Source organism: Amycolatopsis sp. NBC_01480 (assembly GCF_036227205.1).
Taxonomy (GTDB): domain Bacteria; phylum Actinomycetota; class Actinomycetes; order Mycobacteriales; family Pseudonocardiaceae; genus Amycolatopsis.
In genome coordinates, this window is the sequence record NZ_CP109442.1 from 9,887,033 (window position 1) to 9,944,131 (window position 57,099).

55 protein-coding genes (2 of these 55 only partly in view) are annotated in these 57,099 nt (G+C 72.2%); 19 read left to right on the plus strand and 36 right to left on the minus strand.

Going from position 1 to position 57,099, the window contains the following annotated elements; all coding sequences use genetic code 11:
* Positions 1-1,525: the 3' portion of a transglutaminaseTgpA domain-containing protein gene (locus OG371_RS46115; protein WP_329063875.1), read on the plus strand. The gene continues 1,049 nt to the left of window position 1, outside the view; the window shows 1,525 of its 2,574 coding nt (coding positions 1,050-2,574); its start codon lies beyond the left edge, outside the window; the stop codon is at positions 1,523-1,525.
* A 636-nt stretch (positions 1,526-2,161) separates the two neighbouring features.
* Here OG371_RS46115 and OG371_RS46120 read toward each other — a convergent pair.
* From OG371_RS46120 to OG371_RS46130, 3 genes are all read right to left on the minus strand, one after another.
* Positions 2,162-2,569: a DUF3040 domain-containing protein gene (locus tag OG371_RS46120; RefSeq protein ID WP_329063877.1), complete on the minus strand. Its 408-nt coding sequence runs from the start codon at positions 2,567-2,569 to the stop codon at positions 2,162-2,164.
* Positions 2,570-3,011: 442 nt separating this feature from the next.
* Positions 3,012-4,229, minus strand: coding sequence for a DNA polymerase IV (locus OG371_RS46125; protein ID WP_329073450.1), 1,218 nt, complete (start codon positions 4,227-4,229; stop codon positions 3,012-3,014).
* Between the two features lie 63 nt (positions 4,230-4,292).
* Positions 4,293-5,024: a methyltransferase domain-containing protein gene (locus OG371_RS46130; RefSeq protein ID WP_329063879.1), complete on the minus strand. Its 732-nt coding sequence runs from the start codon at positions 5,022-5,024 to the stop codon at positions 4,293-4,295.
* A gap of 116 nt (positions 5,025-5,140) precedes the next feature.
* Here OG371_RS46130 and OG371_RS46135 point away from each other — a divergent pair, with 116 nt between their 5' ends.
* The 4 genes from OG371_RS46135 to OG371_RS46150 all read left to right on the plus strand — a co-directional run bounded on the left by OG371_RS46135 (position 5,141) and on the right by OG371_RS46150 (position 8,897).
* Complete coding sequence (locus OG371_RS46135; protein WP_329063881.1) at positions 5,141-6,007, plus strand: ParA family protein; 867 nt, start codon at positions 5,141-5,143, stop codon at positions 6,005-6,007.
* A gap of 3 nt (positions 6,008-6,010) precedes the next feature.
* Complete coding sequence (locus tag OG371_RS46140; protein WP_329063883.1) at positions 6,011-6,832, plus strand: DNA-formamidopyrimidine glycosylase family protein; 822 nt, start codon at positions 6,011-6,013, stop codon at positions 6,830-6,832.
* 426 nt (positions 6,833-7,258) lie between these two features.
* Positions 7,259-7,819 carry a GNAT family N-acetyltransferase gene (locus OG371_RS46145; RefSeq protein ID WP_329063885.1) on the plus strand — a complete coding sequence of 187 codons (561 nt, stop codon included), beginning with the start codon at positions 7,259-7,261 and terminating at the stop codon, positions 7,817-7,819.
* Between the two features lie 46 nt (positions 7,820-7,865).
* Positions 7,866-8,897, plus strand: coding sequence for a quinone-dependent dihydroorotate dehydrogenase (locus OG371_RS46150; protein ID WP_329063887.1), 1,032 nt, complete (start codon positions 7,866-7,868; stop codon positions 8,895-8,897).
* Here the strand turns inward: OG371_RS46150 and atzF are convergent.
* The 10 genes from atzF to OG371_RS46200 form a co-directional block, all read right to left on the minus strand.
* The gene (atzF, locus tag OG371_RS46155; RefSeq protein WP_329063889.1) at positions 8,866-10,611 is read right to left on the minus strand and encodes an allophanate hydrolase; all 1,746 of its coding nucleotides are present in this window, start codon (positions 10,609-10,611) and stop codon (positions 8,866-8,868) included. The two genes, OG371_RS46150 and atzF, sit on opposite strands and share 32 nt — an antisense overlap.
* 321 nt (positions 10,612-10,932) lie before the next feature.
* The gene (gene pspM / locus OG371_RS46160) at positions 10,933-11,952 is read right to left on the minus strand and encodes a phage shock envelope stress response protein PspM (RefSeq protein ID WP_329063891.1); all 1,020 of its coding nucleotides are present in this window, start codon (positions 11,950-11,952) and stop codon (positions 10,933-10,935) included.
* Between the two features lie 34 nt (positions 11,953-11,986).
* Positions 11,987-12,838, minus strand: a complete 852-nt coding sequence (locus tag OG371_RS46165) for a PspA/IM30 family protein (protein ID WP_329063893.1) — start codon at positions 12,836-12,838, stop codon at positions 11,987-11,989.
* A 227-nt stretch (positions 12,839-13,065) separates the two neighbouring features.
* Entirely contained in the window at positions 13,066-13,542 is a 477-nt protein-coding gene (locus tag OG371_RS46170; protein WP_329063895.1) for a helix-turn-helix domain-containing protein, read from the minus strand.
* A 100-nt stretch (positions 13,543-13,642) separates the two neighbouring features.
* Positions 13,643-14,143 carry a CinA family protein gene (locus OG371_RS46175; protein ID WP_329063897.1) on the minus strand — a complete coding sequence of 167 codons (501 nt, stop codon included), beginning with the start codon at positions 14,141-14,143 and terminating at the stop codon, positions 13,643-13,645.
* Positions 14,143-14,808: a CDP-diacylglycerol--glycerol-3-phosphate 3-phosphatidyltransferase gene (gene pgsA, locus OG371_RS46180; RefSeq protein WP_442876059.1), complete on the minus strand. Its 666-nt coding sequence runs from the start codon at positions 14,806-14,808 to the stop codon at positions 14,143-14,145. The genes OG371_RS46175 and pgsA overlap by 1 nt, the downstream gene beginning before the upstream one ends.
* Complete coding sequence (gene rimO / locus OG371_RS46185) at positions 14,805-16,277, minus strand: 30S ribosomal protein S12 methylthiotransferase RimO (RefSeq protein WP_442876060.1); 1,473 nt, start codon at positions 16,275-16,277, stop codon at positions 14,805-14,807. The genes pgsA and rimO overlap by 4 nt, the downstream gene beginning before the upstream one ends.
* 565 nt (positions 16,278-16,842) lie before the next feature.
* Positions 16,843-17,238, minus strand: coding sequence for a hypothetical protein (locus OG371_RS46190; RefSeq protein WP_329063901.1), 396 nt, complete (start codon positions 17,236-17,238; stop codon positions 16,843-16,845).
* On the minus strand, positions 17,214-19,913 hold the full coding sequence (locus OG371_RS46195; protein ID WP_329063903.1) for an AAA family ATPase: 2,700 nt from the start codon (positions 19,911-19,913) through the stop codon (positions 17,214-17,216). The genes OG371_RS46190 and OG371_RS46195 overlap by 25 nt, the downstream gene beginning before the upstream one ends.
* Before the next feature lie 66 nt (positions 19,914-19,979).
* Positions 19,980-22,028: an acyltransferase family protein gene (locus OG371_RS46200; protein WP_329063905.1), complete on the minus strand. Its 2,049-nt coding sequence runs from the start codon at positions 22,026-22,028 to the stop codon at positions 19,980-19,982.
* 165 nt (positions 22,029-22,193) lie between these two features.
* Between OG371_RS46200 and OG371_RS46205 the strand changes: the two genes are divergently transcribed.
* On the plus strand, positions 22,194-22,724 hold the full coding sequence (locus OG371_RS46205) for an amino-acid N-acetyltransferase (RefSeq protein ID WP_329063907.1): 531 nt from the start codon (positions 22,194-22,196) through the stop codon (positions 22,722-22,724).
* Between the two features lies 1 nt (position 22,725).
* Positions 22,726-23,352 (plus strand): nitroreductase family protein, encoded by a 627-nt coding sequence (locus OG371_RS46210; protein WP_329063908.1) that lies wholly within the window; start codon positions 22,726-22,728, stop codon positions 23,350-23,352.
* On the opposite strand, the gene OG371_RS46215 is transcribed toward OG371_RS46210, so the two are convergent.
* Together OG371_RS46215 and OG371_RS46220 are read right to left on the minus strand one after the other, a co-directional pair.
* A complete protein-coding gene (locus OG371_RS46215) occupies positions 23,345-23,785 on the minus strand; it encodes a hypothetical protein (RefSeq protein ID WP_329063911.1) in 441 nt (146 codons plus the stop codon). The two genes, OG371_RS46210 and OG371_RS46215, sit on opposite strands and share 8 nt — an antisense overlap.
* Before the next feature lie 43 nt (positions 23,786-23,828).
* Positions 23,829-26,183: an FtsK/SpoIIIE family DNA translocase gene (locus tag OG371_RS46220; RefSeq protein ID WP_329063913.1), complete on the minus strand. Its 2,355-nt coding sequence runs from the start codon at positions 26,181-26,183 to the stop codon at positions 23,829-23,831.
* On the opposite strand from OG371_RS46220, the gene OG371_RS46225 reads away from it, so the two are divergent.
* From OG371_RS46225 to OG371_RS46245, 5 genes are all read left to right on the plus strand, one after another.
* A complete protein-coding gene (locus OG371_RS46225; protein ID WP_329063915.1) occupies positions 26,173-26,400 on the plus strand; it encodes a hypothetical protein in 228 nt (75 codons plus the stop codon). The two genes, OG371_RS46220 and OG371_RS46225, sit on opposite strands and share 11 nt — an antisense overlap.
* A gap of 148 nt (positions 26,401-26,548) precedes the next feature.
* Entirely contained in the window at positions 26,549-27,379 is an 831-nt protein-coding gene (locus OG371_RS46230; protein ID WP_329063917.1) for a lysophospholipid acyltransferase family protein, read from the plus strand.
* A gap of 55 nt (positions 27,380-27,434) precedes the next feature.
* Positions 27,435-28,049: an NAD(P)H:quinone oxidoreductase gene (gene wrbA, locus OG371_RS46235; RefSeq protein ID WP_329063919.1), complete on the plus strand. Its 615-nt coding sequence runs from the start codon at positions 27,435-27,437 to the stop codon at positions 28,047-28,049.
* 41 nt (positions 28,050-28,090) lie between these two features.
* Positions 28,091-29,038 carry an EamA family transporter gene (locus OG371_RS46240; RefSeq protein WP_329063921.1) on the plus strand — a complete coding sequence of 316 codons (948 nt, stop codon included), beginning with the start codon at positions 28,091-28,093 and terminating at the stop codon, positions 29,036-29,038.
* 32 nt (positions 29,039-29,070) lie between these two features.
* Positions 29,071-29,463 (plus strand): RidA family protein, encoded by a 393-nt coding sequence (locus tag OG371_RS46245; RefSeq protein WP_329063923.1) that lies wholly within the window; start codon positions 29,071-29,073, stop codon positions 29,461-29,463.
* Positions 29,464-29,526: 63 nt separating this feature from the next.
* On the opposite strand, the gene OG371_RS46250 is transcribed toward OG371_RS46245, so the two are convergent.
* From OG371_RS46250 to thyX, 6 genes are all read right to left on the minus strand, one after another.
* Complete coding sequence (locus OG371_RS46250; protein ID WP_329063925.1) at positions 29,527-31,224, minus strand: ribonuclease J; 1,698 nt, start codon at positions 31,222-31,224, stop codon at positions 29,527-29,529.
* Positions 31,221-32,234, minus strand: coding sequence for a 4-hydroxy-tetrahydrodipicolinate synthase (dapA, locus tag OG371_RS46255; protein WP_329063927.1), 1,014 nt, complete (start codon positions 32,232-32,234; stop codon positions 31,221-31,223). The genes OG371_RS46250 and dapA overlap by 4 nt, the downstream gene beginning before the upstream one ends.
* Before the next feature lie 114 nt (positions 32,235-32,348).
* Positions 32,349-33,845 (minus strand): serine/threonine-protein kinase, encoded by a 1,497-nt coding sequence (locus OG371_RS46260; RefSeq protein ID WP_329063929.1) that lies wholly within the window; start codon positions 33,843-33,845, stop codon positions 32,349-32,351.
* A gap of 86 nt (positions 33,846-33,931) precedes the next feature.
* Entirely contained in the window at positions 33,932-35,173 is a 1,242-nt protein-coding gene (locus OG371_RS46265; RefSeq protein ID WP_329063931.1) for an Nramp family divalent metal transporter, read from the minus strand.
* Positions 35,174-35,553: 380 nt separating this feature from the next.
* Positions 35,554-35,952 carry an ACT domain-containing protein gene (locus OG371_RS46270; protein ID WP_329063933.1) on the minus strand — a complete coding sequence of 133 codons (399 nt, stop codon included), beginning with the start codon at positions 35,950-35,952 and terminating at the stop codon, positions 35,554-35,556.
* Positions 35,952-36,704, minus strand: a complete 753-nt coding sequence (gene thyX / locus OG371_RS46275) for an FAD-dependent thymidylate synthase (protein WP_329063935.1) — start codon at positions 36,702-36,704, stop codon at positions 35,952-35,954. The genes OG371_RS46270 and thyX overlap by 1 nt, the downstream gene beginning before the upstream one ends.
* A gap of 127 nt (positions 36,705-36,831) precedes the next feature.
* Between thyX and OG371_RS46280 the strand changes: the two genes are divergently transcribed.
* From OG371_RS46280 to OG371_RS46290, 3 genes are all read left to right on the plus strand, one after another.
* Positions 36,832-37,344 carry a toxin-antitoxin system HicB family antitoxin gene (locus OG371_RS46280; RefSeq protein WP_329063936.1) on the plus strand — a complete coding sequence of 171 codons (513 nt, stop codon included), beginning with the start codon at positions 36,832-36,834 and terminating at the stop codon, positions 37,342-37,344.
* Between the two features lie 254 nt (positions 37,345-37,598).
* Positions 37,599-38,495, plus strand: coding sequence for a DUF4097 family beta strand repeat-containing protein (locus OG371_RS46285; RefSeq protein ID WP_329073452.1), 897 nt, complete (start codon positions 37,599-37,601; stop codon positions 38,493-38,495).
* 187 nt (positions 38,496-38,682) lie between these two features.
* Complete coding sequence (locus OG371_RS46290) at positions 38,683-39,780, plus strand: ADP-ribosylglycohydrolase family protein (protein WP_329063938.1); 1,098 nt, start codon at positions 38,683-38,685, stop codon at positions 39,778-39,780.
* Between the two features lie 31 nt (positions 39,781-39,811).
* Here OG371_RS46290 and OG371_RS46295 read toward each other — a convergent pair whose 3' ends face one another.
* Positions 39,812-41,047: a winged helix-turn-helix domain-containing protein gene (locus OG371_RS46295; RefSeq protein ID WP_329063941.1), complete on the minus strand. Its 1,236-nt coding sequence runs from the start codon at positions 41,045-41,047 to the stop codon at positions 39,812-39,814.
* Between the two features lie 62 nt (positions 41,048-41,109).
* Between OG371_RS46295 and OG371_RS46300 the strand changes: the two genes are divergently transcribed.
* A complete protein-coding gene (locus tag OG371_RS46300; RefSeq protein WP_329063943.1) occupies positions 41,110-41,670 on the plus strand; it encodes a GNAT family N-acetyltransferase in 561 nt (186 codons plus the stop codon).
* Here OG371_RS46300 and OG371_RS46305 read toward each other — a convergent pair.
* Positions 41,647-42,132, minus strand: coding sequence for a GtrA family protein (locus OG371_RS46305; protein WP_329063945.1), 486 nt, complete (start codon positions 42,130-42,132; stop codon positions 41,647-41,649). The two genes, OG371_RS46300 and OG371_RS46305, sit on opposite strands and share 24 nt — an antisense overlap.
* A 164-nt stretch (positions 42,133-42,296) precedes the next feature.
* Here OG371_RS46305 and OG371_RS46310 point away from each other — a divergent pair, with 164 nt between their 5' ends.
* Positions 42,297-42,818 carry a hypothetical protein gene (locus OG371_RS46310; RefSeq protein ID WP_329063946.1) on the plus strand — a complete coding sequence of 174 codons (522 nt, stop codon included), beginning with the start codon at positions 42,297-42,299 and terminating at the stop codon, positions 42,816-42,818.
* A gap of 56 nt (positions 42,819-42,874) precedes the next feature.
* On the opposite strand, the gene OG371_RS46315 is transcribed toward OG371_RS46310, so the two are convergent.
* The 12 genes from OG371_RS46315 to OG371_RS46370 form a co-directional block, all read right to left on the minus strand.
* The gene (locus OG371_RS46315) at positions 42,875-43,321 is read right to left on the minus strand and encodes a tetratricopeptide repeat protein (RefSeq protein ID WP_091616687.1); all 447 of its coding nucleotides are present in this window, start codon (positions 43,319-43,321) and stop codon (positions 42,875-42,877) included.
* A complete protein-coding gene (dapB, locus tag OG371_RS46320) occupies positions 43,318-44,067 on the minus strand; it encodes a 4-hydroxy-tetrahydrodipicolinate reductase (protein ID WP_329063949.1) in 750 nt (249 codons plus the stop codon). The genes OG371_RS46315 and dapB overlap by 4 nt, the downstream gene beginning before the upstream one ends.
* On the minus strand, positions 44,064-45,428 hold the full coding sequence (locus tag OG371_RS46325; protein WP_329063951.1) for a M16 family metallopeptidase: 1,365 nt from the start codon (positions 45,426-45,428) through the stop codon (positions 44,064-44,066). Before OG371_RS46325 ends, dapB begins: the two co-directional genes overlap by 4 nt.
* Before the next feature lie 97 nt (positions 45,429-45,525).
* Entirely contained in the window at positions 45,526-47,796 is a 2,271-nt protein-coding gene (locus tag OG371_RS46330) for a polyribonucleotide nucleotidyltransferase (RefSeq protein WP_329063953.1), read from the minus strand.
* 233 nt (positions 47,797-48,029) lie between these two features.
* Positions 48,030-48,299 carry a 30S ribosomal protein S15 gene (gene rpsO, locus OG371_RS46335; RefSeq protein ID WP_091616679.1) on the minus strand — a complete coding sequence of 90 codons (270 nt, stop codon included), beginning with the start codon at positions 48,297-48,299 and terminating at the stop codon, positions 48,030-48,032.
* A 128-nt stretch (positions 48,300-48,427) separates the two neighbouring features.
* Positions 48,428-48,907 (minus strand): 2'-5' RNA ligase family protein, encoded by a 480-nt coding sequence (locus OG371_RS46340; protein WP_329063955.1) that lies wholly within the window; start codon positions 48,905-48,907, stop codon positions 48,428-48,430.
* A 3-nt stretch (positions 48,908-48,910) separates the two neighbouring features.
* Positions 48,911-49,384, minus strand: coding sequence for a helix-turn-helix transcriptional regulator (locus OG371_RS46345; RefSeq protein WP_329063956.1), 474 nt, complete (start codon positions 49,382-49,384; stop codon positions 48,911-48,913).
* Between the two features lie 125 nt (positions 49,385-49,509).
* The gene (locus OG371_RS46350) at positions 49,510-50,478 is read right to left on the minus strand and encodes a bifunctional riboflavin kinase/FAD synthetase (protein WP_329063957.1); all 969 of its coding nucleotides are present in this window, start codon (positions 50,476-50,478) and stop codon (positions 49,510-49,512) included.
* Between the two features lie 43 nt (positions 50,479-50,521).
* Positions 50,522-51,436: a tRNA pseudouridine(55) synthase TruB gene (gene truB / locus OG371_RS46355; protein WP_329063959.1), complete on the minus strand. Its 915-nt coding sequence runs from the start codon at positions 51,434-51,436 to the stop codon at positions 50,522-50,524.
* A 120-nt stretch (positions 51,437-51,556) separates the two neighbouring features.
* Complete coding sequence (locus OG371_RS46360; RefSeq protein ID WP_329063961.1) at positions 51,557-52,879, minus strand: MFS transporter; 1,323 nt, start codon at positions 52,877-52,879, stop codon at positions 51,557-51,559.
* Between the two features lie 144 nt (positions 52,880-53,023).
* Complete coding sequence (locus tag OG371_RS46365) at positions 53,024-53,848, minus strand: PhzF family phenazine biosynthesis protein (protein WP_329063963.1); 825 nt, start codon at positions 53,846-53,848, stop codon at positions 53,024-53,026.
* 107 nt (positions 53,849-53,955) lie between these two features.
* Positions 53,956-54,315 (minus strand): excisionase, encoded by a 360-nt coding sequence (locus tag OG371_RS46370; RefSeq protein WP_329063965.1) that lies wholly within the window; start codon positions 54,313-54,315, stop codon positions 53,956-53,958.
* Positions 54,316-54,383: 68 nt separating this feature from the next.
* Between OG371_RS46370 and OG371_RS47580 the strand changes: the two genes are divergently transcribed.
* Both OG371_RS47580 and OG371_RS46385 read left to right on the plus strand, forming a co-directional pair.
* Positions 54,384-55,355, plus strand: a complete 972-nt coding sequence (locus tag OG371_RS47580) for a Clp protease N-terminal domain-containing protein (protein ID WP_442876061.1) — start codon at positions 54,384-54,386, stop codon at positions 55,353-55,355.
* A 71-nt stretch (positions 55,356-55,426) separates the two neighbouring features.
* Positions 55,427-56,524: an FAD-dependent oxidoreductase gene (locus OG371_RS46385; RefSeq protein ID WP_329073454.1), complete on the plus strand. Its 1,098-nt coding sequence runs from the start codon at positions 55,427-55,429 to the stop codon at positions 56,522-56,524.
* A 14-nt stretch (positions 56,525-56,538) separates the two neighbouring features.
* Here the strand turns inward: OG371_RS46385 and OG371_RS46390 are convergent, their stop codons facing one another.
* A protein-coding gene (locus OG371_RS46390; protein ID WP_329073455.1) for an MATE family efflux transporter crosses the window boundary here: on the minus strand, positions 56,539-57,099 show its end. 783 nt of this gene lie beyond the right edge of the window; only the last 561 of its 1,344 coding nucleotides appear in the window; its start codon lies beyond the right edge, outside the window — the gene reads right to left on this strand; it ends in the stop codon at positions 56,539-56,541.

Genomic DNA, 57,099 nt, shown 5'->3' on the forward strand with positions numbered 1-57,099 from the left:
CGGCGTGTCCCGTCAGATCCAGATCGAGCCCACCCGCTGGGTCGACAACTGGCTGCCGATCTACGGCGCCCCGCGCGCGCTGCGCGGTGTCTCGCCGCAGTGGCTGTACGACCGGGTCAGCGGCGCCGTCTTCACCACGAAGAGCGAGCCGGCGCCGCCGTACACCGAAACCGCTTCGCTGAAGGAGCCGACCGCCGCCGAACTGCGCGTCACCGACCCGAAGTCCGACGAGGTGCCGGCGGCGTACACGACGATCGACCGCGTCGACCCGCGGGTGGTCGCGAAGACCGATCAGATCGTGGCGGGCCAGACCAACAACTTCGACAAGGCCAACGCGCTGTGGCAGTTCTTCAGCGCGCAGAACGGTTTCGTCTACGACACGAAGACCGCTGACGCCACCGACGCGGACGCACTCGCCGACTTCATCCTCAACGGCAAGCGCGGCTACTGCGAGCAGTACGCGTCCGCGATGGCCGTGATGCTTCGGGTGGCGCACATCCCCGCGCGCGTCGCGATCGGCTTCACGCCGGGCGTGCAGAAGGGCGATTACCAGTCGATCAGCTCGCAGGACGCGCACGCGTGGGTCGAGGCGTATTTCGGCGACAAGGGCTGGGTCAGCTTCGACCCGACGCCGCTCGCCGACGGCCGCGGCATCGTCCCGCCGTACCTGCAGCAGAACGATGCCAGCTCCCAGCAGCCGAACGCCACCGACAACCTGCCGACCGCGCCCAAGTCCAGCGCGCCGACCGCGAACAACCCGCTGGACAAGGGCCAGAACCAGGCCGCCCCCGGCCCGGCGCCAGACCAGGGTTCGAGCAACGGCTGGCTGATCGCGCTCGCCGTCGTGCTGGCGGTGCTCGGCGGCTTGGCAGTGCTCGCGGCGTACCTGCTGCGCTCGTCGCGACGGCGAAAGGGCCCCGGTGGCCAGTCGCCCGCTTCCGGCGTTCCGCCACCGGACGGCACCCCCGACGGCAACCTCCTGGTCCGCACCCCCACCGCGGCCCCGGCCGACGACCGCGTCCACCTGGCCGCGCTGTGGCTGCCACTGGCCGCGGGCGTGCTGTTCGTGGCGGCGGCGGGTTTCCTGGCGGCGCTGGTGACGTGGTGGTTCGCGCTGATCGTGGTGCTGCTGCTGGCGGGCATCGGCGGTCCGGCCGCCGTCCGGGATTTCTTCCGCCGCCGCCGTCTCCAAGCCATCGCAGCCCACTCCCCCGACGCAGCCGACGCGGCGTGGCGTGAGCTCAAGGCCGAGTGCGCCGACCGCGGCCTGCCCATCCCGGACAGCGACACCGTCCGCGTGGCCGGCCAGAAGATCGCCGCGAACCACCACCTGGACGACCCGGCCCGCGAGAGCCTGCGCGCGGTGATCGGCGCCGTCGAGAAGACCTGGTACAGCGACGTGCCCACCCCAGACCCCCACCTGGGCCCCGCCTTCGACGAGCTGCGCCGCGGCCTCGGCCGCACCGCCCCCTTGCCTTGGCGCGGACGGCTGTTCCCGAAGTCGGTGCTGCGCCGCCGCTCCTGAGGCTGGGTCGGCGGCGCTGTTCCTGAAGCCCGGTTAACGGTGCCGCCGCGGGGCGGTTTGGTGCCGGGTTGCGGTCCCGCACCGGCAACGGCGTGGTTTGGTGCGGGGCCGGGTTCTGGTCCCGCTGCTACTGAGGCGCGCCTTGCCGCAGAGCTAGGGGTGCGGTCCCGCTCCGGCCAAGGTGCGGCTTGACGCGGAGCCAGGAATTCCGGTCCGCTCCCGCCAAGGCTCGGCCCGCCACCGGGCCGGGGCTCCGGTCCCGCCGTTATCAAGCGGCGTTCGTGGCCGGGGAGGGATCCCGCCCGGCCCCGGCCGAGCCAAGGCTTGCCACCGGGCCAGGCTTCCGGCTCCACGGCGCCCGCGGTTGTCGAGGGGCGTTTGCTGCCGGGGCGGGATTCCGGCCCGGCTGCCGCGGTGGCGATCCGCCGCTGAGGGCGGGTGGTTCGGGTCTGCCGCTGTCCGGCGGGCGAGTGTGCGTCCCGCTCCTGGCTGGGGTGCCGTGCGCGCGGGACGGCGGCCCGAACCGTGCGGCGCTGATCGTCGGCGCGGTCGGCAGCCGTCAGTCTTGCGCGCACACGAGAAATCCGCGCTCCGCCCCGGGGAGGGCGAAGCGCGGATCTCGAAGGTGGCGGTGGGTTATTGCTCTTCGAAGCGCTGGCGGAAGCGTTCCTCCATGCGCTGGGTGAACGAGCTGCGACGGCTCGACTGCTTGCCGCCGCCTCCCCCGCTGTTGTGGGGGCCGTTGTCCTTGCCGGTGTCACCCTGGCGTATGGACGTGACGGCCATCATCACCCCGAAGAACATCACGAGGAACCCCAGCACGCTGATCAACGGGATGTCGGCGACCCGCAGCACGGGCACCACCACCCCCAGCACCAGCAGCGCGACGCCCAGCACGAACAGGACGATCCCCTGGATGCGCCGTCGACGAGCGGGGCGGCGCATCCGGGTGCCACGCACCGTCGATGCGAACTTGGGGTCCTCGGCATAGAGCTCGCGCTCGATCTGATCGAGCAGCCGCTGCTCATGCTCGGAGAGTGGCATCTTTCCTCCTCCGGCACAGCTGTCGCGGGCGCCGGGCCGCGCAACGTCCTGGACCCAACAGCCAACCCCAGGCGGGGTGGCACTGTCCAGGATACGAGCCCCGCGCGCGTCCGACTACCCGATCCCGTATCCAGAAGGGATCGAATTGGGGGAAATCTCGACTGACGTGGGTTGACAGACGGTCACCGCGACCGAACTCACGCCCTTCACCAGGTCGAGAACACCCCGGACACCCTGCGCCGACCGCCGCCGCACAGCCCTCCCGGCGCCGCGACCACTCCCCGCGATCGAGGGACGGCCCCGGCCGCCGAGGTCGCCGCCCATCACCCGCACGGGGCGGCCGGGCCCCCGCGGGATCCACTCGCAGCCCGGCGTAGCGGATGACGCTTTCCCTGCGCTCAGTGCAGCGCAAGCGACATCCGCTACCTGCGGCGGCGCGGCGTCACTGCTCCCGTGGCGACAACAGCGACGCCGGCCGCACCGCTGCCGCGCCGAATTTGGAGCGGGCGACGTCGGCGGCTAGTTCTGCGTCGCGCCAGCGGGGTTCGGCGGAGGCGAGGAGGAGTTGTTCGCCGTCTTCGCCGGTGTCCAGGGCTTCTACGCGGACGCCGATCAGGCGGATGGCGCCGGTCGGGGCGTGTTCGGTGAGGAGGTCGACGGCGGTGCGGTGGATGTCGCGGGCCACGTCGGTGGCGGTGAACAAGGTGCGGGCCCTGGTGATGGTGCGGAAGTCGGCGAAGCGCACCTTGATCGAGACCGTGCGGCCGCGCAGGCCGCGGGCCCGCAGGGTGGCGCCGACGCGCTCGGCGAGGCGGAGCAGCTCCAGGCCCAGCTCGGCGCGGCTGTGCAGGTCGACCTCGAAGGTCCGCTCCGCGCCGATCGACTTCTCCGCCGACTCCGGCACCACCGCGCGGTCGTCGTGGCCGTTCGCCAACGCCCACAGGTGGTCGCCGACCGCGCGGCCCAGTGAGCGCCGCAGCCGGGCCGGCGGGGCCGCCGCGACGTCCGCGATCGTGTGCAGGCCCTGCTGACGCAGGTGCTCCTCGGTCCGCTGCCCGACTCCCCACAGCGCCGACACCGGCAGCGGGTGCAGGAACGCCAGCGTCTCGGCCGCCGGCACCACCACCATCCCGTCCGGCTTCGCCATGCCCGACGCGAGTTTGGCGACGTACTTGACCTTCGCCACGCCCACCGAACACGTGATCCCGTGCTCGGCCACCACCCGCTCCCGGATCCGCGCGCCCAGCTGGGCCGGAGTGGCGCCCAGCCGCCGCAGCGCGCCGCCGACGTCCAGGAACGCCTCGTCCAGGCTCAGCGGCTCCACCAACGGCGTCAGGTCGCGGAAGATGTCCATCACCCCGCGCGAAACCTCGCCGTACAGCCCCGAAGTCGGCTGGATGCAGACCAGTTGCGGGCACAGCCGCTTCGCCGTGGAAAACGGCATCGCGGACCGCACCCCGAACTCGCGCGCCGGGTAGTTCGCCGCGGCCACCACCGACCGCGGACCTCCGCCGGACACGACCACCGGCCGGTCCACCAGCTCCGGCCGGGTGCGCAGCTCACAGGAGACGAAAAACGCGTCCATGTCGACATGCAGGATCGGGCAGCCGGTGTCGTCCGGCAGGGCCGCGGCACCGGTGGTGACGCGGTAGCGGGCCATCCCGCTGGGCAGTTCGGTGTTTCTCCCCACGCCTGCGGACGCTACCCGGGGGCACCGACAGTTTCAGGCGCGCCGGGCCATCGCGTGCAGCCGGCCCGCGATGTCGCGCAGCGCGGGCACCGCCGCCGCGGCCAGCTCGAACTCCGCCAGCTCGTCCTCGCGCACCTCGCCGGCCACCACGTCGGCGATCACCCGGTCGCCCTGCAGCAGGGTCAGCTCGAGCCCGGCGGCGGCCAGCAGACCGGTCAGCCCGGCGCTGTCGAACCGGCGCAGCACGGTGTCGCGCTCGCCCGGGACGATGCCGTCGTCGCCGTCGAGCAGCCGCTGGGCCTCGGCGATCCGGCCGGCCAGCGCGCGGTGCAGCACGGCCGCGTTGCGGTTGGCCACGAGCACCGACACCGCCCCGCCCGGCGCGACGGCGGCCGCGAGCGCGGCGAGCACCACGGCCGGGTCGTCGACCACTTCGAGCAGCCCGTGGGCCAGCACCAGGTCGGCCGAGCCGGCCGGCACGTGGGCCGCGAGCGCGTCGGAGTCGTCCGCGATCACCGTGATCCGGTGCGAGACGCCCTCCTCCTCCGCGCGCCGCCGCAGCGTCGCCAGCGCGTTCGGGTTGGGCTCGACCACCGTCACGAGGCAGCCGGCCGAGGCGAAGGGCACCGCCCAGCCGCCGCTGCCGCCGCCGACATCGACGACGGCCGGCTGCTCCACGCCCCGGGCGCGGGCCGCGCGCAGCTCCGCCTCGAGCGCCCGGCGAACGGCGCCGGAACCCCGGGCCGCCACGGTGTCGGTCTTCATAGTCGGACAGGGTAGTGCCCGCCCGCCGGTCACTCGCCGTGACCCATACCGCCCGGTAGCGGCGTTCGACACCTTCCTCGGGACCGATCCCCCGAACGGGCCGTAGGCTGTGTCGAGTGCACACGGTCGCCGTACTCAGCCTCAAGGGTGGCGTCGGCAAAACGACGGTCGCGCTCGGTATCGCGTCGGCCGCTCTGCGTAGGGGGACGCGGACCCTCGTCGCCGACCTCGACCCGCAGGGCAACGCCACCACCTCGCTCGACCCGCCCTACACCGACGCGACGCTCGCCGACGTCCTGGAGACCCCGGCCCGCGCCGTGCTGGAGCGCGCCATCGCGCCGAGCGTGTGGTCCGAGGAGGTCGACGTCCTGGTCGGCGCCGAGGAGCTGGAGCTGCTCAACGAGCCCGGCCCCGAGGGGCGGCGGCTGGAGAACCTGTCCCGCGCGCTCGACGAGCTGCACCAGCGGCCGCTGCGTGAGGACCCGTACGAGCTGGTGATCATCGACTGCCCGCCGTCGCTGGGCCGGCTGACCAAGTCGGCGCTGGTCGCGGCCGACAGCGCGCTGATCGTCACCGAGCCCACGATGTACGCGGTGGCGGGCGCCCAGCGCGCACTGGAGGCGATCGAGCGGATCCGCGAGGAGCACAACCCGGACCTGCGCCCGATCGGGGTGCTGGTGAACAAGCTGCGCGTGCGCTCGTACGAGCACCAGTTCCGGGTCGCGGAGCTGCGGGAGAACTTCGGCTCGCTGGTGATGCCCACGGCGATCCCGGACCGGCTGGCGGTGCAGCAGGCGCAGGGCGCGTGCAGCCCGATCCACGAGTGGCACTCGCCCGGCGCGCAGGAGATCGCGCTGACGTTCAACATGGTGCTGGCCAAGATCCTGCGCTCCAGCCGCGCCGGGCGGCACCGCGTGCGCGGCGAAGAGGACGCGCCGGACGCCACCGACACGCCGGCGGAAGTCTCCGGCAACGCGGGCTGAGCCGTGCCCGAGGGCGACACCGTTTTCCTCGCCGGGAAGCTGCTCGACAAGGCGCTGGCCGGGAAAATGCTGCTGCGCGGCGAATTCCGCCATCCCGCACTGGCCACTGTGGACCTTTCCGGCCGTGACGTGCTGGGCGTCGGCACCGTCGGCAAGCACCTGTTCACGCGCTTCTCCGGCGATCTGACCCTGCACAGCCACCTGCGCATGGACGGCAGCTGGGAGATCTACCGCGCCGGCGCGAAGTGGCGGAGCCCAGCCCATCACGCGCGGGTGATCCTGGCGACCGCCGACGTGCAGGCCGTCGGTTTCCGCTTGCACGACCTGGAACTCCTGCCGTCCGCGGAGGCGCCCGGCCTCGTCGCCCACCTCGGCCCCGACCTGCTTGATCCACAATGGACGGACGAGCACACGGCCCGCGCCACGGCCGCGCTGGCCGCCGAGCCGGGCCGCGAACTCGGCGAGGCCCTGCTGGACCAGCGGGTCATGGCCGGCGTCGGGAACCTGTACAAGGTGGAGATCTGCTTCCTGCTCCGCGTCTCCCCGTGGACGCCGGTGTCCGAAGTGGACGCAGCGAAAGCCGTGGCGCTCGCCCGCAAGCTGCTGCTCGCCAACGCCTGGCGGCACGAGCAGGTGACCACCGGCGACCTCACCCGCGGCCGGCGCACCTGGGTGTACGAGCGGACCCGGCAAGGCTGCTTCCGTTGCGGTGGGCGCGTGCTGGTGGCCGGGCAGGGTGACGGCGTCCGGCGGCGGCCGACCTGGTTCTGCCCCCGCTGCCAGCCTGGGCCGCATCCGGAGGACCGCCCCGAAGTGTTCGCGTAATTGATGTTGCCGCGCACCGAGGTTCGCGGTTAGCGTGGTCTTACACGAGAGAGGAGGTGGTCCTAAGTTGTATTCACACAGGACTCGTGAGGTGACTGTCCGCTAGCGGATAGCACGCGTAGGGACTTTGAGCAGCGATACAACACGAGCCACCTTCGGCTCATCGCCTGCTTCGCGTGTGTGCCTGATAGCGAATACCAGGCAGCCACCGGGCTCCCGGGGCTCTTGAGCACCGGTCCGGCTCGGGCTCGGACGTTTGACGGCGTCCGGGAGCCGCCCCGGGAGCACCCCTTCACCACCCAGAACACCGAGAACCACACAGCCGGGCAGTCGTCGCCGACCGTCCGGCGCTCGTTTGCCCGGATTCGGCGATCGCCGTCGGCGAACGGATACACCGAACGGCCGAAAGTGGCTAGCCTGAACGGCATGCTCAGGCCCGACTACCCGATCACCGCGAACCGGGTGATCCTGCGCCCGTTCACGCCGGACGACCTCGACGCGCTGAACTCGTTCCAGTCCCGCGCCGACGTGGCCCGCTATCTCTACTGGGGCCCGCGCAGCCGCGCCGAGTCGGCCGCCGCCCTCGCGAAACGGGTGCACAGCTCGACTCTCAGCCAGGACGGCCAGATCCTTGCCGTCGCGGTCGAACTCGCCGCCACCGGCCAGCTGATCGGCGACCTGAACCTGGAGTACCTGAGCTCTGAGCACCGCCAGGGCGAGATCGGCTTCGTCTTCCACCCCGACCACCACGGCAAGGGCCTGGCGCTGGAGGCGGCCACCGAGCTGCTGCGGCTGGGCTTCGAAGAGCTGGGGCTGCACCGGATCATCGGCCGGTGCGACGGGCGCAACACCGCGTCGATGGCGCTGATGGAGCGTCTGGGGATGCGCAAGGAAGCCCACCTGCGGGAGAACGAGATCGTCAAGGGCGAGTGGACCGACGAACTGGTCTACGCCATGCTCGAGGACGAGTGGAAGGCCACACGCTGACCGGGCTCCGGACGCCGGGCGCGGGCCGATGGGGCAGCATGGGGCCGTGCTCTTCGACAAGATCGTCCGGCCCGCCCTGTACCGGCTGGCGTTCCACGACCCCGAGCTGGTGCACGAGCGCACCGTCACGCTGCTGAGCCGGACCGCGCCCGCGCTTCGCCCGCTGAGCCCGGTCTACCGCACCAACGATCCCGTGACGTTCCTCGGCCTGCGCTTCCCCAACCGGGTCGGCCTCGCCGCCGGGATGGACAAGAACGGCCGGGCGCTCGCGGCGTGGCCCGCGCTGGGCTTCGGCTTCGTCGAGGTCGGCACCGTGACGCGGCACCCGCAGCCGGGAAACCCGAAGCCGCGCCTGTTCAGCCTGCCGGTGAGCGACGCCGTGATCAACCGGATGGGCTTCAACAACGAAGGCGCGCAAGCACTCGCCGACCGGCTGGCCGCCCAGGGCAAACCGGGGGTGCCGCTGGGGATCAGCATCGGCAAGTCCAAGGTGACCCCGCTCGCCGACGCCGTGGAGGACTACCGCTTCTCGCTGCGCGCGCTGCATCCGTACGCGGACTACTTCGCCATCAACGTCAGCTCGCCGAACACCCCCGGCCTGCGCGAGCTGCAGGACAAGACCGCGCTGGCCGAGCTGCTGACCGAGCTGCGCCGGACCTCGGCCGAGCTGGGCGGCAACACCCCGCTGCTGGTCAAGGTCGCGCCGGACCTCACCGACGACGCCCTCGCCGAGCTGCTGGAGGTCTGCCTGGAGCACAGCGTCTCCGGGCTGATCGCGACCAACACCACGTTGTCGCGCAACGGGGTCGCCCCGGTCGAGGCGCACCTCGCCGCGGAGACCGGCGGCCTGTCCGGGCGGCCGCTGACCGCGCGGTCGCTGGAGGTCGTCCGGTTCGTCCACGAGCGAACCGGCGGCCGGCTGCCGATCATCGGCGTCGGCGGCATCCTCGGCCCCGACGACGCGTCGCGGATGCTCGACGCCGGGGCCGGGCTGGTCCAGCTCTACTCCGGGTTCGCGCTGCACGGGCCCGGGCTGGTCCGCCGGGTCAGCCGGGGGATCGCAGGCCGGCCGTGCTGACGAAGCGCAGGTAGCCGCGCCACGACTCGTAGCGGTCGAGGCGGTCCCCGTCCTCGGCGACGGCCGGGTCGGCCAGTACCGCGAGCGGGGTGCTGCCGTCTTCCAGCTCGACCCGCCCGAGCACCAGCGGCTCCGGCAGCCCGCCGGCGAACCGGCCGAAGGCGCCGGGCGAGAGCCGCCAGCGCTCGCCGTCGAGTCCCGTCCCGCCCGGGAGCACGCCGGGCTGCGGCGGCTCGGTCTCCAGCAGCACCATGCGGTACCGCTCGGCGGTCCGGACCGGCCCGACGAACCGGGCCCCGTCAAGGCTTCCGTGCAGCGGCTGGCCGCGCAGGTGCGCGCCGAACACCACGACGTCGACCCCGTCGGCCGGGTACGGCTCGCGCTCCTGCTCGCCGGTGAGCACCGCGGCCAGGTCGATCCCGATCTGGTCCTCGAACGCCCGGGTGGCGATCGTCACGCCGAACGGCCGCTGGTCGCCCGGCGCCACCGGCACCGTGACGGCCGCGAAGTCGAGCACGTTGACGAACATGCTGTACGTGCCGAGGCGGCTGCTGACGCCGACCGGATCGGCCAGCGCCTCGGCGACGGCCGGATGGTCGGTGACCGTGGGCAGCAGCAAGGCGTCGTGGCCTGCCAGGATCTTCCGGGCCTCCGCGCGCAGCTCGGCCACGCGGCCCTGGACGTCCGCGAGCTCGTGGGCCAGATGCGTGCCCGCGGCCGCGACGATGCCGGAGACGGTGGCGTCGGCGCCTTCCGGTGCGCCGGCGAGGAACTCGCCCGCCGAGGCGTAGCGCTCGGCCACCAACGCGCTGCCGTAGAGCGGTTTCCCGGCATCCAGCAGGGTGCTGACGTCGATGGCCTCGATGATCGCGCCGGACGCCTCCAGCGCCGTCACAGCGACGTGGAACGCCCGGCCGGCGGCGTCGCCGAGGGCGGCGAGACCGGCTTCGTCCGGGATCGCGACCCGGGGCCGTTGCCCGGCGCTGAGCCGGACGTCGGCGGGCCACTCGCGCACGGCCGGGTCCAGTCCGTCCGGCCCGGTCATCACGGCCAGCGCGCGCTGGCCGAGGGCGAGGCTGCGGGCGAACACCGAAACGCAGTCGAACGACGGTGAGGCCGGGAACACCCCGGTCTTCGGCACGAGCCCGATCGTGGGCTTGAGCCCGACCACCGCGTTCAGCGCCGCGGGCACCCGGCCCGAGCCGCCGGTGTCGGTGCCCAGCGCCAGGTCCGCGATGCCCAGCGCCACGGCCACGGCCGAGCCGCTGCTCGACCCGCCCGCCACCTTCTCCGGGTCGAGCGCCGAGGCCACCGCGCCGTACGGGCTGCGGGTGCCGGCCAGCCCGGACGCGAACTGGTCCAGGTTCGTCTTGCCCAGCACCACCGCGCCGGCCGCGGTGAGCCGTGAGACGACAGTCGCGCTGGTCACGGGCGCGCGCGAGAACCCGGGGCAGCCCGCGGTGGTGGGCGTGCCGGCGACGTCGACGAGGTCCTTGACGGCCAGCACCGTCCCGGCCAGCGGGAGGTGCTCACCCGCGCGGACGCGCTCGTCCACGGCCTTCGCGTCGACCAGCACCTCCTCCTGGGTGCGGAGGGTGATCCAGATGTCGGGACGGTCGAGGACGCCGATCCGCTCGAAGGCGGCCACCACGCGCTGGTGCGCGCTGGGCGGGGGCACGGGGACTGGTTCGGTTTCCGGCGGGAGCGTGGTCACGGGGCGTCCTTTCCTCGGGCTTCGAGAAAGTCCACTGTGTAAAAGTCCACTGTGTACGTCCGGTGCCGCGGAACCTCAGGCCTCGACACCGTTCCTGGCGGGTGCCATCACTGACTGCATGGGAAAAACGTTAAACAGCCAACGTTTCCGTGGCCAGACGTTTCCGATTACGCGATTGTTTCGATACCGCAATCGAAACCGGTAACGTCACGCGTAGTCGGCGCCGACCCCTCCGACCGGGATTCAAACTCGGCCATCCGGACGGACTGTGCGCCGCGGCTGTGCCAGCGAGTCGCGCCGGTCCGGAAACCGCTGATCGGGTCAGGAAAGGTCTTTGAGGGCCAGCGCGAGCCCGGCGAGGTGGTCCGTCGCGTCGGTCAGGGCCTCGCGCGAGGTGCCCAGCCCGTCGCTGCTGGCGGCGACCGCGCGGCCCGCGGCGGCGACCAGGCTGCCGTATCCCTCGATGCCGTCGTCGAGCTGCTCGCGCAGCTTGGCCACGGCGGCGTCCAGCGCGCCGCGCTCCCGCTCCGGCGCCGAATTCCGCCCGCGTTCGATGGCCTGGATCCGCCCGGCCAGCCCGCGCAGCGCCAGCGCGGCCTGCTCGGCCGTCGCCCTGGCGTCGGCCACCGACACCTCCGGCACGGCGAACGTGCCCAGCGAGGACGGCACGGCCAGCTGGTTCAGCAGCTCGCCCAGCGAGGCCTCGGACTCGGCCAGCCGTTCCATCGGCTCGCGCGCCACGGAACCGGCCGCGGGCAGCGGCGGGGGCCCGCTCGGCGCGGACGGCAGCTGGATCTTCTTGAGGTTGTGCAGCTTGACGCCGGTCCGCACGCTGAACGTGCCGAACGCGAGGGTGCCGAACCCGGCCAGCACGGCCTGGCCGATGTCCGGCGCACCGGCGGCGAGCAGCCCGGTCCCGGCGAGCACGGTCAGCACGCCGAGCATGATGGTGATCAGGATCCACAGCGTGAGCACGCGTGAAGTGCGCCGCTTGCGCCGCTCCAGCTTCGCGGCGGGGTGGTTCCAGCGTTCCCACTTCGCCCGGGCCTGTTCGACCGCGGGCACCTGCCCGGCGACCGCGGCGAACGTGGCAGGCACGGTGGACGGCCGCCGCACGATCGGCCGCGGCGGCGAGGGCCGGTGCTGGAAGTTGCCGGGTTTCGGCTGCGCGGCGGGCTTCCCGCCGGCCTCTTCGGCCGGCGGGAAGTACCGCTGCAGCTTCTCCTGGGCGCGCTGGGCTTTCTCCTGCGCCCGCTGGGCGTAGTCGGGCAGCCGCTCGATGTGCTTCTCGAGCTTGGCGTTGAACTCGCTGAAGTCCCGCCGTCTGCCGCTACTGCCCATGACACACGCCCCCGGAGTGGTTCGGCCTGTTGGGTCAGGCCGGGTTCTTGCCCTGCTCGGCCTGCACGCGGGCCTGGATCTCCCGCTGGATGTCGGCGCTGTTGCCGCCACTGGCCGCCGGGGCCTTGGCCGCAGCACCGCCGTCGGTGACCTGCGCGACCGAGTCGCCGCGCAGGGAGTTGCGGATCTGCTCCAGCCGCGAGTGGCCCGCCATCTGCGTGGCGGACTGCTGCACCTCGAGCATCCGGCCCTGGACCGAGTTCTGCGCGAGCTCGGCCGAGCCGAGCGCGGTGGAGTAGCGCTTCTCGATCTTGTCGCGGACCTCCTCCAGCGACGGGGTGTTGCCCGGCGCGGCCAGCTGGCTCATCTGGTTCAGCGAAGCGGAGACCTGCTCCTGCATCTTCGCCTGCTCCAGCTGCGAGAGCAGCTTGGTGCGCTCGGCCAGCTTCTGCTGCAGCATCGTCGCGTTGCGCTCGACGGCCTGCTTGGCCTGCGCGGCCGCCTGCAGCGACTGGTCGTGCAGGGTCTTCAGGTCCTCGATGCTCTGCTCGGCGGTGACGAGCTGCGCGGCGAAGCTCTCCGCCGCGTTCTCGAACTCGGTCGCCTTCTGCTCGTCACCCTTGCCGCGGGCCTCGTCGGCCAGCACCAGTGCCTGACGGGTGGACGCCTGCAGCTTCTCGACGTCGCCGAGCTGCCGGTTGAGCTTCATCTCCAGCTGGCGCTGGTTGCCGATCACGGAGGCGGCCTGCTGCGTCAGCGCCTGGTGATTGCGCTGTGCCTCCTCGATGGCCTGCTGGATCTGTACCTTCGGGTCGGCGTGCTCGTCGATCTTCGACGAAAACGCCGCCATCATGTACTTCCAGAACTTCACGAACGGGTTGGCCATCTCCTCCGCCTGCCTTCTTGCGTCCCACGGGCCTGAGTTACCTCGAGGTGGGGCGTCACTCCCCTAGTCACACAACGTCCCGACCCCGGCGTTGGGTTCCATCGTGTCAGGTCGGCCCCCGCCGTTCCAGGCGACCCCGGGGGAATTCAGGGTCAGCCCTGATCGGCAGCGGACGCAAACGGACGGCCCCGGGTGACAACCCGGAGCCGTCCGTGTGCGAAACGTGGTTATGCGGCAATGGTCGACGCGAGCTTCGGCGCGCCGATCGTGGTCCGCAGGGTGGTGTTGAGCCGGGGCGACGGCGAAAGCCGCAGGTCGGACAGATCGTCGCCGATCAGCTCGGACACCAGGCTGCCGCCCTCGAACCCGCCGGCCGCGGCGGACGCCTCGGCGGCGCGCTCCGGCACGGTTTCGCGGGGTACGGCGCCCTCGACCACCCGCTCGTCGACCGGGGCGACCTCGACCTTGTCGAGCGCGGACACATCGGCCGCGACCTTGTGCAGCAACTCGCCGAGTGGAAGCTCCAGGGCGTCGCAGATGGAGGCCAGCAGCTCGCTGGACGCCTCCTTCTGACCACGCTCGACCTCGGACAGGTAGCCGAGGCTGACCCTGGCGGCGCGAGAGATGTCACGCAGCGTTCGACGCTGGTTGGTGCGGGCATGACGGAGCCGATCACCGATCGCCTCACGCAACAGCACGGTCATCACGCGCCTCCCTTCCCGAACTGGTGCCTCCTACGTTACCCAGAGCGGCGCCCCGGGCGCAGGACTTGAACCATGCGTACGCCAAGGGCGAACGCCACGCTCAGTCTAGTTGTTCCTCGAGGAGTGTGAAGGCGGCGCTCACGGAGCCGGTCCGGACGGCGTCCCGGTCACCGGTCAGCACCAGGGTACGGACGGTCTGCCCGGAAGGCCCGCGGAGCCCGAGGTGGACCGTGCCCGGGGCGGCCCCGTCCTGCGCCGAGGGTCCGGCGACGCCGGTCAGGCCCAGGCCCCAGGTCGCGCCGCAGCGATCACGCGCACCGGCCGCGAGCTGGGCCGCGACCTCGGGATCGACCGCGCCGCGGGCGGCCAGCAGCTCCTCGTCGACGCCCGCGAGCACGTGCTTCAGCTCGGTGGCGTAGACCACCAGCCCGCCGCGCAGCACGGCGCTCGCGCCGGGAATCCGGGCCAGCGTGGCGCAGACCAGGCCCGCGGTCAGGGACTCGGCCGCGGCCACCGTCTCACCACGCCGGGTGAGCGTCGCGACCAGCCTGGCGGCCTGGCCGTCCAGATCAGGCACTGGAGAATGGGACACAGCGGGCATCAGGCGCCGGTCGCGCGGCGGCCGGCGGCGCGCAGCCGGATCGCGCGCACCAGGTAGTCGACGCCGGTGACCACGGTCAGCACCACGGCCAGGCCAATCAGCGTCCAGCGCACCGGGTCCGCGCCGGCCGGCAGCGGCAGCAGGTAGACCACGATGGCCAGGATCTGGGTCATCGTCTTGGCCTTGCCGCCGCGGCTGGCCGGGATCACGCCGTGGCGGATCACCCAGAACCGCAGCAGCGTGACGCCGATCTCCCGGACGGCGATCACGATCGTGACCCACCAGGGCAGCTCGCCGAGCACGCTCAGCCCGACCAGCGCGGCGCCGATCAGCGCCTTGTCCGCGATCGGGTCGGCGATCTTGCCGAAGTCGGTGATCAGCCCGTATTTGCGGGCCACCCAGCCGTCCACCTGGTCGGTGGCCGAGGCGACGGCGAACAGGCCGGTCGCGATCAGCCGCCAGGTGGTGTCCGCGCCGTCGCCGGTGAACAGCGCGAGCACGAACAGCGGCACCAGCACCAGCCGCGACAGGGTCAGCAGGTTGGCGAGGTTGAGGGTCGGGACCGGCGTCGGCTCCGGCACCTGGGCAGCGGCCTCGGCGGGACGGGCGGGGGCCTGACCGTTGCGGGTCATGCCCTCCCCGGCGTCGCTGGGGGCGGCACTCACCGGTCGGCGTCCGGTACCGGGCGGACGACCAGGTCGACCCCGGCCGATTCGACGACCTCGCAGCGGACCAGGTCGCCGGGCTTGAGGGCCGGCTCCTCCTCCAGGATCACGCACTCGCCGTCGACCTCGGGCGCCTGGTGCGCGGCACGGCCCACGGCGTCTTCGCCGTCCTCGGCCGCCTGCTCGACCAGCACGTCGACGAAGGTGCCGATGCGGTCTTCGGCGCGCTGGGCGGTGAGTTCCTCGACCAGCGCCGAGATGCGCGTGACGCGGGCGGTGACCTCCTGCGGGTCCAGCTTGCCGTCGAAGGTCTCGGCCTCGGTGCCGTCCTCGTCGGAGTAGCCGAACACGCCGACCGCGTCGAGCCGGGCGCCGGTCAGGAAGCGCTCCAGCTCGGCCAGGTCGTGCTCGGTCTCGCCGGGGAAGCCGACGATCACGTTGGTCCGGATGCCCGCCTCCGGCGCGTACTCGCGGATCTGCTCGGTCAGCGCGAGGAAGGAGTCGGTGGAGCCGAACCGGCGCATCCGGCGCAGCACCTGCTCGCTGGAGTGCTGGAACGAAAGGTCGAAGTAGTCCGCGACGCCCGGCGTGGCCGCGATGGCCTTCACCAGCTGCGGCCGCGTCTCGGCCGGTTGGAGGTAGGACACGCGCACCCGCTCGATGCCCTCGACCTCGGCCAGCCGCGGCAGCAGGCGCTCGAGCGCGCTGGCGCCGTCGCGGCCGAAGTCCTTGCCGTACGAGGTGGAGTTCTCGCTGACCAGGAACAGCTCTTTGACGCCGTTCTCGGCGAGCCACCGCGCCTCGGCGACGATCTCGTCGGGCTGCCGCGACACGAACGAACCGCGGAACGACGGGATCGCGCAGAACGAGCACCGCCGGTCGCAGCCCGACGCGATCTTCAGCGCGGCCACCGGCGAAGTGTCCAGCCGGGTGCGCAGCACGCGCGGGCCCCAGCCGTGCTGGGCGTGCCCCGGCACCTGGACGGACTCGCTCGCCGCGGGCCGCTGGACCGGGCTGATCGGGAGCAGCTTGCGGCGGTCGGACGGGGTGTGCGAGGCGAGCTTGCGCCCGGCCACCACGTCGTCGAGGCGGTCGGACAGCTCGGCGTAGTGGTCGAAGCCGAGCACCGCGTCGGCTTCGGGCAGGCTGTCGGCCAGCTCGTGGCCGTACCGCTCGGCCATGCAGCCGACCGCGACCACCTTGCGCCCGGTGTCGGCGGCGGCCAGCAGCGTGTCGACCGAGTCCTTCTTCGCCGACTCCACGAAACCGCACGTGTTGACCACGACGACGTCGGAGTCCTCCGGATCGGCGGCCAGCTCCCAGCCCCCGGCCGCCAGGCGTCCGGCCAGTTCCTCGGAGTCGACCTCGTTGCGGGCACAGCCCAGCGTCACGAGGGAAACACGACGGCCGGCGGCCGGCTCGACGGTGGACGGCCCGGTCGTAGAAGGCTCAGTGGTGGGAGAAGGCACGACGTTCAGCGTAGCCGCCGGGCTCGGGCCGGGCGGCGACGGCGTCGCCCAGACGAGGAGATGGGCCGGTGGCGGAGCGCAGGGGGCGGGCGTGGGTGCTCGTACGAGCGGCTCAGCACGAGCACGCCGCACGGTGCCCGGGTGCCGTGGCGCAGCCCAGTGCTCCCGCCTAGCCCTGCCACCCCGCCCAGTGCTCCCGCTTAGGGCGTGTCCGGCAAAGGTTGCGGGTCGCTGTGCGGCGGGCTGGCTCGGTGTAGCGGATGACGCTTTCCCTGCGCTCAGTGCAGCGGAAGCGTCATCCGCTACCGGCGGCAGCCGCGAGACCGGCTTTCTCAGACACGCGCTAGCCCTGCCACCCCGCCCGGTGCCCGAGTGCCGTGGCCCAGCCCGGCGCTCATGCGCAGCGGCTCAACCCGGCCACCCGAGCGGTAGCCGGGGGCCATGGCCCAGCTCGGTGCTCCTGCGCGGCAGTCCGGCCAGCCACCCCGCGGTGGCGGAGTGCTCGGCCGGGCGCGGTGGTCCCGCGGAGCGGCCCAGCCCGGCCACCCCGCGCGAAAGCCCCTGATTACCCCCGCGCCGGCAGATCCGCCGCGGTCAGCAGGGTCAGTTCCGCGTCGCCGACCGACTCCAGGTCGACGTCCGGCCCCGCCAGTCGGAGGGATTGCGCGGCGATCGTGCCTTCCAGCAGGCCGCGGGCGGAGCGGCCGTTGGCGAATCCGCGGCCGCGGTCGAGGGCGGCCATGGCTCCGGGCAGGGCGGCCGTCAGGTCCTCGGCCAACCGGTAGCCCTGGCCGGCCGCCATCGCGGTGAAGATGGCGGCGAGCTGGGCGTTGTCGTAGTCGGCGAATTCGACCGTGCCGCCGAAACGCGAGCGCAGGCCGGCGTTGGCGTCCAGGAAGCGGTCCATGTCCGCCGGGTAGCCCGCGGCGATCACGATCAGGTCCTCGCGGTGGTTCTCCATCTGCACCAGCAATCGGCGACGGCTTCCTGGCCGTAGTCCGAGCCTGAGCCGGAGCCGGTCCCCTGCGCCAGCGTGTACGCCTCGTCGACGAACAGCACGCCTCCGATCGCGCGTTCGCAGACCTCGCGGGTCTTCGGCGCCGTCTGCCCGAGGTACTCCCCGACCAGGTCCGGCCGCGCGACCTCGACCAGGTGCCCGGACGGCAGCACCCCCAGCTCGCGGTAGAGCTGGCCCATCAGCCGCGCGACCGTGGTCTTGGCGGTGCCGGGGTTGCCGGTGAAGACCAGGTGCCGGCTGCGCGCCCCGACCGGCAGCCCGGCCTTGCGCCGCCGCGCGTCCATCCGGGTCTCCGCGACGAGCGCCCGCACCCGCTGCTTGACACCGTCGAGGCCGATCATGCCGTCGAGCTCGGCCAGCAGGTCGTCGAGACCGCGCCGCGGACCGGCGTCGTCGGCGACCCCGACCCCGGCCTCGCCCGGCAGGTCGGCGGCGACCAGCAGGGCCAGCGCGGAATCGGGTCCGGCGGGCTGCGCGGCGAGCCGTCCGGCCTGCTGCCCGAGCACGGCCTCCAGCAGCCCGCGCACGGAACGGCCGTTGGCGAAGCCGCGGCCGCGCGGGATCCGGCGGATCGCCTCGGGCAACGCCCCGATCAGGTCGGCGTCGAGCTGGTAGCCCTGGCTTTCGGCCATCGACCGGAAGATCGCGGCCAGCTCGTCGTTGCTGTAGTCCGGGAACTCGATCCGGGAGGAGAAACGGGACCGCAGGCCGGGATTCGACTCGAGGAAGCCGTCCATCTCCTTGGGATAACCCGCGACGAGCACGACCAGGTCGTCGCGGTGGTTCTCCATCTGGACCAGGATTTCGGCGACGGCCTCGCGGCCGTACTCGTCGTCCTTGTCGAGGGAGAGGCTGTACGCCTCGTCGATGAACAGCACGCCGCCAGTCGCCCGTTCGCACACCGCGCGGGTTTTCTTCGACGTCTCGCCGATGTACTCGCCGACCAGGTCCGGCCGGGCCACCTCGACCACGTGGCCCTTGGACAGCATTCCGAGCGCCTGGTAGATCTTCCCGATCAGGCGGGCGACGGTCGTCTTCGCGGTGCCCGGGTTGCCGGTGAGCACCAGGTGCCGGCTGCGGACCGTGACCGGCAGGCCCGCGTCCCGGCGCCGCGCGTCGATCGCCGCTTCGGAGACCAGCGCCCGCACCCGCTCCTTCACCGGGGCGAGCCCGATCATCGCGTCCAGCTCGGCCAGCAGCTCCTCGACCGGACGGCCGGCCCGCTGTTCCGCCGCGGCGGCGAGGGGCGCGACGTGCTCCATCCCGAGATGGACCCGGCCGTCCGGGGACACCCCGCCGGCCACGGCCCCCCGGGCGGCTGCGTCGAGTACCGCCTCCACCCCGCGGGCGCCGTTGCCGGCGCTCCCGGCCAGCGGAACCAGGCGATCCCGCACTGCGGCCGGCAGCACGAACGAGCGTTCGGCCGCGATCACGTCCAGCAGCGCGGCGGTCCGGCCGGACTGGGCGAACCGCGGCATCCGGTACTGGATCACGGTCTGGGCGAAGTCCGGCGCCTCGGCGCGCAGCACCTCCAGCACACGCTCGGTGCCCGCGAGCACCAGCAGACGACAGCTGTTCTGGTCGTGCGCATAGTCCCGCAGCGCGCGCAGGACGCCGCCGGGCTCCTTTTCGAACAGGGCGTCGACCTCTTCGATCAGGATGAGCGGCGGATCCCGCTGTTCGGAGATGTGGTCGCGGAGCACCACCTCGACCGGCTCGTCGCCGGCCGCGGCCAGCAGGTCCGGGGCGGTGACCGCCACCTCGGCCTCGAAACCGACCTCGGCGGCACCGAGTTCGACGCGGAGCGTCCGCCACAACCGGCGTTGCCCGGTGTGGGGCTCGCCGACGAGCAGCACGAGCGGGTTCGGCTGCTTCGTGCCCGCGTTCTGCCGGGCCCACTCCTGCATCGCGACGACCCACTCGGCGTGCGCCTTCTCGTACTGCTCCTGCTCGCGCCGTTCCCACATCCGGTTCCCGGCCGAGAGCAGGTCGAACGTCATCGAACGGGTGGTGCGGGCGAGATCGTCGAGGTAGCCGCGTTTGTCCTTCGGCCGCTCGGGCTCCGGCGGCGGCGTCCCCCGGCCGTCCTGGGTGCCGTGCCTGCTGCGGTCGGCCCAGGCGACGACCTGCACCACCCGCCGCACGAACTCGCCGGCCGGCTCGGCTCCCGCGACGAACGCCGTGCCGACGAGGTTCTCGACTCGCACCAGGGCCTCGGCCGGGCGCACGGGCTGCGGCACCGGGCCGGACGGCGAACCGGCGGCAGCGGCCGGGCGCGGCGGCGCGGAGGCAGGGCGATTCGGCCCGGGAGGACGGACACCCGGCGGACCGGGCTGAACCGGCGGACCGGGCGGAACAGGTTGCATCGGCGGACCGGGCCGGGCGGGCGGACCGGGCTGCCCGAATCCGTTCGACGGCACGATCCGCGTGGCGGCCCGGTATCCGGGGTCCGCGGGCACCGTGCCGAACTGCCAGGCCCCGCCGGGCCGGGTCCACTGCACCGGCTGCCCGGGCACGAGCAGCCACGACGTGCCGTCCGGCCCGATCAGCATCACGTTGCGGCCCATGGCGGTTTCCGCCTGGGCGGCCTGGAACGCGTCCGACCCCGCGCGCGTCATTACCCGTTCCCCCCGTGTCACTTCTGCCGGCCCGACAGCATACGGGCGGGCGTCAACGAGCAGTGATCACCACTTCAAGGCCGCGCTCATCTGCTTGTCCACGATGGGCGACAACGTGGTCAGGAAGGTCGCGGTGACGTGGTTGTCGTCCATGTACACCAGCACGTTGCCGACCGTGGCCGGGCAGACGTCCATACCGCAGAAGTAATCCGTGAAGTCCAGGAACGACACGTTGCCCGGGACGTTCGCCATCGTGGTGTAGGACGGGTCCGGCGGCAGCACGTCGTCGCGGTCGCGGGCGCAGGCCGGGTCGTCCGGGGTCCGCTCGGCGACGCAGGCGGCCACGTCGAAGCCGAAGCGCGGGTTGTCGCGCAGTGCCACCACGGGGATGCCGGCCCGGTCGAGCCGCGCCCACCGGTCGAGGAAGCCCTGCGGGGTGGTCTCGGTGATCCCGGCGCCCACGTTCAGGCTGCCCAGCGTCACCACCGCGTCCGGGCGCATCGCCACGATCTCGGCGGCCGCGGCCTTGTTCCAGTCGAAGCAGGGCTGGTCGCCCGGCATCAGGTCGGAGGTGGCGGAGAACGGGCAGGCGCCCTTGAGCATCGAGGTGATCTGCCAGCCCTCGCTCTGCACCATCGGCAGGAACGCGGCGAGGTACTGCTGCATGTGCGAATCGCCGACCACCACCACGCGCTTGGCGGGCGGTCCCGCCGGGTCCTGGGTGCAGACCTTCAGCTCGTCGTTGCGCGGCGAGGTCGTGCACTGGTCGTCGCCGATGCCGGCCCAGTCCTCGGGCAGCTTCAGCATGGGCGGCACGATCGAGGGGGACGCCGAGCCGCGGTAGACGAAGCCCGGGGTGTGCGCGACGGCACCCGGGTGATCGGGGTCTCCGAGCGCGATGGAGTAGTTCGCCTCCGCCGTGGTGTAGCCGCCCCAGACGCCGGCGGCGATCAGCACTGGGGCGAGCGCGAGGAGGGCGAACCGGTAGGCGCCCCAGCGTTTCACCGAGCCGATCTTCGACAGCCGGATCGGGTTCTCGATGAAGTGGTAGGTCAGCACCGAGAGCAGGAACGACACCCCGAGCACCACCGCGCCGCCGAGCAGGCCGACGGCCTCGCGCTCGCGCACGATCAGGTAGAACACCAGCACCGGCCAGTGCCACAGGTACAGCGAGAAGCTGATGTTTCCCAGGTAGCCCAACGGTTTCGAGCTCAGCCAGCGATCCGCGCCGAAGCCGCTGCCGGTCTGGCCGGCCACCAGGACCAGGCCCGCGGACAGCGTCGGCCACAGTGCGATGAAGCCCGGGAAGACGGTGTCGACGCGCAGCACGATGCCGCACAGCACGAGCCCGGCCACGCCGACCCAGCCGAGCAAGATGCGCAGCCGGCGCGGCAGCGTGACGGTGTCGAGGAACATCGCCATCAGGCCGCCGAGCGCGAACTCCCAGACGCGGGTGAGGCCGTGGAAGTAGGCCAGCGGCTGGTCGGCCGCGGTGAGGTGGACCGAGTACGCGAGCGAGGCGGCGAACAGCGTCACCAGCATGACGTTCACGGTGCGGCGCAGCGGCCAGCCGAAGCGGCGCACGGCCAGGCCGAGTGCGACGAAGACCACCGGCCACAGCAGGTAGAACTGGCCCTGGATGGACAGCGACCAGAAGTGCTGCACGACGCTCGCGGTGTTGTGCTGGGCGAAGTAGTCGACCGAGTCGGCGGCGAGCTGCCAGTTCTCGTAGAACAGCGCGGAGGCGAACACCTCGCGGATGGTCTGGAACCAGCGGTCCTCGGGCAGCAGCAGCGCCGAGGCCACGACCACGGCGAGCAGCACGGTCATCGCGGCCGGGAAGAGCCGTTTGATCATCCGGCCCCACATCGGCCGCAGCTGGACCTTGCCGCGCAGCGACGCGCGGTAGAGCTGGCCGGTGATCAGGAAGCCGGAGACCAGGAAGAAGACATCGACGCCGCCCGAGATCCGGTCCAGCCAGACGTGGTAGACGACCACCAGCACCGAGGCGAGCGCGCGGACGCCCTGCAGCTCGGGCCGGAACCGCGACTGCGCGGCCGACGCCGCGGGGGACCGTCCGGACCGTTCGGCCGTCGTCGCCGTGGTCCCGGACATGGGTGTCCCTCCCCCTGGTCGCCGCGCCGCGATGCGCGTACTGGCTGATGCGATGGCCTGACGTGACGGCACGGTTGTGTGCGCGCACTAGCTATACGTGACGGGCCGGGCGGCGGCGCATCCGGGGGTCCCCCGATCGAGCCGTCGGCGGCGCCGGGCGGGCGGATGGATATCTTGGCTGGTGTGCCTCCCGACTTCGCCAGCCCGGCCGTCCGCCGCGCCCGGATAGCCGACGTCCGCAAGATCAAAGCGCTCGTCGACTCCGACGCGGGCCGCGTGCTGCTCGAGAAAGAGCTGGTCACGCTGTACGAGGCGATCCAGGAGTTCTGGGTCGTCGTCGACGCCGGCGACGAGGTGCTCGGCGCCGCCGCGCTGCACGTGCTCTGGGAGGACATCGCCGAGCTGCGCACGGTGGTGGTCGACAAGGCGGCCCGGGGCCAGGGCATCGGCCACCGGCTGGTCGGGCGGCTCGTCGAAGAGGCGCGCGAGCTGGGCCTCAAGCGCCTGTTCGTGCTGACCTTCGAAACGGACTTCTTCTCCGGGCACGGTTTCGTCGAGATCGACGGGACGCCGGTCTCCCAGGAGGTCTACGAGGAGATGCGCCGCTCACTCGACCCCGGCGTCGCGGAGTTCCTCGACCTGCCCTACGTCAAGCCGAACACCCTCGGCAACTCACGCATGCTCCTGGAGTTCTGAAATGGACACCGACCACCTGCTCAGCACCACCCGCGCCGTGCGGCGCAAGCTCGACCTCGAGCGCCCGGTCGAGCCCGCCGTGCTCGCCGAGTGCCTGGAGCTGGCGCTGCAGGCGCCGACCCCGGGCAACCAGCAGGATTGGCGCTGGCTGGTGGTGCGCGACCAGGGCGTCAAGGACCGGCTGGCGTCGGTGTTCCGCCGGGTCGGCGAGGCCTACCTGGCCGCCCGCGCGGCCGAGGCGGACGCCAGCCCCGCGACGGCCCGGGCGCTGGCGTCCGGGCGGTACCTGGTCGAGGTGATCGAGCGGGTGCCGGTGTTCGTGGTGCCGTGCCTGCGCGGCCGCCCGGCCGGCGACAACAGCGTGGACGCGGCCTTCTACGGCGGGATCTTCCCGGCGGTCTGGAACTTCCAGCTGGCCCTGCGCTCGCGCGGACTCGGCTCGACGCTGACCACGTACCACCTGCAGCACGAGTCGGAGGCCGCGCAGATCCTCGGCGTGCCGGACGGCTACACCCAGGTCGGGCTGCTGCCCGTCGCGTACACCACGGTGCCGGACTTCAAGCCGGGCGCGCGGCGGCCGCTGTCGGAGGTCGCGTTCCTCGACCACTGGGGCGAACCGCTCAGGTGACGCGCAGCGTGATCCGGTCCCCGCGGACGCTCACGCCGACCAGCTCCACCTGAGCGGCGGCGAACGTCGTGGCGTGCGGCCCGCGCCGGCCGGTGTGCAGCTGGGTGTCGGTGTGCTCCCCGCGGCCGGGCTGCGTCAGCGTCACGGCGACTGCGGCGTCGCCTTCCCAGATGCAGTGCAGCCCCGGCTTGCAGCGGGAGTCCTCGACCAGCCGGGTGTAGCGGACGGTGATGTCCTTGGTGCTCAGCTCGGCCTCCTGCCCGGTGGCGAGCGAGACGTCGTGTCCGGGATCGGCCGTGACGGTCCCTTCGACCGCCGGCCGTGGCGGCGCCGCCGGTCCCCCGTGAGTCTGCGCGAGGGCCACTGAACTCCCCGCGCCCGCGGCGAGGACGACCAGCGTCCCCATGGTCAGAGCGAGCCTCTTGGCGTCCATGGTGTGAAGACGGAGCGGGCGGCGCCGGGGGTTGCACCCGGCGTCAGAACTCTTCGTCCTCGCCGGCCGGCTCGGGGGCGTCGCCGCCGCGGATCATGAACAGCACCGATTCCAGTTCTTCCGGCTTGATCAGCACGTCGCGGGCCTTGGAGCCCTCCGACGGGCCGACGACGCCGCGGCTTTCCAGGAGGTCCATCAGGCGGCCGGCCTTGGCGAAGCCGACGCGGAGCTTGCGCTGCAGCATCGAGGTCGAGCCGAACTGGGAGGTGACGATCAGCTCGGCGGCCTGGAGCAGCACGTCGAGGTCGTCGCCGATGTCCGGGTCGATCTCCTTCTTCTCGCCGGCCTTCTGGGCCGTGACGCCGTCCTGGTACTCCGGCTGCGCCTGCTCCTTGGCGTAGTTGACGACGGCGGCGATCTCCTCGTCGCCGACGAACGCGCCCTGGATGCGCACCGGTTTGCCCGCGCCCATCGGCAGGTAGAGCGCGTCGCCCATGCCGATCAGCTTCTCGGCGCCCGGCTGGTCGAGGATGACCCGCGAGTCGGTCAGCGACGACGTCGCGAAGGCCAGCCGCGAGGGCACGTTCGTCTTGATCAGGCCGGTGACGACGTCGACCGACGGCCGCTGGGTCGCCAGCACCAGGTGGATGCCGGCCGCGCGCGCCTTCTGCGTGATCCGGACGATCGCGTCCTCGACGTCGCGCGGGGCGGTCATCATCAGGTCGGCCAGCTCGTCGACGATCGCCATGATGTACGGGTACGGCGCGTACACGCGCTCGCTGCCCGGCGGCGCGGTGATCTCGCCGGAGCGGACCTTCTTGTTGTAGTCGTCGATGTGCCGGACCTTGTTGACCTGCATGTCCTGGTACCGCTGCTCCATCTCCTCCACCAGCCAGGCCAGCGCGGCGGCGGCCTTCTTCGGCTGGGTGATGATGGGCGTGATCAGGTGCGGGATGCCCTCGTAGGGCGTCAGCTCGACCATCTTCGGGTCGATCAGGATCATCCGGCACTCGTCCGGGGTCGACCGCGCGAGCAGCGACACCAGCATCGAGTTGACGAAGCTGGACTTACCGGAGCCGGTCGAGCCCGCCACCAGGAGGTGGGGCATCTTCGTCAGGTTCGCGGTGACGAAGTGGCCCTCGATGTCCTTGCCCAGCCCGATCACCATCGGGTGGTTGTCCTTGACCGTGGTCGGCGCGCGCAGGACGTCGCCGAGGCGCACCATCTCGCGGTCGGAGTTCGGCACCTCGATGCCGACCGCGGACTTGCCCGGGATCGGCGCCAGCAGCCGGACGTTGTCGGTGGCCACGGCGTACGCGATGTTCTTGGTCAGCGCGGTGATCTTCTCGACCTTGACGCCCGGGCCCAGCTCGACCTCGTACCGGGTGACGGTCGGGCCGCGGGTGAAGCCGGTGACCTGCGCGTCGATGCTGAACTGCTCCAGCACGCCGGTGATCGCCTCGATCATGGCGTCGTTGGCCTTGCTGCGGGACTTGGGCACGTCGCCGAGCTTCAGCAGGTCCGGCGGCGGGAGCTGGTAGTCGCCCTCGACGGTGCGGGTCATCGCCAGCGGCGGCTCGGGGGCCTTCTTCGGCTTCTTCTCCGGCACCTCGGCGGCGGGCGTCGCCGGCTTGGGCTTCGGCGGGCGCAGCGGGGTGGGCGTCTCGGCCAGCGCGGCGTCGAGGTCCAGCTGCTCGCCGTCCTGCTCGCCGCGGCCCTGGCGACGGCGCGAAGGCTTGCGCAGCCGCGCGGCCTTCGGGTCGGCTTCGATGACCGCGTCGGCCTCGCGCTCGGCAGCGGCGGCCGCGTCGCGCTCCGCCTCGACGTCGGCGAGTTCCTCCTCGTCGAGGCCCCAGGTGCGCAGCCGGTGCGGGATCTCGCGCACCGGCGTGCCGGTGAACACCAGCACGCCGAACAGCAGCGCGAGGATCAGCAGCGGCACCGCGACCCAGGTGGTGACGCCCTGGGTGAGCAGCCCGCCGGAGAACCAGCCGATCACGCCGCCGGCGTACATCCGGCCGTCGTTGGTGTGCGGCAGCGCGGTGAAGATGTGCAGCATCCCGAGCACGGACAGGACCACCAGCAGGGTGCCGATGACCATCCGCGGCCGGGTCTCCGGGTCCGGCTCCGAGCGCATCAGCGCGACCGCGACCACGACCAGCACCAGGGGCAGCGTCACCGCGCCCGCGCCGAGCACCGTGCGCGTCGCGACCTCCACGGCGGCGCCGATCGGCCCGGCGGCCCGCCACCACACGCCCACGGCGGCGATGATCGCCAGCGCGATCAGGCCGAGCGCGAGCCCGTCACGACGGTGTTCGGCCTCCAGCTCGCGGGTGCGCCCGACCGTGCGGGCCAGCGTGCCGAGGCCCTTGGCCAGCAGGTTCCAGGTGCCGCGCACGCCCCGCCCGAACGCGCCGGAAGACGAACGCTTTCGCGAAGCCGGCCTGCGCGCCGACGAAGAAGGCCTCCGGGAGGAAGACGACGGGCGCGAACGCGAGCCGGAGCCCGCCGACCGCGGCTTGGCCGGGGTACGCGAACCACGCGCCGGTGCCTTCCCGCCGCTGCTCGAACTGCTCCGCTTTCTCGTCGCCGACCCAGCCATGCCTCCACGGTAACGGGCCGGGGCCGATAGTCCCATGCGCCACTCTCAGCACAGGCGAAACAATCGCCTCGGCCGGCACGCGTGCGGGGGCACCCGGATTCAGCCCCCTGCTGCCGGAACCACCCCATCGGGGGTACCCGCCGCCATGGCAAACTCTGCGCATGTTCGCGCTGCAGCAGGACGATCCCCCGGCTCCGCGCCGCGCCCCGGCGATCTGGCGGACGATGCTGAACATCGACCGCGGCCTGGTCAACATGGTCGGCAAGCTGACCGTGTCCGGCTCGATCCCGCCCGCGCTGCGCGGCCGCCCGCTGCTGATGGCGGCGAACCACATCGGCGTGTTCGACGCGTTCGTGCTGATGGCCGCGTGCAAGCGGATCGGCATCAACCCGCGGTTCATGCTGGCCGGCGGCATCCTCGACGCGCCGCTGATCGGCCCGGCGCTGCGCGTCAGCGGGCACCTGCGGGTGGACCGCCAGGTGGCGGCGACCGCGGTCGGGCAGTTCGCCGAGGCCGTGGAGCAGCTCCGCACCACCCGCGAGCCGATCATCGTCTACCCCGAGGGCCGGATCAGCCACGATCCCGGCCTGTGGCCGGAGCGCGGCAAGACCGGCGCGGCGCGGCTGGCGCTGGCCGCGGACGTGCCGGTGATCCCGATCAGCCAGTGGGGCGCGCACGAGGCCGTGTATTGGGGCACCGAGACCGTGAACGGACCGGCCGACCTGGTGCCGCTGGCCCGTTCCGGGCTGAGTGCGCCGTTGCGGCGGCCGCGGTTCAAGGTGCACTTCGGCGATCCCGTCGACCTGTCCGGGGTCGAGCCGGAACGGCCGGGCGCCGGCGTGCGCGCGCACGCCAAGATCATGCAGGCCATCACCGACGGACTGGTGCCGCTGCGCCGCGACGAGCCCGTGCGGCCGCGGTTCACCGACCCGACCCGGCCGACGGACACCGTCAGCCCGTGGAAGCCGGGGCAGGCCAAGCCGTCGCGGTGACGGCCGCGTTCCGGATCATGGGACCGGGCCGGCGCCTGGCCTAGAGTCGCGAGGCGTGAGCACACGCATTCTGGTCGTCTACTACAGCGCCACCGGGAACGCCGCCGCGCTCGCGTCCGCACTGGCCGATGGCGCGCGCGAGACCGGGGCCGAGGTCCGGTTGCGGACGGTGCCGGAGACCGCGCCGCCCGAGGCCGTCGCGAGCAACCCGCGCTGGCAGGCCTGGGTGGACGCCGGCCCGCACCACGAGTACGCGACGCTGGCCGATCTGGAGTGGGCCGAAGGCATCGCGGCCGGCGGCCCGACCCGCTTCGGCGGCCCGCCCGCGCAGCTGAAGTCCTTTTTGGACAGCACCGGCGGCCTGTGGGCGCAGGGAAAGCTGGCCGACAAGGTCGCGACGTCGTTCACCACGGCGTCCACCACGCACGGCGGGCTCGAGGCGACCGTGCTGGCCACGAACAACATCTTCTACCACTGGGGCGCGATCGTGGTGCCGCTCGGCTACGGCGACCCGCACCTGAAGGAGTCCGGCAACCCGTACGGCGGCTCGTTCGTCTCGCGCAAATCGGCGGCGCCGGACGAACTGGCACTGGGCGCGCTGCGGCGGCAGGGCAAGCGGCTCGCCACGATCACCACGCACGTCGCCACCGGGCTGAAAGCCCAGCAATAAATCGGTATCGACGCCTCGTCGGTCTTCCGTAGGGTCGCGCAGTGACCACCGAACTGGCCGCCGTCGCCCCGCGGCCCCACGTCCCGCACCGCGGGCGCGGCAGTGTCCTGGTGCTGGCTTCGGCGCTGCTGTTCAGCACGTCCGGCATCCTCGGGAAGCCGACCATGCTGGCCGGGCTGACCCCGGAACAGGCGGCGACGCTGCGAATCGGCTTCGCGGGCCTGCTGCTGCTCGTGGGCACGGCCGTGTTCGCGCCGCAGACGCTCAAGGTGCGTCGCGGGGAATGGCCGATGCTGGTCGCGTACGGGCTGCTCGGCGTCGCCGGGACGCAGCTGTTCTACTTCATCGCCGCGTCCCGGATCCCGGTCGGCATCGCGATCCTGCTGGACTTCACCTCGCCGGTGCTGATCGCCCTGTGGGTCCGGTTCGTGCGCCGGACGCGGCTGCCGCGCGCGATGTGGGGCGGGATCGCGCTGGCGATGGCGGGCCTGGCGCTCGTCGCGCAGGTCTGGGAGGGCATCAGCCTCGACACCGTCGGCCTGCTCGCCGGCCTCGGCGCGGGCGTCTGCTCGGCGGGCTACTTCCTGATCGGCGAGCGCGCGGTGACCGGCCGCGACCCGCTGGGCCTGGTCACCTGGGGCATGGTGATCGGGGCGGTGGTGGTGTGCGTGGTCGCGCCGCCGTGGACGGTGCCGTGGCCGCTGCTGGCCGGCGCCGTCGCGTTCGGGCCGTGGACGACGCCGCTGTGGCTGCTGGTGGTCGGAGTGGTGCTGCTGTCGACGGTTTTCCCGTATCTGCTGAGCATCTCGTCGCTGCGGCACCTGCCCGCCTCGGTGGCGAGCGTGCTGGGATTGGCCGAACCGGTGCTCGCGACGGTCCTGGCGTGGGCGCTGCTGGGTGAGGCCCTGACCTGGCCCCAGGTACTGGGCGCGGCCATCCTGCTCGGTGGCGCTTTGCTGGTGCAGGCCAATTCGAAAGCAGTCACCTGAGCGCAGGCCGCACGACGAACAGGGGAAACACGATGATCGAACGCTTCGAACGGCCGCCGGGCCTGGGCCCGGTCAACGGCTACAGCCACGCCGTGGCCGGGGCCGGTCGCCTGGTGGCGGTGTCGGGCCAGCTCCCGGTGGACGCCGACGGGTCCATTGTGGACCCCGCCGACGGCCTCGCCCAGGCCCGGCAGGTGTTCGCCAACCTGGGCACCGCACTGCGGGCAGCCGGCGCGGGGCCGGAGGATGTCCTGCGCCTGACGTACTTCCTCACCGACCTCGCGGATCTCGGCGCAGTCCGGGCCGCACGCGATGAATTCCTCGGCGACGGCCCGCGACCGGCTAGCTCGCTGGTGCAGGTCGCCGGACTGGTCCTCCCCGGCGCACGGATCGAGATCGACGCCCTCGCCATCATCCAGGCGTAGCCCAGCTCAGGGCTCGTGAGTGTTTATGACGGTTCTAACCGTCATAAACACTCACGAGTCTTCTCAGACCGGGATGACCGTGGGCACGATCATCGGGCGGCGGCGGTAGGTGTCGGCGACCCAGCGTCCCACCACCCGGCGCACGGCCTGCGCGATGCGGTGTGTGTCGGTGATGCCCTCGGCCTCCGTGCGCGCCAGCTCCATCTCCACCAGCGGCACGACGGCGTCGAGCGCCTTCGGGTCGTCGGAGAAGCCGCGGCCGGAGACCGTCGGGCTGCTGACCGCGCGGCCCGTGCTGGAGTCGACGGCGACGCTGATCGAGATGAAGCCGCCCTCGCCCAGCACCAGCCGGTCCGACAGGGTCGACTCGCCGACGTCGCCGACCGAGAGGCCGTCCACGTACACGTGCCCGACCTCGACGCGGCCGGTGCGGGAGGCCTTGCCGTCGACCAGGTCGACGACCACGCCGTCCTCGGCGATCACCACGTTCTCCGGCGCCACGCCGGTCCGGATGGCCAGCTCGCCGTTGGCGCGCAGGTGCTTCCACTCGCCGTGCACCGGCATCACGTTGCTCGGGCGCACCGCGTTGTACAGGTACAGCAGCTCGCCCGCGGACGCGTGCCCGGAGACGTGCACCTTGGCGTTGCCCTGGTGCACGACGTTCGCGCCGAGCCGGGTCAGGCCGTTGACCACGCCGAACACCGCGGTCTCGTTGCCCGGGATCATCGAGCTGGCCAGCACCACGGTGTCGCCGGAGCGGATCGAGATCTGCCGGTGCTCGCCGCGGGCCATGCGCGAGAGCGCCGAGAGCGGCTCACCCTGCGACCCGGTCGAGACGAACAGGACCTTGCTCTCGGGCAGCGTGCTCGCCTGGTCGAGGTCCACCAGCAGGCCCTCGGGCACCTCCAGCAGGCCGAGGTCGGCCGCGATGCCCATGTTCCGGACCATCGAGCGGCCGACGAACGCGACGCGACGGCCGTGCCGTGACGCGGCCGCGAGCACCTGCTGCACGCGGTGCACGTGGCTGGCGAAGCAGGCGACGATCACGCGCTGGTCCACCCGGCGGATCACGTCGTCGAGCACCGGGCCGATGTCGCGCTCCGGCATGACGAACCCGGGCACCTCGGCGTTGGTCGAGTCCACGCAGAACAGGTCCACGCCCTCGTCGCCGAGCCGGGAGAAGCCGGCCAGGTCGGTCAGCCGGCCGTCGAGCGGCAGCTGGTCGAGCTTGATGTCGCCGGTGTGCAGGACCACGCCCGCCGGGGTGCGGATGGCGACCGCCAGCGCGTCCGGGATCGAGTGGTTCACGGCGAAGAACTCGAGGTCGAACGCGCCGACCTTGCGCCGCTCGCCCTCGCGCACCTCGATCAGCTTCGGCCGCTGGCGGTGCTCCTTGGCCTTGGCCGCGAGCAGCGCGTTGGTGAAGCGCGAACCGTAGATCGGCAGGTCCGGCCGCAGCCGGAGCAGGAACGGGACGGCGCCGATGTGGTCCTCGTGCCCGTGCGTGAGGACCAGGCCGTCGATGTCCTCGAGCCGGTCCTCGATCGCCCGGAAGTCCGGCAGGATCAGGTCGACGCCGGGCTGGGTGTCCTCGGGGAACAGGACGCCGCAGTCGACGATCAGCAGCCTGCCGTCGTACTCGAAGACGGTCATGTTGCGCCCGACTTCGCCGATGCCGCCCAGCGCGACTACGCGAAGGGCCCCTTCGGGCAGTTTGGGCGGGAGGTTCGTCGGGCCGGGTCCGGGGGGAAGTGAGCTCACCGGGGCAGGGTCCCAACGCTGGTGTGTGAAGTGGGGGCCACGTAGGCCGCCTGGGAATCCGCTTGTGCCACCCGTGCACCATGCCAGTCCGAGGCCGCCGTGTCGCCCAGCGGCACGCCGCCCTGGGCAAGATCGGCGGCGATCAGCTGGAGCTGGTCGTCGGTGGCGGGCACGATCGGCAGCCGCGGGTCGCCGATGTCGAAGCCGCGCAGCCGCAGCGCGGCCTTGCTGAACGCGACGCCACCGAGCCGGGACATGGCCCGCATCACCGGCAGCATGCCGCGGTGGTTGGTGCGCGCGGTGGAGGTGTCGCCGTTCTCGTAGGCGTCGATCATCGCGCGGATCCGGCCGGCCACCACGTGCCCGATCACGCTGACCACGCCCGCGCCGCCGACCGAGATCCACGGCAGGTTCAGCCCGTCGTCGCCGGAGTAGTAGGCGAGCTGGGTGCTGGCGATCACCTCGGAGCCGGCGATCAGGTCGCCCTTGGCGTCCTTGACCGCGACGATCCGCGGGTGCTCGGCCAGCCGCTGCAGCGTGTCGACCTCGATCGGCACGATCGAGCGCGGCGGGATGTCGTAGAGCATCACGGGCAGCTCGGTGGCGTCCGCGACCGCGGTGAAGTGCGCGAACAGCCCGGCCTGGCTGGGCCGCGAGTAGTACGGCGTGACCACGAGCAGGCCGTGGGCGCCGGCCTCGGCGGCCGCGTGGGCCTGCTCGATGCTGTGCGCGGTGTTGTTCGTGCCGGCGCCGGTCAGCACGGTGGCCCGGTCGCCGACCGCCTCGACGACGGCGCGGACCAGAGCGGCCTTCTCCGCGTCGCTCGTGGTGGGGCTCTCGCCGGTGGTGCCGTTCAGGACCAGGCCGTCGTTACCCAGCTCCACGAGGTGCTCGGCGAGCTCCTGGGCCCGCTTGACGTCCAGCGCCCCTTCGCTGTCGAAGGGGGTCGCCATCGCGGTGAGCACACGCCCGAACGGCCGTCCTGGCGCTGCGGTAGGTGGGGTGGACATGGTGATGACGGTACCTCCTCGGCGCAGCCAATCCCCTCCCGACCTGGTGCCCCGCCGGGAACTGCGGAGATTTTCCTCCCCCGGCGCGCGGGGGCCGGAACTCTTCGCGTGCCGCTACTTGACCTTGGTGGTGATCTGCGCCGGGATCTGCCCGTTGCCGGTCCGGGCGAGCACGCAGTAGAACTCGCGGCTCGGGCTGTCGCTGGATTTCTCCGGGGTCAGGTTCCACTCGCGCTCGGTCGGCACCAGCGCCTGGTAGGTGAGCCCGGCGCGCTGCTGCGCGGGCACCACCGACGAGGTGAACGACGTCGCGCAGCGCGCCTCGGCGGCCCGGCTGATCGCCTCGAGCCCGGGGTAGGCGGCGACCTGGGCTTCGTCGTTGCTGTAGTTCTCGACGGGCAGGGCGTCGGCGCTGTCGTAGACCTCGAGGGTGTGGCTCTTCTTGCACTCGACGTTGTTGTCGTCGCCGATCACGACCCCCGGCTGGACCACGGCGTTGTAGCAGGGCTGGTAGTTGTCCAGCGCCGTCTTGAGGTAGCCGTCCGGGCCGTAGGTGACGGTGGGCAGCATCTGCGGGTCGGCCTTCGGCGACCACACCGGTTCGCCGAGGAAGAACCCGCCCACCAGCGCGGCGACGACCAGGGCCGCGGCGGCACCCAGCCACCAGCCGCGGCGGCCGCGCTTCGGCGGCTGCGGCGCCACGCGGGTCAGCGGCTGGGCGCCCGGGTGCGGCATCGTCACGCTGCCGGGCGCCGGGGTCGGCGGCTGGCCGGCGGCGGTGGCCAGCAGCGCGCGGGCCTGTGGGGCGGTCAGCCGGGCCTCGGGCTTGGCCACCAGCAGGCCGAGCACCGCCGCCGCGAGCGGGCCGCTGCCCCGGGTGAGGTACGGGACCTCGGTCATGATCGCGTGCAGGGTCGCGGCCGTGGTCGGCCGTTCGAACGCGACCAAACCTTCCACGGCGAAGAACAGCGTCGCGCCGAGCGACCACAGGTCCGACTCCGGCATGGCCTCCCGGCCCTCGACCCGTTCCGGGGCCATGAAAGCCGGCGAGCCGACGATGACCCCGGACGTGGTCAGCCGCGGGTCGTCGATGGCGTGCGCGATGCCGAAGTCGGTGAGCTTCACCCGGCCGTCCGGCGCGACCATGATGTTGGCGGGCTTGACGTCGCGGTGCACGATCCCGGCGGCGTGCGCGGCCTGCAACGCGGCGAGCACTCGCTCCCCGATCGCCGCGGCCTGCGCCGCGGGCAGCGGGCCCTGGCCGCGCACCAGGTCGGCCAGCGTCGGGGCCTCCACCAGCTCCATCACGATCCACGTGGTGCCGCCGTCGGTGACCACGTCGAACACCGTGACCACGGCCGGGTCGTTGAGCCGGCCGCCGGCGCGCACCTCGCGCAGCACCCGCTCGGAGAACACGGCCGAGCCCTCGCTGTCGGGCAGCCGCAGCTCCTTGATCGCGACCGCGCGGCCGATCACCTGGTCCTGGGCCCGCCACACCACGCCCATGCCGCCGCGGCCGAGCTCGCCGAGCAGCCGGTAGCGGCCGGCGACCACGCGTGCTCCGGAGGCCGGGGCGGTCGGGTCGTGCGGGCGCGTCTGTTCGTCGGTCACTGCGGTGGTGCTCCTCGTTCCGGGGTCGCGCGGATGGTAGTCCGACCCGCCGGCGTCGTTCCCGGTTCCGCCGTGTTCGCCCGGTTTCAGCCCGTGAACGTCAGGTAGATCAGCACCACGTTCAGCGTGATGATCACCGCCGCGACCAGCCAGGCCGCCACCGCGGTCGGGCGCCGGTTCACCTCCGCGCCCATCAGCGCGGGGTCCGAGGTCAGCCGGATCAGCGGCACGAGCGCGAACGGGATGCCGAACGACAGCACCACCTGCGAGACCACCAGCGCCGCGCTCGGGTCGGCGCCCAGCCCGAGCACGACGATCGCCGGGGCGAGCGTGACGAGGCGGCGCAGCAGGATCGGGAATCGCTTGCGCAGCAAGCCTTCCATGATCATCGCACCGGCGTACGCACCCACCGAAGTGGACGCGAGCCCCGAAGCCAGCAGCCCGATCGCGAACAGCAGCGCGATGCCGGGTCCCAGCGCCGTCGCGACCGCGCTGTGCGCGCCTTCGATCGAGTCGACGCCGGTCTGGCCCTGGAGGTTCGTCGCGGCGAGCAGCAGCATGCCGAGGTTGACCGCGCCGGCCAGCAGCATCGCCAGCCCGACGTCGACGCGGGTCGCGCGCAGCAGCCGGTGCCGCTGCTCGGGCCCGGCCGCCCCGTGCCGGTCGCGGACCAGGCCGGAGTGCAGGTAGACCGCGTGCGGCATCACGGTGGCGCCGAGCATCGCGGCGGCGATCAGCACGCTGCCGGACCCCTCGAACCGCGGCAGCAGCCCGCTCGCGACGCCGGACGCCGAAGGCGGCTCCACGAACAGACTGGCCAGGAACCCGATGGCGATCACCGCGAGCAGCCCGGTGACGACCCGTTCGAAGGTCCGCTGGCCGCCCCGGTCCTGGACCGCCAGCAGCACCAGCGAAACCGCCCCGGTGATCAGCCCGCCGACGACCAGCGGCAGGTCGAACAGCAGGTTCAGCGCGATCGCGCCGCCCACCACCTCGGCCAGATCGGTGGCGACGGCGACCACCTCGGCCTGCGCCCAGTAGGCCAGCCGCGCCGACCGCGGCATCCGCTCCCGCAGGACCTCCGGCAGCGAGCGCCCGGTGACCAGGCCGAGCTTCGCCGACAGGTACTGGACCAGCACAGCCATCAGATTCGCCGCGACGATCACCCACACCAGCAGGTAGCCGAAGCGGGCGCCCGCGCTGATGTTGGACGCGACGTTGCCGGGATCGACGTACGCGATCGACGCGACGAACGCGGGGCCCAGCAGCGCCGAGCCCGCCCGCAACCGGGCCAGCCGCCGCGGCCGCGCCGCTTCCGCCACCGCCATCACGTCACCCTTCGCCGACTGTCGGGCTACCTAAATCGAAGTTTAGGCACGCCGAACTTTGCGAAGCAAGGGTGTTGTCGGCCACTGCGGCCCCGCTGCGAGGCGGTCAAGGCCTCCCTCCCTACCGGCGCGGGCACTGACGGCAAGGCCTCCTTACCGGCGCGGGCGCTGACGGCAAGGCCTCCTTGCCCGCGTGGGACGCGAGTAAGGAGGCCTTGCCGGATCCGGCAGATGCTCAGGCGGGCAGCGCGAGCTCGTGACCCTCGTGGTCGCTGTCGCGGAACGCCTTCACCGCAAGCTCAAGCTCAGCGCACCGGTCCGACGGGACAACGAAGGCCCTCGTCCGAAGCGCGGACGAGAGGCCTTCAGCGACGAGCTACTCAGGCGGGCAGCGCGACCTCGTGACCGCTGTCGCGGAACGCCTTCACCGCGAGCTCAAGCTCGGCCGAGCGCACCAAAATGTGGTCAGTGTCGAAAGTGGACAGTGAGAACAGGGCGACGCCGGCCGCGGCCAGTTCCGAGGCCAGGGCGGAGATCACGCCGGTCAGCGTGAACTCCAGGGGGCCGCGGACGCTCATCAGCCGCCAGCCGTGCTCGACTACGCCGCCTGCGGGCTCGCGGCCGGTCGGGCAGATCACCGAAAGCTCTTCCGGGGTGCGGGTGACCGAGACGAGCGCCGGCTCGCCGGGTACCAGCAGCTCCGCCGGGACCGGGGCGTCGGCGGGCAGCCGCACCACCGAATAGTCGCCCGGCCGGACGTCGATCGCGAGGCGCTTCATCAGCCTTCGAGGACCTTCGGGCTGGACGCGACCTCGGTGCCGTCGGGCAGCGTGGAGATGGTGAAGTCGGCGAACACGTTGGCCGCGGCCTTCTGCAGCTCGCGCAGGCAGTCGATGGCCAGCGCGCGGATCTCGACGTCGGCGTGCTCGGTCGCGCGCATGGCGATGAAGTGCCGCCAGGCGCGGTAGTTGCCGCTCACCACGATGCGGGTCTCGGTGGCGTTCGGCAGCACCGCGCGGGCGGCCTGACGGGCCTGCTTACGACGCAGCGTGGCGCTCGGCGCGTCGGAGAACTTGTCCTCCAGGCCGGCCAGCAGCTCGGTGTACGCGTCGACACTCGCCTGCGCGGCCTTGAGGAACTTCTCGTGCAGCTCCGGGTCGTTCGCGATCACCTCCGGCTCCACGAACGCGGCGTTCTTCTCCGGCACGTACCGCTGCGAAAGCTGCGAGTACGAGAAGTGCCGGTGCCGGATCAGCTCGTGGGTGAGCGAGCGCGAGATGCCGGTGATGTAGAAGCTCACCGAACCGTGCTCCAGCACCGAAAGGTGCCCCACCTCGATGATGTGGTCGATGTAGCCGGCGTTGGTCGCCGTCTTCGGGTTCGGCTTCTTCCACGACTGGTAGCAGGCGCGCCCGGCGAACTCGGCCAGCGCCTGGCCGCCGTCGGCGTCGGTCGACCACGGCACGTCCTCCGGCGGGAAGAACTCCGTCTTCGCGATCAGCTGAACCCTCGGCGACACGGTCTCGGCCACGTCAGCACTCCCTCTCCTCTGCGACTCCGAACGGCAGCGTAACCGGGACCCCCGACAGTCCCGGTATGACACCGCGTGGTGTCACGAGTTTCTTGACTGACGCCAGACATGACGTCATAGTGGTGTCATGGACCTGACGCCGTACATCGCGAACCTTCGCGAAGACCTCGCGAACACGGCCTCCGCCGGGGACGAGCAGACCCGGCGGGCGGCTGCCCTGCTTTCCGCCGCGCTCGAACCCGCGGTCCGGCTGACGCTGATGAACGCGCTGGCCGACCTGGCCGCGGAGGTGACCGCCGCCCTGCCCGGACAGGTGGTCGACGTCCGCCTCGACGGCCGGGACGTCCGCGTGGTCGTCACCGGCGGCGCCGAGGAGGCGCCGCGGCCGGAGCGCCCGCAGGCGCCGCCACCCATCGACGGCGGTGACATCACGCGCATCACGCTGCGGCTGGTCGAGCAGATCAAGGGCCAGGCCGAGCAGGCCGCGGCCGCGCAGGGCGTGTCGCTGAACACGTTCGTCGCGCAGGCCGTGCAAGGGGCGCTCGGCCAGGCCCAGCAGCAGCACCACCAGCGCCACGGGCAGTGGCGCCAGGGCAGCAGCCGCACCGAGACCAAGCTGCACGGCTGGGTCGAGGGCTAGGAGGGGAATTCATGAGCGACGAGAACGAGGACACCACCTCGGCGGGCACCGCTGCCGCCGGCGGGTCCGGACCGGGATCTGCCGCTGACGCCGGCACGGCGGCCGCCGCCGGAGCCGAATCCGCTGCCGGAGCCGACGCGGAGTCCGCCAAGGCCGACGCCGGATCGGGCGCCGAGACCGACGCGGAATCCGCCACTGGAACCGAGTCTGGCACCGAGACCGAGGCCGCCGAGACGGCCGACCCGGGACGGCCGGTGGGCGGGTCCACCGGCACCACGCGGACGCAGGAGTTCGACGCGGACGGGCCGCTGGAGCTGGACGTCGGCGTCACGATCGGGCGGGTCGAGCTGGTGCTCGACCGCGCGTCCGGCGCGAGCGTCGAGCTGCGGCACGACGCGGGCGAGCAGCCACCGTGGGTCAGCGGGGTCTCGAACCTGCTGTCGTGGGTCGGCGAGCGCTTCGGCGACCAGCTGGGCGTCGACCCGGGCGGCTCGGCGGCCGACGCCGTCCAGCAGTCGCGCATCGAGAAGACGGGCAACCGGCTCGTGGTCCGGGCGCCGAAGGCCTGGCAGCTGCGCAACGTGCCGCTGTCGGTCAAGGTGCACGCGCCGTCCGGGTCGCACGTGGAGGTCCGCGCGGGGGCGGCGGACGTCACGGTGACCGGCTCGGCGGGCCGCGCCGACATCCTCACCGGTTCCGGCGAGGTCGTGCTGGAGCGGGCCGACGGCTCGGCGATCGTGCGCACCGGCACCGGCAGCGTGAAGCTCGGCCCGACCCTCGCGGGGCTCCAGCTGCGCACCGGCAGCGGTTCGGTGGAGGCGTCTTCGGTGGCGGGGTCGGCGACCCTGGCCACGGGCACGGGTGACGTCTGGCTGGGCGCGGTCGCGGGCGAGGTCATGGCCCGCACCGGCAGCGGCGATCTGTCGGTCGCCGAGGCGGCGTCCGGCTCGCTCGAGCTGATCACCGGCTCGGGCGAGGTCCGGGTCGGCATCCGCGGCGGCGTCGCGGCCGAGGTGGAGCTGGCCTCCGCCGCGGGCCGGGTGTCCAGCGAGCTGGAGGTCTCCGACGTACCACCTGAAGCGGGCGTGGCACTGCGCGTCCGCGCACGCACCGGCACGGGCAACGCGGTAGTCACCCGCGCGGCCGGCTGATAAGGGGGAGGCGGCGGGCCGACCGGTCAGGGGGTGACCGGTCGGCCCGCCGCTTCGTGCGTTCCAGGTGTTGCGGTGTAAGGGTTTACGGCCTCACGTGACGGGACGCGGTGCGGCGGCGGGACCGGGATGGTTCGCGCCGCAGCGGGTTCTGCCAGGATCAGTGCCCCGGAACAAGGGGGATCCGATGCGGCACACCTGGACCGACAAGGCCGTCCACCGCTCGCGGCTGCGGGGGTGCCTGCTGGCCGGCGGGCTCGGCGACGCGCTGGGGTACCCAGTCGAAACCCTTTCCCGGCAACGGATCGAGGCGAAACACGGGCCACGCGGGCTCACCGATCCGGTGACCGACGCGGACGGCGTCGCGGTGATCACGGACAACACCCAGCTGTCACTGTTCACCGCGGAAGGCTTTCGCAACGGGTACGTGCAGGTCCGCGAGCACGGTATCGACGGCGCGATGTCCGCGCTGGTGCGCGAGGCGTACCTGCGCTGGCTCGACACCCAGGACCACCCGGCGCCGCCACCGGTGCTGAGCGCCGACCACCGCGTCGGGCGGCTGCGCCTGGAGCCTTGGCTCTACGCGCGGCGCTCGCCCGGGCCGGAATGCTTGTCCGGCTTGAGATCGGGGCAGGTGGTGAAGCCGTTCGCCGAGCCGGCCGGGCAGCCGGGGCCGGTCAATCCCAGTTCGAAGGCTTACGCCACCGTGGTTCGCTCCGCGCCGTTCGGCTTCCTCGGCGACGCGCCGTACGCGTTCCGGCTCGCCGCCAACTGCGCCCAGCTCACCCACGGCCACCCGACGGGCTACTACGCGGCAGGCACTTTCGCCGCGATCATCGCGCACCTCGTCGCGGGCGAATCGCTGGACGTCGCGGTATCGCTGGCGATGCGCGAACTCGCCGGGCATCCCGGCCACGAGGAGACGACCGAAGCCCTGCGCCACGCCCTCGATCTCGCCGCCGAGGGCAAGCCGGCCGCGGAGAAGGCCGAACTCCTCGGCACCGGCCGGACCGCCGAGGAGGCACTGGCCATCGGCGTCTACGCCGCACTGGTGCCGTTCGACAGCGCACAGCCCGAGGACGACATCACGGCCCGTTTGTGCTTGTCTGTCAACCATTCCGGCGCCAGCGACTCGACCGGATCGGTGTGCGGCAACCTGCTCGGCGTGCTGCACGGCGACGTCAACCTGCCGTGGCGCTGGCTCTCCCGCCTCGAAGGACGCGCCGTGATCGCCCAGGTCGCCGACGACTTCGCCGCGGAAACCGGCCAGGCCGACGGCAGCTGAAACGTCAGCCGACCGCCTGCTACAGCGTTGTCTACAGCGCTGTCTTCAACGCCTTCTTCAGTGCTTTCTTCAGCGCCACAGCCAGATCCCCCCGCTCCCCCACCACAACCCCGTCCAGCCCGAGCCAGGCAGCCATGTGCGCCAGCTCCCCCGCCAGCTCGGCGGCGACCCGCGGCTCGTCGACGCCCGGCTCGGCAAAAGCGCCCTGCACGCGCAGCACCCCGGCCGCCCGGTCGGATTTCAGGTCGACGCGGCCGGACAGCACGCCGTCGAGCAGGAACGGGAACACGTAATACCCGTGGACGCGCTTGGGCTCCGGCACGTAGATCTCGATGCGGTAGCGGAAGCCGAACAGCCGCTCGGTGCGGTCGCGCTCCCAGATCAGCGGGTCGAACGGGCACAGCAGCGCGCGGCCGGTCACCGCACGCGGGGTCCGCGCTTCGTTGTGCCGGTACGCCACCGCGCGCCATCCCTGCACCTGCACCGGCTCCAGCGTGCCCGCCTCGACCAGCTCCGCGACGGCCTGGCGCGCGACGTCCGGCCCCAGCCGGTAGTAGTCCCGCAGATCGGTTTCCGTGCCGACGCCCAGCGCGCGGGCCGAGCGCTCGATCAGGCCCCGAGCGCCCTCGTCCGCACTCACCTGCCGAGACAGGATCTCCGGCGGCACCACCCGCTCGGTCAGGTCGTAGAGCCGCTCGAACGACCGCCGGGTGCCCGTGGTCAGCTGCCCGAGCCCGAACAGGTACTCGCACGCCTTCTTCACCACCGAGCGCTCCCACCACGCGCCCGGGCCACGGCCAGCGACCTCGGCCTCCAGCGCCTTCTCGATCCCGCCCGCGCCGATCGGCCCCTGCTCCTTGACCACCGCCAGCACGTCTTCCAGCAGCCCGGGCACGGTCTCGACCACGCTCGTGTAGTTCCGCCACCAGCCGTCGCGCTTCGCGCCGGAACGCAGCAACGGCCAGTCCTGGATCGGGAGCAGGCTCGCCTCGTGCGCCCACGACTCCACCAGCAGCCGCGGACGGCGCGCGCTGTGCGACCACGCCGCTTCGTCCACCAGCGCCGGGTCGTACGCGCCCAGGCGCGAGAACACCGGCATGTAGTGCGCGCGCACGGCGACGTTCACCGAGTCCAGCTGCAGCAGCTGGACCCGCGACAGCACCTTGGCCAGGTGCCGGCGGGTGGGGGCCGTGGCGGGGCGGGGGTCGGCGAACCCCTGTGCGGCCAGCGCCGTGCGGCGGGCCACCGGAAGGCTGATCGTCTGCATGATCCCGCCATGGTGCCAGCCACCCCCGACAGTTTCGGGCGGGCGCCGGGTAGATTGCCCGCGTGAGTGCCGCCGAAGTCCGTCCCGCGACCCCGTCCGACGCCGCCGAGATCGCCCGGATCCAGCGGCTGACCTGGCGGGCGGCGTACACCGACCTGCTGGGCGCCCAGGCCATCGACGAACTCGACGCCGCCGACCTCGAAGGCACCTGGGCCGAGACGATCGAGTTCCCCGGTTCGCTGGTCTACCTGGCTGCCGAGGGCGAGTTCACCGTCGGCTACTGCGTGGCCGGCCCGGCGCCCGAGCAGGAGGCCGCGGCCGCGGACGGCAGCGCACCCGAGGACGCCGACGCCACCGGGCTCATCGCGGCGCTGGTCGTGGAGCCGCGCTGGGGCCGTCGAGGACACGCCGGGCGCCTGCTCGGGACCGCCGCCGCCGCGCTGCGCGAGGCCGGCCTGGACCGCGGCATCGCCTGGGTCGCCCAGTCCGACCACGCCACCCTGGGCTTCTACCGCCGCACCGGCTGGGCGCCCGACGGCACCGTTCGCACCCTCGACACCGGCAGCGGCATGCTGCGCGAAGTCCGGCTCACCGGCACGCTACGGCTGGAGCTCACGCACTGACTCCGTGCGCGGGGCGAACACCACCCAGCGCAGCACGCAGTACATGAACACGCCCTCGCAGGCGCCCGCGACCAGCCGCGCCAGGTGGTACTCGACGCCCAGCGCGCTCAGCCCGGCCCCCACGCCGAGCAGGAACGCCGCGTAGTTCACGCCGATCGCCACGACGTAGAGCACCGCCTGCCGGCCCACCGGCGCGTGCGAGCGGAAGTTCAGCGCGCGGTTCAGCACGAAGCTCAGCCCGAACGCCACCACGTACGACACGCTGATGGCCAGCCACACCGGCCAGCCGAGCCCGCCGTGCAGCAGGGTCAGCAGGAGCAGGTCCACGCCGAAGGTGCAGCCGTTGATCACGGCGAAGCCGAGGAAGCTCGGCGCCACGATCCGGGACAGGCCGAACGGCAGCACCCGCACGACCGCCGCGCAGGCACCGGCGAAGCGATCGGCGAAACTCGCGTCGGTCACCTGGCCAGACTGGCAGCGGCAGGTGGCCGGAAACCGACGTCCACGTGATCTTCTGGTGGCCGCCCCCGGCCGAAGAGGGGGGTTAACCCCCGTGACCTTTTCGTGACGGCTGCTAGCTTGGAATGACCGGAATCACCGAGAATCACTCACCGGGGGGAGGCACGATGGGCTGGCTGCTGATCACCTTCGGCGTCGCGTTCGGCTCGGCCATCGTGCCGCTGGTGAACGCCGAGCTGTTCGTGGTCGGGCTGTGCGCGAGCCAGCACAACCCGCACTGGCTGTGGCTGGGCGCGGCCGTGGCGGCCGGGCAGATCGCCGGGAAGCTGCTGTACTTCCTCGCCGCGCGCGGCAGCATCAAACTGCCGAAGTTCCTGCACGATCGCCTGCACCGGGTCCGCGAACGGCCACCGACGGAGCGCCGGGAGCGCTGGCACCGCCGGACGAAAGTGCTGCGCAGCAAGGTCGAAGCCCTGCGTGAGCGCTGCCAGCGCCACCCGAACTGGATGGCGGGCACCTACGGGGTCAGCTCGCTGGTCGGGCTGCCGCCGTTCATGGCCACCAGCGTACTGGCCGGGATGGTGCGGATGCGGATGAGCACGTTCCTCGCCGCCGGCCTGGCCGGGCGCTGGGTGCGGTTCAGCCTGCTCGCCGCGTCCCCCGCGCTGTTCGCCGGCTGGCTGCACTGACGCAGCACGGATCTGCTGCCGAAGCAACCCCTATTGAGCGCCGACCCCTGTTTTCGTCAGCGGTCGGCGGCTTCCAGGTCGACGGCCTTGCGCATGGTCGCGCGGGCCCGCCGGCGGTCGCCCGCGATGTCGTAGGCGTAGGCGAGGCGGTACCAGGCGCGCCAGTCGCCGGAGTTCTCCTCGACCTCCGCGCGACGGCCCTCGAACCAGGCGTCGGCGGCGTCGCGGTCGACCCGGCCGGACGGGCGGCGCGGCAGGTCGGACACGTCGGGCAGGCCGCCCTCGGCGTCCAGCCGCCGCGAAAGCCGCTGGATCTGGACGCCGGAGCGCCAGGTGGCCACGACGATCCACACGCCCAGCAGCGGCAAGAGAAACACGCCGACGCCGAGCGCGATGCCGGCCGCCGACCCGGTGGCGAACAGCGCCACCGCCCGGTCGGCCAGCAGCACCAGGTACACCACCAGCGCCGCGGTCAGCAGCAGCGCGACATTGCGGGCCCTCACAGGTCGAGCACGTTCTCCAGGCCGACCGTGAGGCCGGGCCGCGAAACCACGGAGCGCACGCCGAGCAGCACCCCGGGCATGAACGAGGTCCGGTCGAGCGAGTCGTGCCGGATGGTCAGGGTCTCCCCCACGCCGCCGAACAGGATCTCCTCGTGCGCCACCAGCCCGGGCAGCCGGACCGAGTGCACCGGCACGTCCTCGATCAGCGCGCCGCGGGCACCGTCCAATCCGGACGTCGTCGCGTCCGGCCCCGGCTCGAGCCCGGCGGCCTTGCGCGCGGCGCCGATCATCCGCGCGGTGTGCGAGGCGGTGCCGGACGGCGCGTCGGCCTTGCGGTTGTGGTGCAGCTCGATGATCTCCGCGGACTGGTAGAACTTCGCCGCCTGGGCCGCGAAGCGCATCGCCAGCACGGCACCGAGCGCGAAGTTCGGCGCGATCAGCACCCCGAGCGACGGCTTCGGCTCCAGCAGCGAACGCAGCGTCGCCAGCCGCTCCTCGCTGAAGCCGGTGGTGCCGACCACGGCGTGCACATCGTGCTCCACCAAGTACTTCAGGTTGTCCATGACCGCGTCGGGGTGGGTGAAGTCCACGACCACCTGCGCGGCGGACAGCGGCGCGAAGTCGTCGCCGGCGTCGAGCGCGGCCACCACTTCGAGGTCGGGCGCCCCCTCGACGGCCTCCACCACCGTCTGGCCCATGCGGCCGCGCGCGCCCAGCACGCCGACGCGGATCGGGGACTCGGTCATGACGCGATCACCTCGTGCAGGTCGTCCGGCAGGTCGTCGGCGTGAGCGTACGGCCCCACCACCGCGGCGGCCGACACGCCACCGGGGCGGCGCAGCAGAGTGCGAGCCAGCGCACACACCTGTTCGGTGGTGACCGCGTCGATCCGCGCGACGGTGGCGTCCACGCCGAGGTACTGCCCGTAGTTCAGCTCGTTCTTGCCGATGCGCGACATGCGCGAAGCCGTGTCCTCCAGGCCCAGCACCAGCCCGCCGCGCAGCTGGCCCTTGGCCCGCGCCACCTCGGCCTCGCTCAGCCCGTCCGCCGCGACCTGGTCGAGCACGTCGCGGATCACGCCCGCGACCTCGCCCAGCTTCTCCGGCTGGCAACCCGCGTACACGGCCATGTGGCCGGTGTCCGCGTAGCTCGCGACCGACGAGTACACCTGGTACGCCAGCCCGCGCCGTTCGCGGATCTCCTGGAACAGCCGCGAGCTCATGCCGCCGCCGAGCGCCGCGTTCAGCACCGAGAGCGCGAACCGACGCTCGTCGTGGCGCGACAACGACTTCAGGCCCAGCATCACGTGGGCTTGCTCGGTGTCGTCGGTGTGCAGCGCCAGCTTCGGCACGGTGAGGATGCGGGCGCGCCCGGACCGCGGCGGCACCGGGGTGCCCGCGCCGTTCAGCCGGTCGCGCAATGCCTTGCGCACCAAGCGAAGCACCTGGCTGTGCTCGACGTTGCCGGCCACCGCCAGCACCATCCGCGGCATCGTGTAACGGCGCTTGTAGAACCCGCGCAACGCGGCCGGCGCCATGTCCGTGATGGACTGCTCGGTGCCCAGCACCGGGCGGCCCAGCGAGTGCTCGCCCAGGATCGCGCCGACGAACGTCTCGTGCAGCAGGTCCTCGGGGTCGTCGTCGCGCATGGAGATCTCTTCGAGCACCACGCTGCGCTCGGTGTCCATGTCGCGGTCGGTGCACAGCGCCTCGAAGACCACGTCGGTGACCAGGTCCATGGCCAGCGGCAGGTCCGCGTCGAGCACCTGCGCGTAGTAGCAGGTGTGCTCCTTGGCGGTGAACGCGTTGAACTCGCCGCCGACGGCGTCGATCTCCTCGGCGATCTGCGTCGCGTCGCGGTTGGCCGTGCCCTTGAACAGCAGGTGCTCGAGGTAGTGCGCGGCTCCGGCGACGGCCGGCGGCTCGTCGCGCGAGCCCACGCCCACCCACAGCCCGACCGTGGCCGAGCGCGAGGCCGGGACGTGCTCGGTGATCACCCGCAGCCCGCCGGGGAGCACGCTCCGCCTGACCACCGCACCGTCCGAAGTGGACTCGAGCGTGCGGGTGCTGCCGACGGGCTGCTCGTGCCCGGAAACCTGCCGTGCCATGGGTTCCTTACTCACATGCCGTGAAGGCCCCCTTACCAGCGCGGGTAAGGAGGCCTTCACGGACAACTGCTGCTACGCGCTGTGGCGAAGCGGTGTCTTACTTGGCTTCGGCCTTGTCGGCCTCGGCCGGGGCGTCGGTCGAGTCGGCGGCCGGGGCAGCCTCCTCTTCCTTGACCACGATCAGGCTGATCTTGCCGCGGTTGTCGATGTCGGCGATCTCGACGCGGAGCTTGTCGCCCACGTTGACCACGTCCTCGACCTTGTTGATCCGCTTGCCGTTGCCCAGCTTGGAGATGTGCACCAGGCCGTCCTTGCCCGGCAGCAGCGAGACGAACGCGCCGAACGCGGCCGTCTTCACCACGGTGCCGAGGAAGCGCTCGCCGACCTTGGGCAGCTGCGGGTTGGCGATGGCGTTGATCAGGTCGATCGCCGCCTCCGCCGACGGGCCGTCGGCCGCGCCCACGTAGATCGTGCCGTCGTCCTCGATGGAGATGTCGGCACCGGTCTGCTCGGTGATCGAGTTGATCATCTTGCCCTTCGGGCCGATGACCTCGCCGATCTTGTCCACCGGGATCTTCACGCTGGTGACGCGCGGCGAGTACGGGCTCATCTCGTCCGGGCCGTCGATGGCCTCGTTGATGACCTCGAGAATGGTGAGCCGGGCGTCCTTCGCCTGCTTCAGCGCGGCCGCGAGGACCTCCGACGGGATGCCGTCGAGCTTCGTGTCCAGCTGCAGCGCGGTGATGATGTCCTTGGTGCCGGCGACCTTGAAGTCCATGTCGCCCATGGCGTCCTCGGCGCCGAGGATGTCGGTCAGCGCGACGTAGCGCGTCTCGCCGTCGACCTCGTCGGAGATCAGGCCCATCGCGATGCCCGCGACCGGCGCCTTCAGCGGCACGCCGGCGTTGTACAGGCCCATGGTGGACGCGCAGACCGAGCCCATCGAGGTCGAGCCGTTGGAGCCCAGCGCCTCGGAGACCTGGCGGATCGCGTACGGGAACTCGTCCCGCTTCGGCAGCACCGGCACCAGGGCGCGCTCGGCGAGCATGCCGTGGCCGATCTCGCGGCGCTTCGGCGAGCCGACGCGGCCGGTCTCACCGGTGGAGAAGGGCGGGAAGTTGTAGTGGTGCAGGTAGCGCTTGTGCGTCTCCGGGGAGAGCGAGTCGATCTGCTGCTCCATGCGGAGCATGTTCAGCGTGGTGACGCCCAGGATCTGGGTTTCGCCGCGCTCGAACAGCGCCGAGCCGTGCGCCCGCGGGATCACCGCGACCTCGGCCGAGAGCGAGCGGATGTCGGTCAGGCCGCGGCCGTCCATCCGGATCTTGTCGGTGAGCACGCGCTTGCGCATGATCTTCTTCGACAGCGCCTTGAAGGCGGCGCCGATCTCCTTGTCGCGGCCCTCGAAGGCCTCGCCCTCGCCCAGGCCGACCTTCGCCAGCACGGTGGCCTTGACCTCGTCGGTCGCGGCGTCGCGGGCCTGCTTGCCGGCGATCTGCAGGGCGTTCGCCAGGTCGTCGGTCGCGATCGCGGCGACGGCCTCGTAGATGTCCTGCTCGAAGGCCAGGAAGACCGGGAACTCGCCGGTCGGCTTGGCGGCGTCCGCGGCCAGGCGCTGCTGCGCCTCGCACAGGACCTTGATGAACGGCTTGGCGGCCTCGAGGCCCTCGGCGACCGAGACCTCGTCCGGCGCCTTGCCCCCCGCGGCGATCAGGTCGAGCGTGTGCTCGCTGCCCTCGGCCTCGACCATCATGATGGCGACGTCGTCGCCGACGATCCGGCCGGCCACGACCATGTTGAAGGTGGCCTTCTCCAGCTGCGACCAGGTCGGGAACGCGACCCACTGGTCCTCGATCAGCGCGACGCGGACGCCGCCGACCGGGCCGGAGAACGGCAGGCCGGCGATCTGGGTCGACGCCGAGGCGGCGTTGATCGCGAGCACGTCGTACGGGTCGTCCGGGTTGAGGCTCTGGACGGTGATGACGACCTGGATCTCGTTGCGCAGGCCGTCGGCGAACGACGGGCGCAGCGGCCGGTCGATCAGGCGGCAGGTGAGGATCGCGTCGGTGGACGGGCGGCCCTCGCGGCGGAAGAACGCGCCGGGGATGCGGCCCGCGGCGTACATGCGCTCTTCGACGTCGACCGTCAGCGGGAAGAAGTCGAAGTGCTCCTTCGGGTGCTTCGACGCCGTGGTGGCGGACAGCAGCATGGTCTCTTCGTCGAGGTACGCGACCACGGCGCCGGCGGCCTGCTTGGCCAGGCGGCCCGTCTCGAAGCGGACGGTGCGGGTGCCGAAACGGCCGTTGTCCAGCACTGCTTCTGATTCATGCACAGTGGTTTCGTGCACGGTGACTCCGGTGGAGTCGGTCATAGGGTGTATCTCCTCTTTAGTTCCTTCGTACGACGCGAGTCTCCCATCCTGGGACCCGTTACGCCTGAGGACGCTCGAGGAGTGAGGCCGGTCTTCGATCGAAGCCCCCGGGCCGTCTGCCCGGGAACCACTACCGAGGACCGGCGGACGGTTCCTCCAGCGCGCTCGCGCCGCCTGTGGGTGGTACTAGGCCGAGGGGGAGCGACCGGCGGTCACTCCCCCTCGGGTTACAGCTAGCGGCGCAGGCCGAGGCGCTTGATCAGCTCTCGGTAACGCGCCACGTCCACCTTCTCCGTGTAGTTCAGCAGCCGGCGGCGACGGCCGACCAGCAGCAGGAGGCCACGACGGGAGTGGTGGTCGTGCTTGTGCTCCTTGAGGTGCTCGGTGAGCCCGACGATGCGCTTGGTCAGCAGCGCGACCTGCGCCTCCGGGGATCCGGTGTCCGAGTCGTGCAAGCCGTACTCGGCCAGGATCGTCTTCTTCTCATCGGTGGACAGTGCCACTGGGGTAACTCCTCATACTCAGTGCCGTGGGGCCCGGGCCGCGCTGCGCGGCCGGGTAGCCGGTCTCGGCCGCCACGGACTGCAGCCGGACCCGATCATCGAGATTACCAGCCGTGTGATCTGCGCCTTCAGGCGCGGTGCAGGCCGAATGCCGCGACCTCGCGGTACGGCCGGCCGTCGCTCGCCATCAGCACCACGCGCCCCGCGGTCCAGGCCCGGCCGGCGAACCCGGCGAGCCGTCGCGGCCACTCCCCCGGGCCGCTTTCGCGCGGGAACCGGGCGAGCGTGAGGTGCGGGCGATACGGCCGTTCGGACTCCGCGCCGGCGGCGTGCGCCAGGTCGGCGAGGCCGTCTCCCCGGGCTTCCAACCACAGGACGCCCGGAAAAGTTCCCGCGGGGCCGAGCCGGACCTCGACCGGCGGCCGTCCGGCCAGCGCGGTGCGGAGAAAGGAGGTGCGCTCGCCGATGTCGGCTTCGCCGTAGAACGCGAGCGTGACGTGCCAGCCCGCGGGCTCGGCCCAGCGCAGCGCCGGATCACCGTCGCCGAGCGCGTCCGCCACCTCGGCGGCGACGTCGGCCGGCGGCCTGAGCGCGGAGAACAGCCGCACCGGCTAGTGGCTCGCCCCGGCGCGGCGGAGCAGGTCGGCGATCGCCGGGAAGTCGTCGTCGAGGCGCTTGGCCGCCTCGGCCAGGTCCTCGTCCTCCGCCAGCTCGCGCAGCGCGGCGAGCACCGTCTTGTCGTCCGAGCCGAGCGGGATGTTGTCGCGGCCGACCGTGGGCCGCGCGTCGCGCACGTCCTCCAGCGCCGACTGCATCGCGTCGCGGTTGCCCGCCGCGACCTCGGGCACGAGGATCTTGCGCTCGAGCATGATCATCCGCGCGAGCACCACCGGGTTGCCGATCTTCGCCCGCCGCCCGCTCATCACCTGGCTGAGCATCGGCGCGCTGATCCCGAGCACCTCGGCCAGGAAAGCCTGGGACACGTCGAAGGCCACCACCAGCCTGCGCACACGGTCACCGAGCGGCTCCCCGTACCACTCCCGCTGCAGCGCCACGTTCCGCTGAACGATCTTGTGGTCCTCCACCCGTTCCGCTCCCCCTCAGCCCCACGTCGTCGATACCGCTGGTGAGTATCTTGCCACCGCGACGGCCTTCAGGTGACCGGAACTGCCCTTTCCGCCCCGCGGTGTGCCCGACCAGGGGAACACGCTCAGTCGCCGGCGGCCAGCTCCTTGCGGGTGCGGGCGACGTCGTCGTCGATCTGCGTGACCAGGTCTTCGGAGCGGGTGAAGCGGACCTGGTCGCGCAGGCGGGTCACGAAGTCGAGCGCCACGTGCTGGCCGTAGAAGTCCTCGTCGACGTCGAGCACAAACGCCTCGACGGTGCGCTCGCGACCGGAGAACGTCGGGTTCGTGCCCACCGAGACGGCCGCGCGCAGCCGCCGCCCCGGGTCCGACGAGCGCGTGAACCAGGCGACGTATACGCCGTCCGCGGGCACTGCGGCGAACCGCGGCGTGGACAGGTTCGCCGTCGGGTAGCCGAGGTCGTGGCCCCGGCCGTCACCGCGCACGACGATGCCCTCCAGCCGGTGCGGGCGGCCGAGCGCGTCGGCGGCCGCGACCACGTCGCCCGCGTCGATGCACGAGCGGATGTAGGTGGAGGAGAAGGTGATGTCGTTGGCCGCGCGGTCGCCCTCGGCGAGCGAGCGGCCCTGCAGCTCCGCACCGTAGGCCACGAAACCGAAGCGCTGGCCGAGCCGGCGCAGCAGCGCGACGTCGCCCGCCGCCTTGAACCCGAAGGTGAAGTTGTCGCCCACCACCACGGCCGCGGTGTGCAGCCGGTCCACCAGCACCTCGTGCACGAACTCGTCCGGGCTCAGCTTCGACAGCTCGAGCGTGAACGGCAGCACCGCGAACGCGTCGATGCCCATGCTCTCGACCAGTTCGGCCTTGCGCCGCAACGTGGTCAGCTGCGCGGGGTGGCTGCCGGGGCGCAGCACTTCGGACGGGTGCGGGTCGAAGGTCAGCAGCACGCTCGGCAGGCCGCGCTCGGCCGCCGCCCGCACCGTGCGCGAGATGAGCGCCTGGTGCCCGCGGTGCACGCCGTCGAACACGCCGATGGTGACCACGCACCGTCCCCAGCCGCCCGGGAGGTCTCCCAGCCCACGCCACCGCTGCACTGTCCTCAACTCTCCCCGCGCCGGTGTCTGCTCGGAGCCCACCCTATGCGGGGAGCAGGACCACCACCGACCGGGCCGCACCGTCGGTGTCGGCGGCCAGCGCGAGCACGCGGCCGTCGGGCGCGAACAGGCCGTACGTGCCTTCGATGCCGACCGCCGGGATTCGCTGGCCGTGCCGGACCGCGCGCGCGGCGGCCGCGTCGAGGTCGTGGCGCGGGAACGCGGCGGCGACGGCCGCGTCCAGGTCCAGCGACAGCTCCGGCTTCTCTTCGAGCTGGTCGAGCGTGCGGGCCTTGGCCAGGGTGAACGGGCCGACGGTGGTGCGCCGCAAGGCCCGCAGGTGGCCGCCGACGCCGAGCGCGGCGCCGAGGTCGCGGGCCAGCGCGCGGACGTACGTGCCGGACGAACACTCGACCACGGCGTCCAGCTCGACGCGGTCGTCCTCGCGGCGGGTGGACAGCAGGTCGAAGCGGAAGACGGTGACCGGGCGCGGCGGGAGGACGACCTCCTCGCCGGCGCGCACGCGGGCGTACGCGCGCTTGCCGTCCACCTTCACGGCGCTGACCGCGCTGGGCACCTGCTGGATGTCGCCGGTGAGCGCGGCGATCCCCGCGGCGATCTGCTCGTCGGTCACCTTCGCGACGGCGCCGGGCTCCGCCTCGGTGAGGGTTTCGCCCTCCGCGTCGTCGGTGGTGGTGGAGCTGCCGAGCGAAAGCGTCGCGAGGTAGGTCTTGCGGTCCAGGGCGAGATGGCCGAGCAGTTTGGTGGCGCGCTCGATGCCGAGCACCAGCACGCCGGTCGCCATCGGGTCGAGCGTGCCGGCGTGGCCGACCTTGCGGGTGCCCATGATCCGCCGGGCGCGCGCGACCACGTCGTGCGAGGTCATTCCGGACGGTTTGTCGACGATCAGCAGACCGGGCGGCGGAGCGGGGCGGCGCGGTTCTTTCGGGCGGGACACGGGAGAAACCCTATCCAGACCGGGTGCGGCGGGCAGCGGGCAGGACTCGGCCTGAGTCCGTCAAGGCCTCCTTACCCGCGTGCCACGCGGGTAAGGAGGCCTTAGCGGCGGCTCTGGCGGTCAGGCGGCGACGGCGGGCACCGGGGCTTCGGGGACGGTGTCCCAAGGGCGGCGGCGGATGCGCACCGGCACCGCCTCGCCGCGGGCTTCGGCCGCGAACAGGTGCGCGCGGGCGCGGCGCCACCACACCAGCATCCGGGCCGTGCCCACCGCCAGCACCACCACGACGGCCAGCAGCGCGACGCGGAAATTGCCGCCTGTCCACTGCAAAAGCACGCCGACGGCCAGCGCGGTGATCGTGGTGGCGACGAAGCCGCCGACGTTCACCACCCCCGTCGCGGTGCCGACCCGGTGCATCGGGTTGTAGTCACGGGCCAGCGCGAAGCCGATCATCGACGCCGGTCCGCCCAGCGCCAGGAACGCGAACGCGGGCACCAGCACGCCCACCGGCAGCGGCCCGCTCCAGCCGAGCAGCACCGCCCACACCACCGCGGCGCCGCCGAGGTACCCGCCGACCAGCGGCATCCGCAGCGAGGGCCGGCGGCCGATCAACGTGCCCAGTAGTGGGCCGCCCGCCATCGAGCCGAAGACGAACACGGTCAGCAGCGCGCTGGCCGTCGCCGGCGGCAAACCCTGTCCCTGCACCAGAAACGGCAAACCCCAGAGCAGCGTCAGCACGTTCGGCGCGAACATCGTGGTGAAGTGCACCCAGAAGCCCAGCCGGGTGCCGGGCACCCGCCACGCCGTGCGGACCTGGCGGGCCAGCTCGGCCGCGCGCACCGGTTCACGGACCGGCTCGGGCACGCCGAGCGGGGTGTCGCGCACGCGCAGCAGCACGGGAACGCTGTACAGCAAGGTGATCGCGCCGACGGACAGGAAGGTGACTGTCCATCCTGGACCGTCGAGCAGCAGCGTCAGCGGGACTGTGGCGGCGAGGTTGCCGATGTAGCCGACCGCCGAGGTGAACGACGTCAGCAGCGCGTACTGCCGTCCCGGGAAGTGGGCCGCGACGAGCCGCAGCACACTGACGAACGTCAGCGCGTCGCCGAGCCCGAGGACACCGCGGGCCAGGAGGCCGACGCCGTAAGTGCTCGCGAAGCCCAGCAGCAGCTGGCCGAGCCCGAGGATCAGCGCGGCGGCGGTGAGCACCCGCCGCGGGCCGTACCGGTCAACCAGTACGCCGGTGGGGATCTGCATCGCGGCGTAGACCCCGACCTGCAGCACGGTGAACGTGCCGAGCGCGGCCGAGCCGACGCCGAAGCGTTCGGCCGCCTGCAACCCGGCGACGCCGAACGAGGTGCGGTGGAACACGGCCAGCAGGTAGACCGTGACCGCGGTGAGCCAGATGAGCCAGGACCGGACGGTGGCGCGGCCGGGCGACAAGGGTTCCTCCAGGAGGTAGCGGTTCGTCAGGGGAAGACGCCCACGCTGCCGCCTCGAAAGTTGTATCGCCTCAGCAAGCTCGAAACATAGCCGTTACCTGGGTGGTTTTCGCCACAGCGCCGAGCCGGCCGGTCCCGGCCCTGGTCACGGCAGCCGGACCGATCCGGTGATGCCGATGACCGTGTCACCGCCCACCCAGATGTCGGAGCCGTCCCGTTCGACGTGGACGCGGCCGCGGCGCCGGAGGCGGGTGCCCTGGGCGGCGACGTAGGACTCCGGCGCCTGCCCGGTGCCGATCAGCCATTGGCCGATCGCGGCGTTGAGGCTGCCGGTCACCGGGTCTTCGGCGGTGCGCACGAAGGCGCGGACTTCGAAGGCCGTTTCGCCTCCGGACGGGTGCGGGCCGACCACGCCGACCTTGTCGTGCTCACCGAAGGCGGCGGCGTCCGGCTCGATCGCGAGCACCGTTTCGGCGTCCTTGAGCAGGAGCGCGAGCCACCCGGGACCGTTGTCGGCCCACTGCGCGCCGACGACGTCCTCGTCCTTCAGGCGCAGTGCGCGCTTCACCTGAGCAAGATCCGCGGGATCGACGTCGCCGCCGCGGATCAGGGGCGGCGCGGCGAACGCGAGCCGGTCCCCCGTGCGCCGCACGCGCACCAGTCCGGCCCCGCATTCCTGGACCAGGTCCGCGGCCTTCGGCACGCCGCCGGCTTCGAGCCACGCCCGCGCCGAGCCCAGCGTAGGGTGCCCGGCGAAGGGCAGCTCGCCTTCGGTGGTGAAGATCCGCACCCGGTAGTCGGCGTCCGCGTGGACCGGGGGCAGCAGGAAGGTCGTCTCACTGAGGTTGGTCCAGCGGGCGAACGCGGCCATCTGCTCGTCGGTGAGCCCCTCGGCGCCGTGCACCACGGCGAGCGGGTTGCCGAGCAGGAACCGGCCGGTGAAGACGTCGATCTGGTGAAACGTGCGCATGCTGCCCACCGTGGCATCGCGGGGGCGGGCGGGCCAGCGAATTCCGGCCTGCGGACGGGTTGCTTCCGGGCCAGCACGCGTGCATCGGCCGAGCCGCTTCCAGGCGGCTACTTCCGTTCGAGCGCGGCCAGGCGCAGCTCGAGCTGGTCGACCCGGTGCCGGAGCAGGGTGACCTGGGCTTCCAGGCTGACTTCCCGTTCGGCCCGGCGCTGGATGCGCGGGGAAGCCGCGGCGCGCTCGATCACCGCGTCCAGCCGGACCAGGCGCTGCGGCCCGTTCGGGCCGTCCACCAGCCGGGACTCGATCTCACCGTTGCGGTACCAGGACCGCAGGGCCGAGCGGGAGACGCCGGCCTCGGCCTCCGCCTTGGCCAGCGTGACCCAGGGGGTCTCGTCCAGCCGCTCGAACAGCTCCAGCTCGTTCTGCCAGCGCGCGAGCCGGTCCTCCCAGTCCGACGGTGACTCCACAGCACCCTCCCTTCGGCATGGTGACCCTGTCAATATCAGTGTATTGACAGGGTTGCAACCATGGAAGCATGTTCGAGAAATTCACCGTGAAGGCCCGTCAGGTAGTCGTCGCGTCCCAGGAAGAGGCCAGACGGCTCAACCACAACTACATCGGCACGGAGCACATCCTGCTGGGGTTGCTCGAAACGCAGGACAGCATCGCGGCGAAGGCCCTGACCCAGCTCGGGCTGGACAAGGAGACGGCGCGGGCCGACATCGCCGCGGTGGTCAAGCCCGGCACGGACGAGCGGAGCGGCCACATCCCGTTCACGCCGCGCGCGAAGAAGACGCTGGAGCTGGCCCTGCGCGAGGCGCTGCAGCTGCGCCACAACTACATCGGCACGGAGCACATCCTGCTCGCGCTGGTCGCGGAAGGTGAGGGCGTCGGCGCGAAGGTGCTGGCCGAGCGGATCACCCCGATCGGCAAGATCCGGGCCACCGTGCTGGCGGAGCTGAGGGGTGCGCAGGAGGCTCCGGCCGGCAGCCCGTGGCCGTCCGGCACCGCCGCCACCGAGGACACCGTGTCCACCGCCAGCGCGCTGGCCGGTGGCTCCGCGGTCGGCAGCCATCACCTGCTCGAGGCGATGCTGCAGGCGGAGAACAGCATGGCGGCCAAGGTGCTGCGCGAGCTCGGGGTCGACCCGGCCGCGGTGGCCGCCAAGATCGACGAGCTCGACCCGGAGACGACCACCGACGCCAACCCGGAGGAAACCGCCGCCCGTCAGATGGAACTCCGGCTGGTCGGCGAAGAGGTCCACCTGATCCTGCGCGACCCGGGCACGGTCACGCTCGCCAAGAAGGTCACCGAGCTGTCCGACGGCCCGATCCGCGGCGCCGGTCCGGTCGCCGGCCTGTTCGTCCCGCTGTGGCGGTCGGTCAACCAGCTGCTGGGGCAGTTCCAGCACGTGCTGGAACCGGAAGCCGAAGAAGCGGGCGGATCCGCCGCGGGCAAGGTGGCCAAGGCCGTGCGCTCGGTGCTCGCACCCCGGCTCCGCGGATGAACCGGCCGGGCAGTGCTTCCAAAACGGTTACCGGGAACGGAAACCAGCCGGAGAAGCCAGGGACCGTCGCCATCATCGGGGCCGGTCTGGGCGGGCTGATCCTGGCCCGGATGTTGCACCTGAACGGTTTCGACGCCGTGGTGTACGAACGTGATCCGTCACGCGGCGCGCGCGGTCAGGGCGGTATGCTCGACATCCACTCCGGGCAGCCGGCGCTGCGCGAGGCCGGGCTGATCGACCGGTTCCACGCGATCGCCCGCCCGGAGGGGCAGGACATGCGGCTGCTCGAGCCGGACGGCACGCTGCTGCTGCAGGAGGACACGCCCGAGGACGCCCCGTCCGCGCGGCCCGAGGTCGACCGCGCCGATCTGCGGGACCTGCTGCTCGATTCGCTGCCCGAGGGCATGGTGCGCTGGGGGCACGCGTTCGAATCCACGGCCGATGGGCGGGTGCACTTTTCCGCGGGGCGGAGCGCGACGTACGACCTGCTGGTCGGGGCCGACGGCGCGGAGTCCCGGGTCCGCGCGCTGCTCACCGACGCCCGTCCGGCGCACACCGGCCAGCACGTTGTCGAACTCGGCATTCCCGATGTCGATCGCACCCACCCCGACCTCGCGGCGATGGTCGGGCGTGGCAACTACTGGGTGCTCGGCGACGGGTTATCCCTTTCGGCGCAACGCAATGGCGACGGCCGCGTCCGCGTCTACCTCGGCTTCTTCCACACCGCCGAGGACTGGATCACCACCAGCGGCATCCCGTTCGACGACCCGGCCGCTGCCCGGGCACGCCTGATCGAGGAGTTTGACGGCTGGGACCCCCGGTTCACCGCCCTGATCGCGGCCTGCGACGACACGGTCCAGCCCCGGTCGATCACCACGCTCCCGATCGGCCTGACCTGGCCGTCGACTCCGGGCGTCACCCTGCTCGGCGACGCCGCGCACCTGATGCCGCCGGTGGGCCAGGGCGCCAACATGGCGTTGCTCGACGGCGCACGGCTCGGCCTCGCGCTGGCCGCGCACCCGGACGACTTTCCCGCCGCCGTCCGGGAATTCGAACGCGAGATGTTCGAGCGCACCGGCGCCGCCGCCCGGATGTCCGCGGACATGCAGGAACTCCTGACGTCCCCGGACGCCGCCCGGCGGATGCTGGCGTTCTTCCAACCGGCCTGAAGGCCGCTGGGGCGTCAGCGCACGGCGCCCACCACCGCCCATTGTCCCGAGCGCCAGCGGAAGAGGACCGCGGCCAGACGCAGCACCATGAACAGCGACAGGCCGACCCAGATCCCGGTCAGCCCCCAGCCGAAGGCCAGTGACAGCCAGATCAGCGGCAGGAAGCCGACGCCGGCGCTGACCAGCGTCGCGGTGCGCAGGAAGGCGGCATCGCCGGCCCCCAGCAGTACGCCGTCGAGGGCGAAGACCACACCCGCGATCGGTTGCAGCGCCACGAAAAACCACCAGGCGTGCGGTATTTCGCCGAGCACTCCGGGGTCCGAGGTGAACGCGTGCGGCAGCGTGGTGGACAGCGCGGCGAACAGCACGCACAGGAAACAGCCCAGCATCAGCCCGTACGCGACGATCTGGGAGGCCACGCCCCGCGCCTGCCGCGCGGCCCCGCCGCCGAGCGCCGCGCCGACCAGCGACTGCGCGGCGATCGCGACGGAGTCGAGCACCAGGGAGAGGAACGTCCACAGCTGCAGCACGACTTGGTGCGCCCCGACCGCCTCGGTGGACGTCCGCGCCGCGAC

Bases quoted from the DNA above. Each gene is read 5' to 3' on its own strand.
- OG371_RS46165 (WP_329063893.1), bottom strand. From the start codon at position 12,838: ATGGCCAACCCGTTCGTGAAGTTCTGGAAGTACATGATGGCGGCGTTT.
- OG371_RS46170 (WP_329063895.1), bottom strand. From the start codon at position 13,542: ATGACCGTGCTGTTGCGTGAGGCGATCGGTGATCGGCTCCGTCATGCC.
- OG371_RS46215 (WP_329063911.1), bottom strand. From the start codon at position 23,785: ATGGACGCCAAGAGGCTCGCTCTGACCATGGGGACGCTGGTCGTCCTC.
- OG371_RS46290 (WP_329063938.1), top strand. From the start codon at position 38,683: ATGCGGCACACCTGGACCGACAAGGCCGTCCACCGCTCGCGGCTGCGG.
- OG371_RS46205 (WP_329063907.1), top strand. From the start codon at position 22,194: ATGGATATCTTGGCTGGTGTGCCTCCCGACTTCGCCAGCCCGGCCGTC.
- OG371_RS46130 (WP_329063879.1), bottom strand. From the start codon at position 5,024: ATGAAGACCGACACCGTGGCGGCCCGGGGTTCCGGCGCCGTTCGCCGG.
- OG371_RS46270 (WP_329063933.1), bottom strand. From the start codon at position 35,952: ATGAAGCGCCTCGCGATCGACGTCCGGCCGGGCGACTATTCGGTGGTG.
- OG371_RS46295 (WP_329063941.1), bottom strand. From the start codon at position 41,047: ATGCAGACGATCAGCCTTCCGGTGGCCCGCCGCACGGCGCTGGCCGCA.
- dapA (WP_329063927.1), bottom strand. From the start codon at position 32,234: ATGTCCACCCCACCTACCGCAGCGCCAGGACGGCCGTTCGGGCGTGTG.
- OG371_RS46265 (WP_329063931.1), bottom strand. From the start codon at position 35,173: ATGGCGGTGGCGGAAGCGGCGCGGCCGCGGCGGCTGGCCCGGTTGCGG.
- OG371_RS46120 (WP_329063877.1), bottom strand. From the start codon at position 2,569: ATGCCACTCTCCGAGCATGAGCAGCGGCTGCTCGATCAGATCGAGCGC.
- OG371_RS46230 (WP_329063917.1), top strand. From the start codon at position 26,549: ATGTTCGCGCTGCAGCAGGACGATCCCCCGGCTCCGCGCCGCGCCCCG.
- OG371_RS46245 (WP_329063923.1), top strand. From the start codon at position 29,071: ATGATCGAACGCTTCGAACGGCCGCCGGGCCTGGGCCCGGTCAACGGC.
- OG371_RS47580 (WP_442876061.1), top strand. From the start codon at position 54,384: ATGTTCGAGAAATTCACCGTGAAGGCCCGTCAGGTAGTCGTCGCGTCC.
- pspM (WP_329063891.1), bottom strand. From the start codon at position 11,952: ATGGGCAGTAGCGGCAGACGGCGGGACTTCAGCGAGTTCAACGCCAAG.
- OG371_RS46310 (WP_329063946.1), top strand. From the start codon at position 42,297: ATGGGCTGGCTGCTGATCACCTTCGGCGTCGCGTTCGGCTCGGCCATC.
- OG371_RS46330 (WP_329063953.1), bottom strand. From the start codon at position 47,796: ATGACCGACTCCACCGGAGTCACCGTGCACGAAACCACTGTGCATGAA.
- OG371_RS46175 (WP_329063897.1), bottom strand. From the start codon at position 14,143: ATGCCCGCTGTGTCCCATTCTCCAGTGCCTGATCTGGACGGCCAGGCC.
- OG371_RS46125 (WP_329073450.1), bottom strand. From the start codon at position 4,229: ATGGCCCGCTACCGCGTCACCACCGGTGCCGCGGCCCTGCCGGACGAC.
- dapB (WP_329063949.1), bottom strand. From the start codon at position 44,067: ATGACCGAGTCCCCGATCCGCGTCGGCGTGCTGGGCGCGCGCGGCCGC.
- OG371_RS46325 (WP_329063951.1), bottom strand. From the start codon at position 45,428: ATGGCACGGCAGGTTTCCGGGCACGAGCAGCCCGTCGGCAGCACCCGC.
- OG371_RS46195 (WP_329063903.1), bottom strand. From the start codon at position 19,913: ATGACGCGCGCGGGGTCGGACGCGTTCCAGGCCGCCCAGGCGGAAACC.
- OG371_RS46190 (WP_329063901.1), bottom strand. From the start codon at position 17,238: ATGGAGAACCACCGCGAGGACCTGATCGTGATCGCCGCGGGCTACCCG.
- OG371_RS46210 (WP_329063908.1), top strand. From the start codon at position 22,726: ATGGACACCGACCACCTGCTCAGCACCACCCGCGCCGTGCGGCGCAAG.
- OG371_RS46280 (WP_329063936.1), top strand. From the start codon at position 36,832: ATGGACCTGACGCCGTACATCGCGAACCTTCGCGAAGACCTCGCGAAC.
- OG371_RS46200 (WP_329063905.1), bottom strand. From the start codon at position 22,028: ATGTCCGGGACCACGGCGACGACGGCCGAACGGTCCGGACGGTCCCCC.
- OG371_RS46365 (WP_329063963.1), bottom strand. From the start codon at position 53,848: ATGCGCACGTTTCACCAGATCGACGTCTTCACCGGCCGGTTCCTGCTC.
- OG371_RS46145 (WP_329063885.1), top strand. From the start codon at position 7,259: ATGCTCAGGCCCGACTACCCGATCACCGCGAACCGGGTGATCCTGCGC.